Origin of the sequence: Collinsella aerofaciens, assembly GCF_039758965.1 — a bacterium.
Lineage (GTDB): Bacteria > Actinomycetota > Coriobacteriia > Coriobacteriales > Coriobacteriaceae > Collinsella > Collinsella aerofaciens_BR.
Map to the genome: position 1 here is coordinate 1 of NZ_JBDMSL010000019.1, position 56614 is coordinate 56614.

Sequence of the window (56614 nt, forward strand, 5' to 3'; positions counted from 1 at the left end):
GACGGGAAACGAAAAAGCCCGGTTTAAAACCGGGCTCGAACAAACACGCCTATTGACAATGGCTTTCTCATATTAAAGAAGAGGGGTCGACGCCGTTAAGGCATTGACCCCTTGAACTAAGTAACGGCGCTGCCCAGCTATCACCCTTGGGCTGCCGTCGACTTTATTCTACCCACGGTTGCCAGGTTTAACAAATGAATTTTCAGTAATGGAGCCTCGGAGCCCGCTCGCTCAACCACCTGGCCATCGGATTAGCCGGATTCTGGGACACGCCTTCCGTCCCAGGCCTCTACCGGAAAATGCGTCCCACCCTGAGGCTCGATTCCGGGACACGGTTTCCGCTTGAAGCCCCGATGGGAAAGCGTGTCCCGTTCCGAGAGCTCATTCCGGGATGCAGTTTCCGCTAGAGATGCCATCGGGATAGCGTATCCCGTTTTGGAGCCGAATTCCGGGTCGTAGTTTCCGCCTGAGGGCCGATCCGGAAACGGCATCCCATTCTGAAGCCGAAATCTGGAACGCACTTTCCGCCAAAGGTCGCAAAAGGAAAGCACATCCCATTCCCGGCATCAAATCAGGACGCGCTTCATTATCCCCGCCCTCACATCTCGGCAAACGAGATCAGCTTGACGTCTCCCCTACTCTCCGCGGCATCCCGACATCCCTGCGTAAAGCCGCTTTTTGAGAAAAGTGCATAGCTTTTTCGTTGCCGTCTAAAGAGCTCGCTTCGGTGCACGAGCTTTTGCAGCACGTCTTCGCCCGCCGGTTCATTGCGCCATTTGCACTCCGCAAACAGCGCAGCGCCCTCGCCATCGTCAACAATCAAGTCGATTTCTTCCTGCGTATGCGTGCGATTGTCCGTCCCCCACCAGCGCCCGACGCTCGCCGGAACCACATCGAGCTGGCCCGCGCGCGCGAGTTCGTACACGTATTGTCTGCATATAAGCTCAAAGACCGTACCCATGTAATCCGATACGTGCGGCTCAATGCGCTTATACGCCATCTCGGCCATATCGTTTTGAATCAGCCCGATGTTCTGCGGAACAAACTTGTACCAGAACCTAAACATCTGGTCGCTCAGCAGATACACGGCTCGCTTATTGCTCGTCTCGTTTAGGGGCAGCTCGCGCTCGACAATCCCAAGCGACGCCAGCTTATCCACATAGCTCTTTACGTTGCTCGCAGGGATTCCCGTAGAGCTCGCAATCTCCGAGATCTTCGAGCGCCCCTGAGCAATTGCTTGCACGATCGCATCATATTGCTCGGGATTGCGGCACTCTTGCATTAGCAGGTTACTCGGCTCCTCAAAGAGATAGCCCGTAGAAGTAAGAAAAAGACGTTTGATGTTGTCCTTGAGCGATGCGGCAGGATCGACTCTCTCGATATATGCAGGAATGCCGCCCGTCATACCATAGCAAACTGCAGCGTCTTCGCGACTCATGCTCTGCCACAGGCCGAGGGTCGTCGTAAAATCGAGCGGCATGATCTTAAACTGGGCCGTACGCCTACCGTATAGTGGGCTCTCGTAGCCCAACACCTGTTCCTCCATAAACGAAAGAGACGAGCCGCATAGAATCAGCATGAGCCTAGTCTCTTTGTACAAGTGATCAATCTTGTCTTGCAGCAACGAACTGATCTCGGGATTCGATTGGGCGAGATAGGGATACTCGTCAATCACGACAATCAAACGTTCCGTGCGAGCCATGGTGGCCAATGCATCGAACGCCTCGTCAAAACTACGAAACGACACGCCTGCAGCACCAACCGAACCCGCAAGTATCGCCTGGCTAAAGCCGTGCAGGTTTGCCTCTGCATTGGTACGACGAGCTTGAAAGTAAATAGCCTTCTTGTCTTGGATGAATTCTGTGATAAGACGCGTTTTGCCCACACGACGACGGCCGTAAATCACAGGCATCTCAAAGGAGCCCGTGCCATACAGTCGATTGAGCTCGGACATTTCCACTGTTCTTCCGATAAACATAGGGCCATCCTTCCTTTACGTTATAGCTAGCTATATTATACCTTCCTATAATATAGCTAGCTATAACGTAATTCGACAAGCGGCGCACGCAAAAGGGGCGGTACACCACCGCACGTGGACCGTTCCGGAAAATGTATCCCGTTCTGGAGCCAAAAACTGGGCCGTAGTTTCCGCCAAGCATTCCATCCGGAAAGCGTGTCCCGTTCTGAGCCTGAATTCTGGGATGCACTTTCCGCTGAAGCTTCTACCGGAAAATGCATCCCATTCCGAGCGCTCATTCCGGGTCACGGTTTCCTCAGGTACAAGACGACGATCCTCCGCCCTTATCACATGCCTTCAAATATGCGATCCAGAAACACAAAACAGCAGATAGAATGCTCTTTTTCAAAAAGTACACGTCCCGAAACTTACCAAGACTTCATATCCAGCTACCGTTCACGGTCGCCGATTACCGCCCACCGATTCAAACAAGAAATATGTCGCCAAAAGCAGGTCATCTACCTGCATGGTTAGATTTTGGTCAGCTTTTGGTCAGCTGAGCGGCAAGTTCCAGTTGATACGTTTTTGCTACCCAAAAGGAGGCGGTAGCTCATGACCCATTGCAATGACCAACTCATCGACCAGCTGTTGAACCAAGCCGAACAAGAGGGGCGCTGTCTGATTCCCCCGAGCGCGGCGATCCGAAAAGCGCTCCTTCGGCGCACCGGCGGCACGGTTGTCTCGCCCATGCCGGGGTTGTTTGCGCGAAAAACGCGCTGGGATGAACTCAACCGAGCGCAACGCCATTGCGAGACTATCCGCGCCCTTGCGATCATCCATCCCGATTGGACGTTCTGCTCGTTTTCGGCAGCTTGCCTGCTGGGGCTCGAGGTCTCGTGGCGACACCTGAACGTCGTGCATGTTTGCAGCTCGATAAAGCCGTCGGCTCGTCCGGGCGCACATATTCAGCGACACCAGATTGAGCCGGCCGGAGCAATACGCAGAGCCGGCATATCGGTAACGCCGCCCATCCAAACGGCCACAGATTGCCTGCTGCAAACTGGTTTTGCCGACGGCATGCCCATTGCCGATTCGGCGATCTCAAAGCTCGGCCTTACGCGAGAGCAGTTGATGGAGGCCGTCGAGCAACGAGCGACCGCCCGCAATGGTCGCGCGATTCGCACCGCCCTCACCACGCTTCGATATGCCGACGCCCGCGCCGAGAGCGGCGGGGAATCGGTCGCCCGAGCCGTCATGATCGAGACGGGCTTTGCGCCCGACTGGCTTCAATACGAGCTGACGGACCCCTTCGATTCGGCCAAGCCCATACGAACGGACTTTGCCTGGGAGCGCCAGGCGCGGGAACTCACGCTGGGCGAGCTCGACGGACTCATCAAATATACCGACCAGACCATGCTGGCCGGACGCACCACCGCCGAGGCGCTCGTTGCCGAACGACAGCGCGAGGCGCACCTATCGCTCTACGGTCACCCTCTGCTGCGCTTTACTATGAACGAGGTCCGCTCGGCAGGAATGCTCGCCAAAAAGCTGCAGACGGCAGGCATCCGACAGACCGCTCTACCGACATGGCTCAACGAGGTGGACCTGTAGGAGCTGCTAGGCCAAGCATCGCCGAATCGCATTCCCCCTATCTGGGCCGCGTTTTCCCAACGGCCACGCCAACGGAAAGCGCGTCCCAGCCTGGACGCTCAAAACGGGATGCACTTTCCGGATGGCGGGCCAGCGGAAAGCGTGTCCCGGAATGAATGCTCAAACTGGGATGCACTTTCCAAACGACCGGCTAGCGGAAAGCGCATCCCATTCCGGGCGCGCATTCTGGGACACAGCTTCCGCTTGAGGCCTCCGCCGGAAAGCGCGTCCCGTTCTGAGGCCTGATTCCGGGATGCAATTTCCGCTTGAGAGCTGTTCCGGAAAACGAATCCCATTCTGAGCGTCGAATCCGAGATGCAATTTCCGGTTGAGGGCTGTTCCGGAAAGCGCGTCCCATTCCGAGGCCTGATTCCGGGACACAGTTTCCGCTCCAAACAAAAGGCCCCGGCTCGCGATGGAGCCGGGGGCCAAAGGCGCAGCGTATGTAGTTGATGTTGAGCGCGAACGGCCCGTCAACAATGGCCGTCCACGCTCTACCCTACCCGCGGCGACGGGCGCGGCTGTAGGGCGTATCCACCATGGGCAGATCCGGACGCAGCTTGCCGTCGAATGCGCGATAGGCGTTCTGTACGGCGGGCGCCGTGGGGATTGTTGCGATCTCGCCGATGCCCTTGCCGCCGTATGCCACGGGCAGCAGCTCGTCCTTCTCCACGTAGATGGCGTGGATATCCGGAATCTCGGGCGCACGGAACAACCCGAGCGTACCGTACCTTGCCTGGGGTACGCAGTCCTTGAGCGGCCAGTCCTCGGTAAGCGCATAGCCCATACCCATGAGCACGCCACCTTCGATCTGACCTTGGATGGAGATGGGGTTGGCCACCTTGCCGGAATCGTGCGCGGCATAAACCTCGCTCACGCGACCGTCATCATCCAAAATGACCACATGTGTGGCAAAGCCGTAGCAGATGTGGCTCTTGGGATTGGGAACATCCGCACCCAGCTTGTCGGTCGGCTCCAGGTACACGTAGCCAAACTCGCATCCCTCGAGCGCCTTGATGGCGGCCGCGGGATCCTGAGGATGCATACCCTGGCCGGCGACGAGCTCCTGTGTGCGCAGCTGATAGGCGCGACCGTCGTCGTACTCGATCTTGACGCCGTCGCCATGCGCATTCACGGGAGCGGCGGGCGCAGACTTGCCGGCCTCGATGTCAAGCATGGCATCGCGCAGCAGGAAGGCGGCACCGCGCACGGCCTCGCCGGTCACGACCGTCTGACGCGAGCCAGACGTGGTGCCGGAGTCGGGAGCGTTCTCGGTGGAGCACTCGCCGTTGGCGATGCAGCGAAGCGGCAGGCCGCATGCCTCGGCAACGTCCTGCAAAAAGACGGTGTTGCAGCCCTGGCCGATGTCGGACGTGGCGGCATAGACCACGGCCACGCCGTCCTCGATGCGAATCTTGCAGCGGCCGGCATCGGGCAGGCCAACGCCCACGCCGGCGTTCTTCATGGCGCAGGCGATACCGGCGTGTCCGGGATGCGCATAGTAGGCATCCTTGACCTCGAGCAGTGTCTCCTTCAGCGCCGTGGAGCAGTCGGCAATCTGACCGTTGGGCAAAACCTCGCCCGGCTCGATGGCGTTGCGGTAGCGAATCTCCCACGGATCCAGGCCGACCTTCTCTGCCAGCAGGTCGATCAGGCTCTCGAGCGCAAACTCGGACTGGCAAACGCCAAAGCCGCGGTACGCACCGGCGGGCGGGTTGTTGGTGTAGTAGCCAAAGCCGCGGATGTCGGTGTTCTGGTACTTGTAGGGGCCGACGGCATGCGTACAGGCGCGCTCGAGCACCGGGCCGCACAGCGACGCGTAGGCGCCGGTGTCAAAGTTGATCTCGCAGTCTAGGCCGGTAAAGTTGCCCTCGGCGTCGCAGCCCAGCGTAAAGGTGCCGTCCATGGCATGGCGCTTGGGATGGAAAGCGAGCGACTCGGCACGCGTGAGCTTACACTTCACAGGACGTTGGAACTTATAGGCGGCGAGCGCGGCCAGGTGCTGGATGGACACGTCCTCCTTGCCGCCAAAGCCGCCACCCACGAGCATGGTCTCTACAACCACGCGCTCGGGCTCGCTATCCCAGCCAAACATGTGAGCGCACTCTTTGCGCGTATCGTAGGCACCCTGGTCGGTCGACTGCACCTTGACGCCGTTCTTGTACGGGAAGGCAACGGCACACTCGGGCTCCAAGAAGGCATGCTCGGTAAAGGGCGTGGTAAAGCGCTGCGTCACGGTGAACGCGCTTTCGGCCAGTGCCTTGGCGGCGTCGCCGCGCGTCACATGACGGCTCTGGCACACGTTGTCCTTGAGCTCCACTGTGTTGCCAAAGGCAAAGAAGCTGTCATGCAGGCGCGGGGCGTCGGCGGCCCTGGCCTCCACAATGTTGCGCACGGGCTCCAACGGCTCGTAGTCAATCTTTACGAGCTTCTTGGCCTTCTCGAGCGTCGCCTCGTCCTCGGCGACCACCAGCACGATGGCATCGCCCACGCAGCGGGTGATATCGCCCTGAGCGATCATGACGTCCCAGTCCTGGATAAGGTGGCCGACCTGGTTGACCGGCACGTCCTCGGCGCGCAGGATGCCCACCACACCGGGCAGGGCCTCGGCCTTGGAGGTGTCGATGGAGAGCACGCGGGCGCGCGGATACTTGGAGCGCACGGCGCTGGCATAGGTCAGGCCCGGCTGATCGAGCTCGTCGATGTCGTCGGGATACTTGCCCTCGCCGAGCACCTTCTTGCGCACGTCAATACGGAAGGCGCGCTTGCCCACGCCGTAGTCATCGCCGCGCTCCAGGTCCTCGTCGATCTGCTTTTCGCCGCGGAGCACCGCAGCGGCCAGCGAGATGCCCTCGATAATCTTTTTGTAGCCGGTGCAGCGACAGACGTTACCGCGAATGGCGTACTTGATCTGCTCCTCGGTGGGCTCGGGGTCCTCGGCGATGAGCGCCGCACCCGCCATGACCATACCGGGGATGCAAAAACCGCACTGCACGGCGCCCACGGCACCAAAGGCGTACACAAAGGCCTCGCGCACGTCCTCGGGCAGGCCCTCGACGGTTACGATGTTGCGACCGGCAGCAAGAGCAGTGGTCAGCACGCACGCCTTGACGGCCGCACCGTCCACATGGATGGTGCAGGTACCGCAAGCACCTTCGGAGCAGCCGTCCTTGGCGGAATGGATATGCAGGTCGTCGCGCAGGTAGCGCAGCAGCGGTTTATTCTCCGTCGTCGTGCGCTCGACGCCGTTAACGGTAAAAGTGAATTCCTGTGCCATGGTGATTCCCTTCTACACGCCGGCGGCGATGCCGGTGCGGTCGTGGATGGCGCCATGCGGGCAGACGACGGCGCACATGCCGCACGACAGGCAGTCCACGCCGTCGATATGGGCGCAGTTGTCCTCGATGCGGATAGCGCCAGCAGGGCACTTTTTAGCGCACATGCCGCAACCGATGCAGCTCGTGTCGCAGATCTTGCGAGCGATGGCGCCCTTATCTGTGTTGTTGCAGCGCACCAGAATGTTCTGGTAGCCGGGAACGAAGGCAATCACGCGCTGCGGGCACGCCATACCGCACAGGCCACAGCCCGTGCACTTGGAGCGATCCACGCGGGCGATGCCATCGACCAGCGCAATGGCGCCGTGGGGGCAGGCCGTGACGCAGGCGCCACAGCCAATGCAGCCTTCGCTGCAGCGGGCGTCGCCGCCTGCGGAAGCGCAACCACTTCCGCAGGCAACGTAGGCCACGTTATGTTGAATGGATTTGGCCATAAGAGACTCGCCTATTTCTTAAGAAGGTACGAATAGTTGTCGCGCACGGCCCTGATGGTCAGGCGGACGGCCTCGGGAAGACCGGTGTTGACGGCATCGACCGAGACGGTGCGGACCGTGCCGGCGACGCGGACCTTAAAGTGGTCCTCGTCCACGGCCAGGAAGCCCTCGTTCTCGGAGTTCTCCATGTCCTGCTCGCTCCAGAACAGGGTGAGCTTGTCCTTGTAGGGACGACCCTCCTGGTAGGGGCAGAACACGGCGCAGTTACCGCACTCGTTGCACATGCCGTCGACATGGACGACCTGATGCTTGGCCAGGCCCGGCACCTTAATTGCCACGTTGGCGCGGTTGGGGCACACGTCGCAGCAGACCTCGCACACCGAGCCGCAGCCCAGGCAGCGGGTCTTGGTGCAGTTGCGCTTGTCGCGGCACAGCGACCCCTTGCGCTCGTAGCAGGTGTCCTCGCGGCCGGCCTGCTCGTTGCAGTCGGCGTACTTGTTAAAGTCCACGCCGGCGATGGCACGGGCGACCTCCGCGGCGTCGGCGATAGCCTCGACCACGGTGGCAGGACCGCGACGGCAGTCGCCCGCAGCCCAGACGCCCTCAACGCCGGTGGAGGTGGCGGCAAGACGGCCGCGACGGTCGTGCTCGACGCCCGCGGCATCGTAAAGGCTGGCATCGATGCCCTCGCCCACGGCGCAGATCACCGTGGTGGCGGAAAGCTCGACGGTCTCGCCCGTGGCGACGGGACTGCGACGGCCGCTTGCATCCGGCTCGCCGAGCTCCATAACGTCGCAGGTCAGCACGGAGCCGTTGAGCGCCTTGGGCGCCAGCAGCTCGCAGAACTCAACGCCGTCGGCAAGAGCAAGATCGAGCTCTTCCTCGTCGGCGGGCATCTGCTTCTTGGTGCGGCGATACACCAGGCGCACGTTCTTCACGCCGGCCAGGCGCTTGGCCACGCGGGCCGCGTCCATGGCGGTGTTGCCGGCGCCAATGACCACGACGTCCTCGCCCAGTTCGAGTTTCTCGCCCTTCTTGGCGGCCTCGAGGAACTCCAGCACATCGAGCTCGGCACCCTCGCCCAAGCCCGCAGAGCCGGGCATCCAGGCACCGGTGGCCACGACCACGTCAGTAAAGCCTTGAGCCTTGAGTTCGTCGATGGAATCAACGCGAGCGTTGAGCTGCACCTTGGCGCCAAAGGCCAGGCAGAGCTCGGCATCGTGGGAGATATCGTCGCTGGCGATACGGAACTCGGGGATCACGTGACGGACCACGCCGCCGAGAGAGTCGCGGGCCTCGAAGATGGTGACGGGCACGCCGGCACGCGTCAGGAAGAACGCCGTCGCCAGGCCGGCCGGGCCGCCGCCGATAACGGCAACGTTGCGCTCGCCGTCGTTTGCGATGGCCTGGGCGCGCAGCTTGGGCAGCACGGCGGTCATGGCCTCGCGGGCGGCCTTGAGCTTGCTGGCGCGAATCTGGGCGCCCTCGGGCTCGTAGAACGCACGCTCGCAGGCACGGCCGCAGGGATGCGGACAGATGGTGCCGGTAATGAACGGCAGGGCGTTGCGCTCGATGATAATGTTGAGCGCGTCCTCGTAGCGACCCTCGTCAACAGCCGCCAGGTAGGCGGGAATATCCTGCTGGATGGGGCAGCTCGTGCGGCACGGCGTGGTAAAGCAGTCGGAAAGCGGGCTCTTACCGGCGACCTTGCGATCGGGCAGCGGGCGCAGCGGCTTCTTATAGAGCGGGTTGGTAAGCGAATCGACCTGGATCGCGGTCACGGCGTCGAGAGAGACACCCTCAAACGGCTTGCCGTCCAGATCGGTAAACTCGCCGGCCATCTGGCTAAAGCGCTCGTAGCCACCAGGCTTGAGCACGTCGGTCGCCAGGGTGACGGGCCAAATGCCGGCATCGTACAGGGCGCGGATGTTGTAGACCGTAGCACCGCCGGAGTAGCTGATGCGCAGCTTGCCATCGAACTGCTCGGTAATGCGGCGGGCGGCCTCGATGGTCAGCGAGAACAGCGAACGGCCCGACATGTACATCTCGGTGGAGGGCAGCTCGTTCCTCGTCACATCGACGGGGAAGGTGTTGGTGAGCTTGACGCCAAACTCCAAACCGCGCTCGGCGCACAGGGCAATCAGGCGCTCGAACATGGGCACGGCATCGGCCCACTGCAGGTCCTCGCGGAAGTGCGTGTCATCGAAGACGATGTAGTCAAAGCCCAGCTCGTTGAGGCGCTGGCGGGCAAACTCATAGCCCAGCAGCGTGGGGTTGCACTTGATGTAGGTGTTGAGGCCCTTCTCGGTGATGAGGTAGGTCGCGATGCGCTCGATCTCGGCGGGCGGGCAGCCGTGCAGCGTGGACTCGGTAATGGAGTTGGAGACGCGCGCCGGGATGGACTCGACAAACGCAGCATCGACATGCTCAAACTTGTCCAGGTTAGCGAGCGCCCACGTGCGGCACTCGTTCCAAACCTCGGAGCCGCTGGCGTCCTTCATGCCCTCAATGTACGCATCGACCTTGGGGCTCTTAATGCCCTCCAGGTCATAGCCCACCGACATGTTAAAGACAAAGCCGTCCGGGCTGCCCAGGCCGTACTCGCGAGCGATCAGGTGGCAGGCGAACCATGCCTTCACGTACTCGGCAAAGGCCTGCGGAACCTCGAGCTCGGTCGACCACTCGCAGTTGTAGCACTCGTCCTGCGCCACAATGCAGGGCTTGTTAACGCACTTGGAGAGCTCCTCGCCGTCCATAACCTGAACGGTCTTAAGCTCAAAGAAGCGGGAACCAGCCACATAAGAGGCCACGATGTTCTGGGCCAGCTGCGTGTTGGGGCCGGCGGCCGGGCCAAACGGAGTCTCGATGCGCTCGTCAAAAATGGGAAGCGCACCCTCCTGGTTGGCCGTGACCATCTTGCGCACGCCAAAGACGGCGCCCTGAGTCTTGTGCTCCTCGATGATCCAGTTCATCAGCTGCGAAAACGGGATCGGCCTCATGATGTCGCTCATAGTGAGCTCCTCTCTGTAACGCCCGGCGAGACCGCGCGGCGGGCGCAAATACGGTGTAGCGCTAGCACAGCGCCGGCGACCCCGCGGAGGTCGCCTATACGCGCGTCGGATGCGGCGAAACATCCGACGCGCGTGAATCTACTTGTAATTAGTAGGCGCGATCGTTGAGCGTGCTCCAGAGCTTCTTGGACTCGGCCATGGTCCACGCGTTGATCTTGTCCTCATCAATGCCAACAAACTCGCGATCCTTGTACAGGACGCGGCCGTTGATGATGGTGGTGCGGCAGTTTTTGCCCATCATGCCAAAGAGCATGTGGCCGTCGATGTTCTCCTCGCTCAGCGGCGTAAAGGGCTTATAGTCCATGACGATGACGTCGGCGGCAGCGCCGGGCTCAAGCACACCGAGCTTGCGATCGAAGTACTTGCTGGCCATCTTGGCGTTATTCTCAAACAGCATGGTCATGGCCTCGCACCAGCCCACGTTGGGCATAGCGGCGTTGTGGCGCTGAATAATCAGGAAGACCTTGAGGCTCTCGAGCATATCGTGGGTGTAGGCGTCGGTGCCCATGCACACGGGGATGCCGCGACGGAAGAACTCGAGCACGGGGGCGCAGCCCACGGCATTGCCCATATTGGATTCGGGGTTGTTAACCAGCCAGGTGCCGGACTCCTTGACGATATCCATCTCGGCGGGCGTCACATGGATGCAGTGGCCGAGCATGGTGTCGGGACCGAGCAGGTTGTGCTGCAGCAGGCGCTCGACGGGGCTGATGCCGCCGCGGTTGAGGCGGGAATCCCACACGTCGTTCATGCCCTCGCACACGTGGATGTGGAAGCCGGTCAGGCCGTTGTTGGCCTCGGCCATCTTATCCATGGTCTCGTCCGACAGCGTAAAGGTGGCATGACCGCCAAACATTGCGGCGATCATGTGGTTGTCGTTATCGCGACGCTCCTTGGCGGCCCACTGGGCAAACTCGGCGTTCTCGGCAATGGCCTGGTCGCACTTTTCCTGGCCACGGCGGTCGGAAACCTCGTAGCACAGGCACGAACGCATGCCCAGCTCCTGAGCGGCGTCCTTAATGGTAAAGAGGCTGCCCGGAATCTCGCAGAAGCTCGCATGGTGATCGAAGATCGTGGTGACGCCGTCGCGGATAGAATCCAGGATTGTGGCATAGGCACTGGCCTTGGTGCCGTCGAGCGTCAGGTTGTCGTCAATCTTCCACCACTGCTGCTCAAGATTTTCCAGGAAGTTGGTGGGGTTGCAGCCCTTAATGGCAAGGCCGCGGGCCAGACCCGAGTAGATGTGGGTATGGCAGTTGATGAGTCCGGGCATGATGAGGTTGCCCTGGGCGTCGACGTACTCGGCATCCGGGTACTTGGCCTTGAGCTCGCGCTCGGGGCCCACTTCGACGATCGTATCTCCGTCAATAGCGACTGCACCGTTGGGAATGAACGGAGTCTGAGCGTTGCGGGTAAAGACGGAACCGTTAGCGACCAGAAGCATAAATGCTCCCTTCAACATCAGAGGCGGGGTTTGACACCTCTGACATGGCGGAAGTGCGAAGCGCCGGCCTACACCGGAAACGGGCCCTCTCCCGTCAACGCTTCACCAAAGGGACAAGCCCTTTGAAGTGCGGCTTGGCGCCGCATGGCGCCGGCGGACGAGGCGATGCGTCCGCCGGCGAATAGCACCGAATTGGTTACTTCTTGCTCTCGGGCAAAACCAGATCCACGGCAGCGTCCTTGGCAGCATCGATGTGCTGAGCCACGACCGGCGTCTGCGGAAGAATCAGGTTGAGCACGATGGCCATGATGGCAGTGGGGGTCACGGCATTGGAGCCGATGACGGTGGACACCCAGGTGGGCATACCCTCGCCGGCAAGGCAACCGCTGGCCATCCAGATACCCAGGCCAAAGACGACGGAGGTACCGACGATGGTGGTAGTACGCTGCGTGAGGCCCTCGCGGGTGAACATGCGCACGCCGTTCATGGTGATGGTGCCAAAGACGCCGACGGTCGCGCCGCCGATGACGGGCTGCGGGATGGCGGAGAGCACGGCAGAGAGCTGCGGGAACAGACCGGCGATGGCAAAGACGGCCGCGATGATCACAAAGACCCACTTGTTGACGACCTTGTTGGAGCAGATGATGCCCACGTTCTGGCCAAGGGCGCTGGTGGGAAGACCGCCCAGCAGGCCGCCGACCATAGAGGTGAGGCCCTGAGACACGATAGCGCCGGAGAGCTCGCGCTCGGTGGGCATACGGTCGATGGAACCAAGGCAGGCAGCGGAGACGTCGCCGATAACCTGGATGGCAACCATGGGGAACACGACGGCGAGGGTAATGCAGACCTCGGGATCAAACTCGAGCGCGTAGGGCATAAGCTTGGGAAGGGCGAAGACCTGAGCGGTGGCGACGCTGGAGAAGTCGATCATGCCAAAGGGGATGGAGACGATCATGCCAACGATCATGCCAAAGAACACGGATCCCAGCTTGAGCGTGCCCTTGCCAAAGTTGGCGAGCGCAAAGACCACGGCGAAGGTGATAAGAGCGACGCACCAGGCCTGCGGGGTGCCCCACAGCGGCGTACCCATACCGCCGGCCATGTACTTGACGGCCGTGGGATAGAGAGAGACGCCAATGGAGAAGATGACCGTACCGGTCACGACGGGCGGGAACAGCCACTTGATCTTGCTGTAGGCCAGACCAAAGAGAACCGCAACGGCACCGCCGACGATCTCGCCGCCCAGCAGCGCGCCAAAGCTAAAGCCCGAGGCGCCCATGGCCTGAAGGGCCGGCAGGAACGCGAACGAAACGCCCATGACGATGGGCAGGCCGCCGCCGATACGACGGAAGGGAGCGAAGGCCTGAAGGGCCGTGTCGATTGCCGAAAGAATGAGTGCAACCTGGATGATGTCGGTGCTCTGCTGGCTATTAAAGCCGTAGACACCGGCCATGATGACCGCCGGTGTAATGATGCCGGCAAACGATGCCAGTACATGCTGAAGGGCACACGGGATCATTTCCTTAACGGGCGGCATGCCTTCGCGAGTGAACAGGGCTTCAGTGCCGTTCGTAACCGTCTCCTGGGTCATTTGACCACCAATCCTCGAAATAGTTGTTTTCGCATCTAACGCTCTATTGTGACGCAGTGCGGGGTTGAGGTTGTGCCTTCGTTGCATATCGTATTAAAGATGATTCTCATTCTCAATAATAATTTTTTGTTATCAGACTATTCTTCAGCTGAGATAACGCATTTCCGCAGGTCAGGAAAGTGTCTGCTCAAAATAACATCTAACTTTTCTTTTGGTCAACCGTTTACCGCCAAATTCCTACCGTTCGTCTGTATTACGCAATGTACCTGCTGATATACGAGATGAGGAATGGCGTGTTACCATGAGAAAAAATTGTTATGAACATTTCCGATTTCACCCCAAGGAGTTGCCCGTGAACGAGACCGTACGTCGCTTTTTGCCGATGGTCGATTTCCTGGAGCAGATACTCGGCAAAAACAGCGAAATCGTGCTGCATGATTTCTCGGATCCCGACCACGCCATCGTCGATATTCGCAACGGCATCGTGAGCGGTCGCAAGGTCGGCGGTCCCGCCACCGACCTGGCGCTCAAGATCATGCACGACGCCAAGTATCGCGACCTGCCGTTTATTACGGGCTACGAGGGCCGCGGTGCCGGTGGCAAGACATTGGAGTCAGCGACGTACTTTATCCGCGAGAATGACGAGATCGTCGGCATGCTCTGCGTCAACACCGACCTCTCGACCGTGCGCTCCATCAACGCCATGGCACAGCAGCTCATGGCGTGCTTCGACGCGGCGCCGACGCGCACGGAGCCCGCCTCTATCGAGGTCGAAAGCCTTTCGGAGTCCACACAGGAGCTCATCGACCGCAGCATTGCCGAGCTGCTGAGCGCTCGCGGGCTGGATGTGGCGTCGCTTGGTCAAAGCGACCGCGTGGACGTCATTCGCCACCTCAACGGCAACGGAGTGTTCATGCTCAAGGGCGCCGTAGCCTGCGCCGCCACCGCGCTGGGCATCTCGGAGCCCAGCGTCTACCGCTACCTGCAAAAAGTCCGCAAGGAAGGCTAACCCGCTGACTCCTTGGGGACGGAGGAAAACGGATCATTTTTGTCGCATCGCTTGACAAAAGACCCTGCAGTTCACACGCGCTGCAGGGTCTTTTTGCATGTCATGTTTAGTTGTTGCCAACGCCTTAGAGAGCGGCGACGACCTCGATCTCGACCAGACCGCCGGCCGGAAGGGCGGCAACCTGGAAAGCGCTGCGCGCGGGGAACGGAGCCTCGAACTTGGAAGCGTAGATCTCGTTCACGGCAGCGAAGTCGGCGATGTCGGCCAGGTAGACCGTGGTCTTGACGACATCGGCAAAGGTGGCGCCGGCAGCGGTCAGCAGCGCCTCGACGTTAGCAAGGGACTGCTTAGCCTGAGCCTCGACGCCCTCGGGCATCTTGCCGGTTGCGGGGTCGATGCCCAGCTGGCCGGACAGGAACACCATGTTGCCGGTCTGGATGCCGGGGGAATACGGGCCGATGGCTGCGGGTGCGTTATCGGAAGACACGACGGTCTTGCTCATGTTTTTCTCCTTACGATCAGATAGAGAGCGTGAGCGCGGCGTTCGCACCGGGAGGCACAATTCGGTCTGAACACCGCGCTTGATTTGGGATAGTACTCAAGGTTTCCGCGCGATGCAAGATTATTATCACGTTGCGAGAATAATTTATCGCCCAACGGCGCCTGTCGGCCGCTGAACGGCACGACCGGACGGTGAAGCTCAAAATGATCCGTTTCCCTCCGTCCCCCATGGATCACCTGATCCGCTGGGGACGGAGGGAAACGGATCATTTTTGCTGCAAGGGCTGCTGAAGACTTTGTCCTGCTTGGGCTGCGGTCATCGTCCGCCGCAACAGCACCACTATACTTTTGAATATCTGAGCATTTTGAAAGGCAGGATATGACCGCAACCGCCAGTCGAACCACCAACCGCAGACCCGAGCTTTTGGCGCCCGCCGGAGGGCCCGAGCCCTTTGCCGCCGCACTCGCCGCGGGGGCAGACGCCATCTATTGCGGCATGGGCAGCTTCAACGCCCGCCGCAAGGCCACCAACTTTACCGACGAGGCCTTTGAGCAGGCCTGCCGCGCCGCGCATCTAGCCGGGTCGCGCGTCTACGTCACGGTCAACATCGTCATCAAGCAGTCCGAGATGGGCGATGCGCTGCAACTCATTCATCGCTGCTCCACGCTGGGCGCCGATGCCTTCATTATCCAGGACTGGGGTCTGTTCTTTGAGGTCAAGCGCACCATGCCCGGCATCGAGACACATATCTCGACCCAGGCGAACATCCACGACGACCGCGGAACCCTTTGGTGCCGCGAGCAGGGCGCCGACCGCGTGACTCTCTCGCGCGAGCTCTCCATCGACGAGATCGCCGCCATTCATAATGCCGCGCCCGATGTGGACCTTGAGGTCTTTAGCCATGGCGCCATCTGCTTTTGCTACTCGGGTCTGTGCCTGCTTTCGAGCTTTGCCATGGCGGGACGATCGGCCAACCGTGGCATGTGCGCCCAGCCCTGCCGCCTGCCCTACGAACTGATCGACGAAAACGGTCGCGCGCTCTCCCCCGCCGGCCGCGAGCGTGCGCTATGCCCGCGTGACACCAACACCTCGCAGCTTGTTCGCCGCCTGTATGACGCCGGCGCCGCGTCGCTCAAGCTCGAGGGCCGCATGAAGGCGCCCGATTACGTGTACTCCATCGTCGATGTGTATCGTCACGAAATTGACGACATGCTATCCGGAGCCACCGTTGCCAAGGACGAGGAAGCCGCCCGCCAGCGCCAGCTCAAGCGCTGCTTCAACCGCGACTTTACGCATGCCTATCAGGACGGCGCCTCGGGCGACGAGATGATGAGCTACGAGCGTTCCAACAACCGCGGCCAGATCGTGGGCACGGTGCTGGGCAGCCGTCTGGCCAACCACGACGTGCGCGGGCTCAAACCCGACGACCGTCGTCGTCGCGCCGCCATCGCCCGCATTGAGTTGTTTGAGCCCGTGGGCAAGGGCGACCTGCTGGAGCTTCGCCACGATAACGAGTTTGACCAGTTCCTGACCACCATTGCCGCCGATGATGCCGCCGCGGGCGACATCATCGAATGTCGCGTGCCCCGCAGCATGCCCGAGGGCTGCCGCGTCCGCGTGATTCGCAGTCAGCGTGCCATCGACGCCGCCGGCGCCGCGCTCAAGCGCGATGTGCTGCGCCGCCGAGCTGTTGATGTGTCCGTCGTGGCGCGCCTGGGCGAGCCGTTTACTGTCACACTCACCTGCTGCGACGACCCCGCGCTCACCGCCACCGCCACGGGCTTCACTGTCGAGGCCGCCAAGACCCGCGCCGTCGAGGCGGCAGACCTGGTTGAGCATGTGGGCCGCATGGGTTCCTCGCCTTTTGAGGCTGCGAGCTTTGATGTGGCGCTCGATGAGGGCTGCGGCATGGGCTTCTCCGCTGTGCACAAGGTGCGCGCCGCCGCTTGTAAAGCATTGGAGGAGGCCATTCTGGCACCGTATGATGAGCGCGCGAAAACGCTCGAGTTGCCGGCGATTGTAACCAGTGATTCCCGCCCCGCGCCCGAGCATTACCGCGATGAGCCGCAGATCTGCGCCGCCGTCACCACGCTCGAAGCCGCCGAGGCAGCGCGCGTGGAGGGTGCAACGCGCATCTACATGACCACCGACGCGCTCGATGCGGCCAGGCTCTCCCCCGCCGATGCATTTGAGCAGGGTATCGTGCCCGTACTCGACGAGGTCTGCCGCGCCGTCGACCACGAGCGCGTCGATCCCTGGATCAATGCTGGAGCCACCGTCGCCGTCGGCAATATCTCCGAGCTTGCCCTGGCCGCGCAGGCTGGCGCCACGGTCGAGATTCGCTCTTGCCTGCCGGTGCACAACACGCCCTGCATGGAGGCGCTTGCCGAGCGCGGCGCCGGTGCGTTTTGGCTCTCGCCCGAGATCACGCTCGACGAGATTGTCTCGCTCGGCGCCGCCGCGCCCGCTGCTCTGGGCATCACCGTCTTTGGCCGCCCGCGCGTCATGACAAGCGAGCATTGCATTCTGCAGGTTGCCAATGGCTGCATCCACGATTGTGCCAACTGCCGCCTGCGTGCCCGCAAGCTCTCGCTCAAGAATATCGACGGAAAGGTCATGCCCGTCCGCACCGACATCCACGGCCGCTCTCGCCTGTACGATGCCTACCCCATCGACCTCACGCCGCAGGTTCCTCAGCTGCTCGACGCCGGCGTGCGTCGCCTCATGGTGGACGGAACGCTGCTCGAGACGGATGAGGTGGGCCGTGCCGTCGCCCGCGTCCGTCGTGCCGTCGAAGCAGCGCAGACCGGCCGCAAGCCCGCCGCCCGCCTACGCGGGGCGACCTCGGGCTGCATGTTTGTGGGAATCAGCTAACCGAAAGGCTTACACGTGAACGAAGAACCTCAAGTCCTCTACTGCGACGCCTGGCTCATGGCCATCGACAAGCCCGCCGGCATGATCGTCCACGGCGACGGCACCGGCGAGCGCACGCTCACCGACTACGCCAGCGACCTGCTGCTGGCGATGGGCGACGGCTTTGCCGCGACCGACATGCAGCCGCTCAACCGCCTGGACCGCGACACCACCGGCGTGGTGCTGTTCTCGCTCGACAAGCAGACGCAGCCCGCCTTTGACCAGATGGTGATCGACCACGCTTTCGAGAAGCACTACCTGGCGCTCGCCGAGGGCAAGATCGACTGGAACGAAAAGCTCATCGACAAGCCCATCGCCCGCGACCGTCACGACAGCCGAAAGATGCGCGTCGGCGCCAGCGGCAAGCCGTCTCAAACGCGCGTGAAGGTGCTCAAGCGCCTTAAGAGCCGCCGAGGCCTGCCCACGCGTTCGTATATCGATGTCGAGCTGCTCACCGGCCGCAAACACCAGATCCGCGTGCACCTGGCGAGCGAGCGTCATCCCCTGGTGGGCGACGAGCTCTACGGCACGCCGCGTCCCTGCGGCCTGATGCTCCATGCCCACAGCGTGTCCTTTACGCATCCCGTAACCGGCGAGCCCATCCACATCGAAGCCCCCTGCCCCTGGGAGCCCTAAACCACCACAATGGGGACAGGCACCTTTGTGGTGGTTTTGCCGCAATGGCTCAGCCGCGGTCCCAAAACGTCTCGATCCGTAACAGTTAGAACCCTTTTTCCGGTCTATCTGTTACAGATCGAGACATTCGAATCCCCCTTAAGGGAAAATCTCAATCTGTAACAATAACTCGGCAAAATCGGTCCCAGATGTTACAGATCGAGACAAAGGGACGGCGCGGTTCGGAAGTATCTCAATCTGTAACATCTAACCCACTTTTGACAGTCCAGTTGTTACAGACTTAGACAAACCGGCAGACAACGAAAGCGGCAACGCCCGTGATGGACGTTGCCGCTTTTCTATTGAGAAAACTAATCGGTTTTCGTTACTAACCACCACAATGGGGACAGGCACCTTTGTGGTGGTTTTGGCCTTAGCCTGCCCCTGCTTGCTAGACCGTGATGACGTTATCCATCGACTGGTACTTGGCGGGCACCTCGCCCGCGGTGATGATCGTTGCGTCGCGGAAGTCCGCGAACTTGACGGGCGCCACCATGCCAAATTTGCTGGCGTCCGAGATTACGAAGCGTTTGGCGGTATGGCGCATCGAGACACGCTTGACCTGCGCTTCCTCAATATCCGGTGTGGTGAGACCTTGCTCGGCGGCGATGCCATTGGAACCCCAAAAGCCGCAGTTGAAGTTATAGCGGTCCAGGGTTGCCAAGGCGTCGGGACCGACGAGCGCCTCGGTCTCGGGCTTGAGCTCGCCGCCCAGCACCACGGTGCGCATGCCGCGCAGAGCGAGATGCTGAGCATGGAGCACGGAGTCGGTCACATAGGTGACGCCCTCAAGGCGCGGAAGATGCTCGATGAGCCTAAGCGTCGTCGAACCTGAATCGATGTACACAAAGCTCTCGGGCTCCACAAGCGCCGCCGCACGGGCGCAGATGCGCTCCTTGTCATCGTTATGGAGATCACTGCGCTCGTTGATCGTCAGGTCGCGCGTCACGTGCGCACGCTCCAGACTCGTCGCGCCTCCGTGCACCTTGGCGATACGGTGTGCACGGTCGAGCGCCTGCAGGTCGCGCCGAATGGTAGACGCCGTCACGCCCAGGGCTTCAGCAAGCTCCGGCACGGTAACCGAGCCAGCCTGCTGCACCATCGTCACGATCGCATTGAGCCTATCTTCCGCTAGCATCGTTTACTCCTCCTCGGGGTACACGACTCCCCAGTCGGCGCGAAGCTTGGTCATAAGCTCCATAACATCAGAAGCATAATCCAGCAGCTCGCGCTTGGAGTCATCGTCGGGAACGGCCTTCTCAAGATCGGCCATCTCATAGCAAAGGGCGTAAGCCTCGGTGCCGGCGTGGACCTCCTCGCGGTGGCCGTCCGCAGTCCACACGATGGTCGCGTGATCGGCACGCGGATACTCATTGACCTCGATATAGCACTTATCGAAGCTGATGACCGAGCGCTTGGGCTGCTTGGAGTGGAGCGTAAGGCTCACAACGCCCAGCTGCTGCTCAGCATTACGGCAGACAATGCCACCCGCGACGTCAACGCCAGTCTCGCAGGTATTGCCCAGAGACACGACCTCGGCTGGCTGGCTGGCCATAAACAGGCGCATGACGGACAGGGCGTACACGCCAATGTCGAGCATGGCGCCGCCGGCGAGGTTGCGATTGTAGAAACGGTTGGTCAGGTCGCCGTACTCCTTGTAGCTACCAAAGTTGAGCTGAGCGAGGTTCATGCGGCCAAACTCGCCGGCATCCATGCGGCGGCGCAGCTCTTGATACAAGGGCATGTGGAGCACCGTGGTAGCGTCCATAAGGACCACGTTGTGTTCGGCGGCAATGGCGCGGGCCTCATCGAGCTCGGCGGAGTTGAGCGTGATGGCCTTCTCGCAGAGAACGTGCTTGCCGGCCGCCAGGGCGGCACGCAGATAGGTGATATGGGTGTTGTGCGGCGTGGTGATATAGACGGCATCGATGTCTGGATCGGCGTAGAGGTCCTCAACCGTCTCGTACACCTTCTCGACACCATACTGCTCGGCAAAAGCCTGGGCCTTGGACAGCGTACGGTTGGCGACACCCGCGAGCTTGCGGCCGGCCAGAGCGAGGGACTGGGCCATTTGGTTGGCGATAACACCGCAACCGATCACGGCCCAGCGGAGCTCGGGGGCCGTAAAGATATCATCGGGGAACGGCTGATCCTGGACCGAGGCAAACGCCGCCTTTGCGGCTGCCTCGGCGTCGAGCGGAGCCTGTTTGGAATCTGCCATGAATACCTCCTGCGTCGTGAAAAGTCTTTCAATTCTGACAGCTATATATTCGCACAAATACGCGTGTATGTGCGTACTTCTGCGTATATAACCGCCAAACGGTCAAAATACAACCGCAGACGGCGCATATACACGCATGGTCACGCAATCCTGCGCACGCAAATACGCACAAATGCGCACTAATCATTGCTCAGAGACGGGGAATTCTACTTAGAACTTCAAAGACAGGATGATCCGCTTCACCACGTCACTCATGGCGCGCTGCAGCTCTAAGGACCGTCCCAAACTGCCGACAGAAAAGGAACGTCCCCAGGCGCCGGCATTTCAAGAGCACTCATTTAAGTCTGTCCCCAATGAGTGCAATCACTCATGTAAGCCTGTCCCCAATGAGTGGGAGTAATCAGAGACCCTTTGCGAGGGAGGTCGGACGTGGCCTTCCTCGTTTTTATTCATGGACTTTAGTCCGTGCCGCACGGCACGCGCGGCATAGAAAGCCACCCGCTCAGCGGGTGGAGGCCAATTTCCGCTACGCGACAAAAACCTTCCCCCTAGCATGAGGATTGTTCAGGTCATCATGCTAGGGGGAATGTGATTGCTGTGGCCCAGAAAGCCGACAGCCTCGCGCACACGAAATGGCTATGCAAGTACCGCATCGCACCGAGGTCAAGCTCGTCGCCGCCATCGCCGAGAAGCACCCCAAGGTGCGCTTTGCCGTGAGCTACACCTCGGCCTACGCCGACCTTTACGACCGCATGGAGCAGGCCCTGCGCGAGCGCGTGGCCAACGCAGTGGAGGTCGTCCGCTCCGACATCAGCCCCGCGCTTCTTGTCCACACCGGTCCAAACCTCGTGGGTGTAGCGGTCCAGGGACTCTAGCGGAGGCGGGGCGTTCTGCCCAAAAACAAATGCAAAAGACGAGCGCTTCTTGCCGCCCAATTGGCAAGAAGCGCTCGTCTTTTCTTAACGCGTTGTATGGCGGAGAGAGCGCAAGTTACGCGAGCGCCCTTCTTGCCAGCTCGGCCGCGCCGAGGATTCCTTGGTCGCCGCCGTAGCCCGGGGCGCAGATGTAGCTCTCCATGTCCTTAAGCTCGGCGGTCTGGATGTAGCCACCCAGATATTCGAGGGTCTTCTTGCGGACGATGCCGTAGAGCTGCTCCTGGTGCATCACGCCGCCGCCGAGGACGATGCGGTGAGGCGAGTACATGAGCACGAGGTTCGCACACATCTGCCCCAGATAATCCCCCTCGAGCATCCACACCTCATCGTTGTCCGCGAGCTCGGCCGCGGGCTTTCCCCAGCGCGCGGCGATGGCGGGGCCGGAGGCGAGGCCCTCGAGGCAGCTCGCGTGGCTCGGGCAGACGCAGCGTCCTTCCTCGGTGGGACGGGTCCTTACCAGCATGTGGCCGGCCTCGGGGTGCAGCATGCCGTGAAGGAGCCTGCCCGCGCACATGACGCCCGCGCCCACGCCGGTGCCGATGGTCACGTAGACGGCGTCCTTGAGCCCCTTGCAGCAGCCGAAGACCGCTTCGCCGAGGCAGGCAACGTTCACGTCCGTATCGTAGGCCACCGGAATCCCGAGGGCGTCGGCAAACGCGGCGCGAAGACCATAGCCTCGCCACGCGAGCTTGGGCGTTTGGAGGATGGAGCCGTAGCGCTCGTCGGCGGGGTCGACGCAGGTCGGGCCGAAGGCGCCGATGCCCAACGCGTCCACATCGCGGGCGGCGAACCACTCGATCATCTGCGGGACGGTCTCGGCGGGCGCAAGCGTCGGGGTCTCCATACGGTCGAGGACCTCGCCGTCGCCGGACACCACGGCACAGACCATCTTGGTCCCGCCGGCCTCGAGGGCGCCGAGCCTCATTTGCTTTTCGCTCATGTGATCCTCCTTACAAAGGGACGCCCGCAGTCATGGTCAACCGCGGACGCCCATAACGTTGGCTTGTTTCGAGGCGACCCTACCTGGGCACGCGGTCCTGCCTTGCGGCAAACGGGGCGAGCACGGCGTGCGGCTCGCTTTGGTACCAGTAGGCGACGGTGGAGATGTCGTCCTCGCGCTCGTAGAGCTTGATGTCGTCGTTGCCGAGGTCCTGGAACGTCACGCGCAGGTCCTCCTTGAACGAGATCGGGTCGGGAAGGTGCCACCTGTAGAGGCCGTGCCTGGGCAGCGCGTCGTCGTTGGTCGCGAGCATCGGGTTCGGGTTCGGCTTGCCCGCGCTGAAGCGGTCGCGCGTGGCGTCGCGCGTCGAGCGGTACGGGTAGCCGGCGAACAGCGTGTTGAAGCACTGCGCCTCGGGCAGCGCGTGGGGCGGCCTGTCGAGGAAGGCCCAGGCGCCGCCAAAGTAGTCCTCGGCTCCCGTCGAGGTGACCGTGGGGAACTCCTCGTCGCCGTCGAGGAAGAACTTCATCTCGCCCTCGCCCCACCAATAGCGCTCCAGGGCGCACAGGGCCATGTAGGTGCCGACGTAGTAGCCCTTACCGCGCACGCCGTCGAGCACGGTGTAGTCGACGCCCCTGCGGGTGCTGCGCTCGCGGTTAAAACGGGCGTGGAAGTACATGGCGTCGTCCGGCACGTCGGTGAGCGCGTAGTTGAACGTGTAGAAGATGTACTTAATGAACCCGGGGTGCTCGCTCGTAAGCGTGACTTTGGCGTGCTTCCTGAAAGGCATCTCGAAGTAGCAGTTCATGCCGCCCGTCGGGTTCACGCAGATGGGCATCGAGTTGACGATGGCGCGCTCACCGAAGCCGTTGCAGAAGAAGTCGCCGACAGGGCACTCGACCGAGGGGGTCTCCTCGTCGTCCCAGTAGAAGCGCAGCACGAGGTCGCGCATGACGAAGCTGCCGGCGGCGGTCTTGTCGGGGACGGTCATCCAGATGTGGCGGATGATGCCGGGGCCCTCGATGTCCGCGAGCGTGATGGTCTCGCCGGACTCAAGGGGCACGCAGCACGAGCCTTTGCGGCCGACGCCGAGGTGGCTGGCCGACATGGCGGCGTGGCCCTTCTCGCCCGTGATGTTCTCGGGGGTGATGGCGCGGCTTTCCTCACCGCCGTGCATCCACACGTCTTTAAGGAACTCTCTCATCGTCGACCTCCTCTATTCGTCGTCTTCGCACTCGGCGGAACTGGCACCGTTCACGTAGACGATCTGCTGGCGCGCCTCGTCGACGAGGGCGTCGAAGTCGAGTTTCTCGTCGGGGCGCGCGAGCGCGACCGTCATGGCGAGCGGGAGGTTGACACCCGCGATCACGTGGATCCGGTCGGAGGCGAAGCGGGAGAAGCGCTGGTTCACGCTGCCGCCGAGCGCGTCGGTAAGGACGACGACCTCGTCAGTGCCCGAAAGCGCCGCCTCGACCGCCGCGTCGAGCCCCTCGCCGTTGTCGTTCACGTAGGCGCAAACGGCGGTGACGGCGTCGCTCTTACCCGTAAGGAACTCGAGGGTGTCCTTGAAGCCCTGGGCGAGAAGGGAATGGCTCGCCACAACTATCTTTCTCATTGATTCACCAATCTCTTGGGTCGAAGCTAGGCGAGGATGCCGGCGGCGGAGGCGACCATCGCGAGGACGATCACCACGAGGATGAGGGCCGTCATGCTCGCGTTCTTCTTGGTAAGAAGGTAATACGCGCTTCCCGTGATGGCGGCGGGGATCATGGCAGGCAGGATCTTGTCGAGCAGCGGCTGAATCTCCATCGAGACGTCGCCGAAGCTGAAGCTAATCGGGCAGGTGACGCCGATGACCGAGGCGATGAGGCAGCCGACCACGGTGAGGCCGAGCACGGAGGCGGCGGCAGTGAGGTTGGGAAGCTTCTCGCTGAAGTCGGTGACGAGCTTCACACCCTGCTTGTAACCGAACTCGAGGGCGTGCATGCGGACCCAGAAGATGGCCAGGATGAGCGCGAACCAGATGCCGGCTCCCACGGGGTTGCCCTCGATGGCCATGTAGGCGGCGATGGAGCCCATGATGGTCGGGATCATGGTCATGAGCAGGGAGTCGCCGACGCCGGCGAGCGGTCCCATGGTGCCGATCTTCAGGTCTTGGACGGCGTCCGCCGCCGCGAGGCCGTCACGCTCCTCCATGGCCACGCAGGCGCCGAGGATGATGGCGGCGAGCCAAGGCTGGGTGTTGTAGTAGCGGAAGTGGTTGTTGAGCGCTTGCTTATAGTCCTCGTCGTTCGTGTAGATCTTCCTCAGGATCGGCGAGAGGGCGTAGGCGACCGAGGCGCCCTGCTGGGTCTGGTAGTTGAAGGTGCACACGCTCATGAGCCAGCGCCAGTTCGCGTTGCGCAGGTCCTTCTTGGTGACCTTATAGCCGGAGGGCTTGCCCTCGGCGGCGGTGATGTTCTCGTTTTCCATGGTTACTCATCCTCTCCGATGAAGGCGTCTGCGGAAGCGTGGGCGGTGAGCTCGGCGTCCTTCTCGGCACGCTGATAGAACGCGATCGCGAGGGCAACGCCGACGATGGCGGCACCGATGATGGGCACGTTCAGGAAGGCCGAGAGGAAGAAACCGGCGAGAAGGTACTGGAAGTACTTGGCGGTTGGCATGTAGCGGAGCAGCATGGCGATACCGATGGCCGGGAGCATCTTGCCGGCGAGGGTGAGGCCGGAGAGGAACCACTGGGGCATGACCTCGAGGAGCCAGTTGACGGCGGGCTGGCCGAGCGTCACGGAGACAAAGACGGGCAGGGCGGCGCACAGGCCGAAGAGCGCGGGGCAGACCCACAGGATGGCGTTCATCTGATTGAACTTACCCTCGTTGCAGAACTTCTGGGACTTCTCGACGACAAAGCCGTTGAGGATCTTGACGACGACGTCGAGCTGGATGCCGAGCATGCCGACCGGCAGGCCGATGGCGAGGCCCGTGTCGGAGCCCAGGGTCACGCCGTAGGCGGTGGCGATGATGGCCATCGTGCCGTAATCGGGAATCGACGAGCCGCCGAAGCCCGCGACGCCGAGCTGCATGAGCTGGATGGTGCCGCCGATGACGAGGCCGGTCTGCCAGTCGCCCATGACCACGCCGGTGATAAGGCCCCAGAAGACGGCATAGTTGACGAAGATCATCGGGATGCCGTAGTAGTCCACGTGCTTGATGAAGGCAAGCAGGGTCAAAAGGACGACCTGCAGGATAGTGAAGTTGACCATGATCCCTCCTTAGATGAGGTCGGCGACGGAGACGGGCTTGTCGGCGGGCACGAACTGTGCCGTCACCTTGACGCCGTGGGCGATGAGCGCCTTGTAGCTTTGGACGTTCTCGGCGGAGGCATAGGCGCGCTGGGTGAGCTGGACGCCGCCCTCCTTGACAAGAGAGCCGCCGACGATCAGCGACGGGAGCTCGATGCCCGACTCGACCAGGTGAAGCATCGTCTCGGGTTCCTTGGCGATGACAAAGACCTTCTCGCGGTCGTACTTGCCCGCCGCGAAGTTCTTGAGCGCGGTCTCCTCGGAGATGATCGAGACGGCCATGCCCGCGGGGCGCGCCATCCTCATGGTGGACTTCAGGACCTCGTCGCCGGCGACCTTGTCGTCGATGACCATGACTCGGGTTGCGCCCGACACCGGGGCCCACTGCGTCACGATGATGCCGTGAAGCAGGCGATTGTCGATTCGTGCCATAACAACACTCATGTTTGCTCCTATCAAATCAAGTTTTTCATTCAGCACTGCCTTGGCGCTATCCGGATTCGCGCCGGGCGAGGGATTATCGGATTATTGAAGACGCGCGGTCAGCTCGTGACGGCGCGGGGGGTCACTCGTCGAACAGGAGGCTTGAGGAGCCGAGACGCTCCTCTCGCGCCGGGGCGGCGCTCACGCTGATGTAGTCGAAGACGTAGGCGATCTCGCTTACAGGAACCTCCACGCGATAGCGCGTCGAGATGCTCGAGAAGCTCTGCCTGAAGGACTCGATGAAATCGGCACGCTCCTCCTCGAAGCGGTCCTGGCCAACGTAGGTCTCAATGGGGTTTCTGGTAACAAGGCGCTCGACGAGACAGCAGAGGTGGACGTAGAGCCCAATGATGGCGTTGCTGCCGATCTTCTCGCCTGTCCTGCGCTGAAGCTCGTGCACGGCGCTCTCGATCTCGTGGAATAGCCGCTCCGGGTCGAGGATGGTGATGGAGCGGATGACGTTCTGCAGCGTCATGTTCGAGAGCAGCTTCTCGTGGAAAGAAGAGAGCTCGGAAGCGTCAAGCCACCTGCCGAACACGGCATCAACCTTAGAGGCGGACGCCGTCGACATGATGTCCTCGAGGGCGACGAAGGGGACGGAGGCGACCCCGGGGTCTCCCGTGCCGATGACGGCGCAGACGCGGTGCTCGGAGAAAACGGCGTCATTCGACCCGTTCGCGACGAGCTGCTTGAAGGGCCTCGTGAGCAGGCGCGCGCCTATGGTGCGCGGGAGGCTCTGCGAGACGAGCTGGCGTATCCTCTCCGCGGCGTCGACCCCGGACTCGGAGCAGAAGACGATGGCGTCCTCACGGTTGACGCGCTCGATCACCTTGCAGTGCGTCACGCACGCGGCGGTCGCATCGCCAAGAACCTCGGCGATGGACTTGCCGCCGAGCAGCCCGACCCCGATCTCGAGCGCAAGACCGGTAGAGACGTTGTTCACCACGCCGATAGTGGAGTCGGTAACGTTCTCGAGGGCCTTATAGGCCTCCTCCAAGGAGCCCATGTCGACGAGGAACACGACCCCGGTGCAGTAGGAATGGCGGTCGACGAGGCGCTGGAGCGGACCGACGATGTCCTTCAGCTGCTGGTCGTAGGGCATGTCGACAGCCTCGTACACATGCATGCCGAGCATACGGTTCGCCGCGTCGGCGATGCTCGTCGCCGTTGAGTAGCCGTGGGACAAGATGACGCAGAGCGTCCGAAGGGCCTTCGCATCGCGAGACTCCGATGCGACGCACAGCGTCAGAAGCGTCTTCGTGAAGTGATCGAGCGAGATTCCCAGCGCCCCTTCCACGTCTGCGGCGACCTGATCGGAGACGCTCGAGGCAAACGGTAATTCGGAGGTCACGGCACCGAGGAGATGGGAGATTTGCTCCGCACAGGCAGACTTTCGCTTAGCCAGGCCGATGCCCGGCCACAACTGCAGGCAAATCTCCTGGGCCAGCAGAAAAGCGACCTTCCTCGAAAGCTCGATGCCATAAGAAGAGCCTGCGTCGGCAAGGACCGCGCCCACGATGCGTTCGAAGGCGCGCGACCTCGAGGAGGTAACGCCGCGGCCGAAGATCAAGTGATCCTCAACGCCGCGCACAGCGGAGACAGCTTGCGAGACGAGCTCGGAGACAGAGAGCTCCCCGGCGCAGAATCGCTCATCGAGAGAGCACAGGGCATCGAGCGCCTGCTCGACCGGCCCTGTGCTCTCGGCGGCATCCAGGGACGCGTCGATCAGAACGCCATCGTCGGGCTGTTGATCGATCTGCGCGGAGGAGAGGAGCCCGCTGGGAAGAAGATACGGGCGAACGACGACGTAGTCGCCCTCGCGATTGAGGAACGCTTTGGCGCAGCAGTTCGTCACGCAGGCGCGCAAGCCGGCGATGTTATCGGAAAAGTCCGCGTTCACGAGGCAACGGTATGCGCCGCGGCTGATCTTCACATCAGAACCGATTCGGCACCCCTCGCTGCGCAGGAAGCTCAAGATGAGATCCTCGCGCTCCTCGGGGGTCCGCTCCTTGAGTGAGGGGACGCGGGCACAGATGGGCATTTTGCTGTAGGCCGAGGAAACCTTCAGGTCATCGGCGGAAAGCGTCGTCGAAAGAACGAGGCGAGCGCGCGGCGCATCCTGGGAGGCATCGAGCCCGAGGGCCGTCGCAAGGCAGTGCTCCATCGCAGAGGGAGAGAGTGCCTCGATGCCGTTGACAAAAACCACACCCCCGCGCGATTTCGCGATCGACTCGTCAAGAAGCCCGTTGAACGAGGCGGCGTCCGGGACCCCGGCGCAGTCGATGCGCACATAGGAGGAGTCGCGGGACAGCAAGCCCTGGTTCTTGCCGTACTCGTACACAAGACGAGAAAGGAAAGACTTGCCGACACCCACGCCGCCGCTCAAGAGGATGGGTAGGCCAAACGGAGGGTACTGAACCGCAGCCTTGCACTGCTCGACAACGGAGCTGAGGCTCAGGTCAAAGCCCACGGCACGCGCGAAGTCACGGTGATCGGCGATTCCCGTCGCCTGGATGAGGTCGGCGAGCGAGGCGTACTCGCTTGCAGAGAGCTTTACCTGAAAACGCTTCTGGAACGCGCGGCGATGAAAATAACGGACAGGCCTGCCCGCCACCTTAACCACAAGGCCGGCGCGAACAAGGTCGTTGAGGTACTGGCTCGCCAGACTCCTGGAGATGATGAGCGTCTCGGCGATGTCGGAGGTGGACAGACGGGCAAGGTCGTCGAGCGAGACGGCAGAGGTGAGGGCCTCGAGATGCTCGAGAATCCTGTCCCTCATGTCGACGGGCTTCTTTGCCAAGCTGTCCTGTGCGGTCTTGTCCATGACTTCTTACCTCCTTGTACAAGGAGTATAAGGGGAACACAGAGAGCGGAAGGGGGCGCGTGGAGGAATCAACAGCCCCGAGGAGAAGTTCACCACTTGAGGGGCAGAAAACAACGGCCATTGAACATTCAGGGCCGACGCTCAACACTTCGGCTCGACACTTCGCTTTGGAAAGGGCCCTGCGCGCCGGGGTCCCAACATAAAGAAGGGCCCCGGCGCGCAGGGCCTAAAGCTTAACCATGCGCGCGGCGATGCGGGCGCAGTCGCAGGCGGCCTTCTTCTCGAAGGTGTTGTAGTCGACGACCTGGCCCTCGGCGCAGGGCTTGTCGCTGATGGCGCGCACGACGACGAGGGGCACGCCGTTGAGATAGGCGGCCTGCGCGATGGTGCAGCCCTCCATCTCGCAGCACAGGTCGCCGAAGGTCGCGAGGATGCGCTCCTTCTGTTCCGCGGGCGAGACGAACTGGTCGCCGGAGACGACGCGGCCCTCGAGGACCTTAATGTCGGGGGCGACGGCGGCCGCGGCGGCGCATGCCGCCAGCAAGGGCCGGAACGGATCGCGCAAGATCAAGGCGTCGCCCAGGAGGTCGGGCGTTACCGTCAGCCGGCGCCGCGTCTGCCGCATCATGAGGGAGAACGGCCTGGCCGGCACATACGGCAGGAAGAGGTTCAAGGTGCACCCCGGGGCGGTCAACGAGGCCGACGTGCCGAACGTCGTCGCGCGCGGCTTCGGCGGCAGGGCGCCGCGCACCCAAATATGCAGCGACATGGCCTGCGTGCGCGTCGGGGCGTCGTGGAACTACGTCTGCCTGCTCGTCGACCTCTGCAACGGGGAGATCGTCGGCCACTCCGCAGGACCGAGGAGGGGCGCGCGAGCTCCGAGCCAAGCTCTCGGATTACGTGCACTGGTACAACAACTTCAGGATCCACTCGACACTGGGCTACATGTCGCCGGTCGAGTTCAGGGAGGCGGGACCGTCCCTCCCGGAATCGTCCAAATTGGTGTTGCCAATCCATAGCCAATCCAGCCATCATCTCCGCGAAGGCGGACGTCAGGAAAAGCTCGGCTTGAGCTCGGTCGGACGCGGTCTGTGGGGCATCATTCAGGCTCAGGGGGTCTCCTTGTCTTCTTCGGTCGCAACCTGAATGATAGGAACGGCCCCTTCTCTCTTTCCCTTTCGTTTTCGACGCGTCACTCTCTCGGCGGGCTTAAGGCCCGCGCTCGCGGGTGCAGGGGCTGCGCCCAAACCCCAAAAACTTAACGCCGTGCTCGAAACGTTTCCGGACGTCAGCGTAATCTCAAATCCCGTTAGTCAGCTCATGAGCAAGCCACCTGAGACCACTCATTTCTCCTACTGGCAATGAAGACCTGCGACCTGAAGTTTTGCAAACTGTTTGAAAGCCACCTGCGTTGATTCACTTCCTATTGCAGCTGGCGTCTTGCACGCGAAAAGGCATTTGAGTTTCAAAACGGGCATTTCGGCGCTATCGAGCCTTCAAAGGCATCCCGCCGCGCCCTTTGGGACTAAAACAAAAACTCAAAGCCCTGAGTTCGTAAATAGTTTTTGGAGTTGTCCCGACTTTTGTCACCGAAGCCGACGAAACGCGACAGGGTGTCACCTGGCGGCACTCGATTCGAGACGGCACCGAAAACTGGATGCAACCGGAATGACGGGGCGGCAGAACCGAAGCCATCGAGTAGCGATAGAAAAAGGCCCGGATGCCGTGGGGCATCCGGGCCTTTGCTAGCAACTTGATGTTGCGGGCAGCTTAGAACTTGTGGCCGCACTTCTTGCAGACGCGCAGCTTGTTCTTGCCGTCCTTCTCGTGACCGACGCGGGTAACCTTACCGCACTCGGGGCAAACGAGATTGACGTTGGAGGCGTCGATGGGAGCCTCCTGCGAAACGATGCCGCCCTGCTGGTTGGCAGCGTTGGGCTTGACGGCCTTCTTGACGACCGAAACGCCCTCGACAACGACCTTGTTCTCGGCGGGGAGAGCACGCAGGATAACGCCCTGCTTGCCGCGATCCTTACCAGAGAGAACCTGGACCTTATCGCCCTTCTTGATATACATATATCTCCCCTAACTACAGGGTCTCGGGAGCGAGCGAGACGATCTTCATGTACTTCTTGTCACGAAGCTCGCGAGCGACGGGCCCGAAGATACGGGTGCCGACGGGCGAACCATCGTTGTTGATGACAACGCAGGCGTTCTCATCAAAGCGAATGTAGGAGCCATCCTTGCGGCGGATCTCCTTAACGGTGCGAACGACGACGCAACGGACAACGTCCTTCTTCTTGACGTTGGCACCAGGGGTAGCCTCCTGGACAGCACCGATGAACACATCGCCGATGCCTGCATAACGACGCTTGGAACCGCCAAGCACCTTGATGCAGCGAATCTTGCGAGCGCCGGAGTTGTCGGCGACGTTCAGCATGGTTTGCATCTGAATCATGGTAGATGTTCCTCCGAACTAAGAACCGAAGAGAGGTGCGCAGCCTTTATACGGCCCGTGGTATGCAAGCCAGGCATACGCACATCTTCGGAAACGTACAAGTCGTAAGAGCGACTGCTTATTTAGCGCGCTCGACGACCTCGATGAGGCGCCAACGCTTCATCTTGGACATAGGACGGGTCTCCATAACGCGGACGGTATCGCCCACGCCGGCCGTGCACTCCTCGTCGTGAGCGTGCAGCTTCTTGGAGCTGGTCATCATCTTGCCGTACTTGGGGTGACGCTTGCGCTCGGTGATGGTGACAACAATGGTCTTGGCACCGGAGACGGAGGTAACGACACCCGTACGGACCTTACGCGAGTTACGCGAATCAGTCATGTTCTCTCCTTAGGTCCTACTCGGCGACAGCGGACTTCTCCGCTGCGATCTCGCGGGCGCGCTGCTCCGTGAGGACGCGAGCGATGTCCTTCTTCACGGTGTTGACGCGAGCGGTGTTGTCCAGCTGGCTGGTGGCCATCTGGAAACGAAGGTTAAAGAGCTCGGCGCGCATTTCCTTCAGCTTCTCAACGAGCTGAGCGTCCGAGAGCTCACGAATCTCTGCGGGCTTCATTAGTTCTCCTCCTTGGCGGCGGCGGCGTCCTCAGCAGCCCACTTGGCCTCGAGAGCGGCCTCCTCAGCCATCTCCTTCTCGATGCGCTGCTCAGCGTTCTTGGCAGCAACAATCTTGGTCTTGATGGGAAGCTTGTGCTGTGCAAGACGCAGAGCCTCGCGAGCGACCTCCTCGGGCACGCCCTTGACCTCGAACATGATGCGGCCGGGCTTGACGACGGCCACCCACTCCTCGGGGTTACCCTTACCAGAACCCATGCGAGTCTCAGCAGGCTTCTTGGTGATGGGCTTATCAGGGAAGATCGTGATGTAGACACGACCGCCACGCTTCATGTAGCGGGTCATGGCAATACGAGCGGCCTCGATCTGACGGTTGGTGATCCAATGGGCCTCGAGAGCCTGGATACCAAACTCGCCGAAATGCAGCTCGGTATTACCCTTGGCCTGGCCCTTCATGGAGCCACGCTGCACCTTGCGGTGAAGAATACGCTTAGGGGCAAGCACTACTGACCCCTCCTCTCGGAGTTACGACGACGAGGACGGGAAGAGCCCTCGAGTGCAGGGTTGGGAACAGGCTGGCCCGGGAGCTTCTCGCCCAGGTAAATCCAGACCTTCACGCCGCAAGCGCCCATGGTGGTGCTGGCGACAGCCGTGCCGTAGTCGATCTTGGCACGGAGGGTGTGCAGAGGCACGCGACCCTCGCGGTACCACTCACGACGGCCCATCTCGGCGCCGCCGAGACGACCGGAGCACTGGATACGGATGCCCTTAGCGCCGGCCTTGCGGGCGGACTGGACAGCCTTGCGCATAGCGCGACGGAAGGCAACGCGGCCCTCGAGCTGCTCGGCGATAGACTGAGCAACGAGGTTGGCGTCGAGCTCGGGGCGCTTGATCTCGACAACGTCGACGGAGAGCTGGCCCTTGGAGACGCCAGCGACCTTCTCGAGCTCGGTGCGGAGGGTATCGATCTCGGCACCCTTCTTACCGATGACAACGCCGGGGCGAGCGGTGAGGATGATGACCTTCACCTTGTCGCCAGCGCGCTCGATCTCGACGCGGGAGACAGCTGCGCGGGAAAGACGCTTCTCGAGGTACTTGCGGATCTCGAGATCGTTACCGAGGGTCTTAGCGTAATCCTTCTCTGCGAACCAGCGGGAGCGCCAGTTCTCGGTGATGCCAAGACGGAAGCCGGTGGGGTAGACTTTCTGACCCATACAGCTTTACGCCTCCTTTCGAGGAGCAACGACGACGGTGATGTGGGAAGTACGCTTCAGAATGCGAGAAGCGGAACCCTTGGCGCGGGGACGGATGCGCTTAAGCGTCGGACCCTCGTCAACATAGGCAGCGGCGACAACCAGGTTGTCGGCACGCAGACCGTTGTTGTTCTCGGCGTTCGCAACGGCGGAACGGAGAACCTTCTCGACATCCACGGCGACGGCGCGGTCGCAGAAGTGGAGGATGTCGAAGGCCTGAGCGACAGGCTTGCGGCGGATCAGATCGACCACCAGGCGGGCCTTGCTGGGGGAAACACGCACGTACTTAGCGACGGCGCGAACCTCGGTGGCCTCAGTTTCAATAGACTTAGTTGCCATTTACGGTTAACCCCCTATTTGGCCTTGTGGCCACGGAACGTACGAGTCGGCGCGAACTCGCCGAGCTTGTGACCAACCATGGACTCGGTAACATACACGGGCACATGCTTGCGGCCGTCGTGGACGGCGATGGTGTGACCAACCATCTCGGGGAAGATGGTGGACGCGCGGGACCAGGTCTTCACGACGTCCTTCTTGCCAGCCTCGTTCATCGCGGTGATACGCGAGAGAAGGCGAGTCTCCACGAACGGGCCCTTTTTGAGACTTCTGCTCATAAGTGCTTTCTCCTAAAACTCGGTATCCGAAATTACTTCTTACGGCGACGAATGATGTGCTGGTTCGAGACCTTCTTCTTCTTGCGCGTACGAAGGCCCTTCGTCGGCTTACCCCAGGGGGTAACGGAGGGACGACCAGAGGTGTGGTTCTTGCCCTCGCCACCGCCGTGCGGGTGGTCGACAGGGTTCATGACGGTACCGCGGACGGTCGGGCGCACGTTCATGTGACGCTTACGGCCGGCCTTGCCGATGACGATGTTGGAGTGATCGGCGTTGCCGACCTCACCGACGGTGGCGCGGCAGGTAACGAGGATGCGGCGCATCTCGGAGGAAGGCATACGGACGATAGCGTACTTGCCCTCCTTACCCATCAGCTGGCAGGAGTTACCGGCGGAACGGGCGATAGCAGCGCCCTTGCCCGGCTGGAACTCGACGGCGTGGATGAGCGTACCGACGGGGATGTCGGCGAGGGGCAGAGCGTTGCCCGGCTTGATGTCGGCGTCAGAACCGGACATGATGGTCTGACCGACCTCGAGGCCCTTGGGGGCCAGGATGTAGCGCTTCTCACCGTCAGCGTAGTGCAGCAGAGCGATGCGAGCGGAACGGTTCGGATCGTACTCGATCGTGGCAACCTTGGCGGGCACGCCATCCTTGTTGCGCTTGAAGTCGATCACGCGGTAACGACGCTTCACGCCGCCGCCCTGGTGGCGGGTGGTGATGCGGCCGTTGTTGTTACGACCGGCCTTCTTGGGCAGGGGCTCGAGAAGAGACTTCTCGGGCTTGGTGCAGGTGATCTCGGAGAAGTCGGAGATCGTCTGCCAACGCCTACCAGCGGAGGTCGGCTTAAGGTGCTTTACAGCCATTACAATCCCTTTCAATAGGAATCCGTTAGCCATCGCAGACAGGGATTCGAGGTTCTGCCTCGGGTGCGATGACACCGGACGTATACACGGTTCCGGGCGTGTCCATTTTATACGCCCAAAACCTTGAGCTCTCGCCTCCCCTTTTTGGGAGGCATGAGCTCACTCAACAGCAGCGAGTCTTAGGCCTGGTTGCCAAAGACCTCGATGGTGTCGCCCTCGGCCAGCGTGACGATGGCCTTCTTCCAAGAACGGGTCTTGCCGGCGACATAGCGCACGCGCTTGGTCTTGGGCTTGACCGTCAGGGTGTTCACGCGAACGACCTTGACGCCGAAGATCTCCTCGACAGCGTCCTTGATCTGATACTTGTTAGCATCCTTGGCGACCTCGAACGTGTACTTGTTCAGCTCCATGCCGGAGAAGGAACGCTCGGACACGATCGGACGGATGATGATCTCGTGGGCGGTCATTTATGCAAGCACCTCCCCGAAGTGAGCGGCGATGTCGGCGGGCATCAGCACGGCGTTGTTGTTGACGAGATCGTAGGTGTTGGCCTCGTCAGCGGTGATGATGAACGTCTTGGGAATGTTGCGGAACGACAGGTAGGCGTTGACGTCCTCATCGCGAACGATGATGGTCAGACGCTTGCCCTCAAGGCCGAGAGCCTTGAGCATGGCGACGGCAGCCTTGGTGGAAGGCTTCTCGAAGCCGTAGTCGTCGACGAGCACGAGCTCGCCATCGGCCAGCTTGGCGGACAGCGCGGAGCGCATAGCCAGCTTGACCTCCTTGTTGTTCATACGCTTAGCGTAGGAACGGGGCTTGGGGGCGAAGACAACGCCACCGTGACGCCACTGGGCGGCACGGATGGAACCCTGGCGGGCACGGCCGGTGCCCTTCTGACGCCAAGGCTTCTTGCCGCCACCGGAAACCTCAGAGCGGCCCTTAGCGGACTGGGTGCCCTGACGCCAAGAGGCCATCTGGCACTTGACGATGTGGTGCATAACGTGGATGTTCGGCTCGATGCCGTACACCTCAGCGGCGAGCTCGGCCTCGGCGACCTTCTTGCCCTCGCTGTTCTTTACTTCAAACTTTGCCATTTAAGTGTTCTCCTTGGTATGACGCTGGGCTAAATGGGCTGGGCCCTTAGGCCATACGGATGGCGACGAGACCATTCTTGGCACCCGGGACAGCGCCCTTGACCAAGATGAGGTTCTGCTCGGCATCGATGCGGACAACGGAAAGGTTCTTGACGGTAACGCGCTCGTTACCCATGTGACCGGCCATCTTGACGCCCTTGAGGACGCGCGCAGGATAGGCGCACTGACCGATAGAACCGGGGTGACGCTGGAAGTGAGAACCATGCGTCATAGGACCGCGGCGCTGACCCCAGCGCTTGATGCGACCCTGGAAGCCCTTACCCTTGGAGGTACCGATGACGTCGACCTTCTCGACATCAGCGAAATCAGCGACGGTGACGACCTCGCCGACCTTGTGCTCCTCGCCGTTCTCGACGCGGACCTCACGAAGGAAGCGAACAGGCTCGACGCCAGCCTTGGCGAAGTGACCAGCCATGGGCTTGTTCACGTTCTTGGCCTTGATGTCGCCGAAACCGATCTGGACGGCGTCATAGCCGTCGGTTGCCTGAGTTTTAACCTGCGAGACAGCGCAGGGGCCAGCCTGGATGACCGTGACGGGAACGACGTTGTCGTCCTCGTCCCAAACCTGGGTCATGCCAATCTTGCGGCCGAGAATCATGCTGATCAAGATATGATCCCAACTCTCGCGTGGTCTTGGGACAATGCGTACACCACCGAGCGTACGCCCCTAGAGGACCACTACTTACATGACGTGCTCCCCAGCCTTGTATTTCGCCCGGACTACCTGACAACCCTACTAAGCAGGCATTTTGTCCAGCCAGAATACTCCCCTGGTTTCACACAGCTGTTTAGTATACACGGCTGCGGGCGTATCCATCGAGATTCATATTTCACTCACATTGTTTACGCAGGTAAAGTGCGTGGAGTCGCCTGGGCTTGGCAGAGGGGCGGCGAAATATATTAAGTTTGCTGCTCTACAGTCCTGCGCAAGACGGAAAGCACATTAAGTGCTTTCCTTTGCGTGCGGAACTCGCGACAAACTTAATATATTTCGCCGCCCCTCTGCCAAGCTCGGGAGACGACACGTTGATGTCTGCTTAACTCTGCTCGCTCAGCTAATTACTTTGTTGGGGGTCCACTATTTGCTGGAGGGTGAACTTGCATTGCATTGGCTCGCCCTCTGCTTGTAGCTTTGCCTCATCGAAATCGAAGATCATGATGGCGCAGTTGGGGAGTTTTCTTGGGAGCTCAAAGTCCTCTGGGGCTGCAGCCTTGATAAATTGGCGGCTGGCGCTGCCGTGGCTTACTGCTAGGAGGGTTTCGATGCCCTCGGAGCCCATGAGATTGGTGAGGGCGCCTACCATGCGTTCTTGCAGTGCGCGGCTTCCTTCTCCTCCGAAGGGGACCAGGTCCTCGCCCGGATCCCAAACGTCGGTGGGCAGCGCGTCGTGCGGGCCCTCTTCGAAGGTGCCGTAGCAGCGCTCGATGATGCCTTCGCAGGGATCGACTGCTGCGTCCGGGCCAAGGAGCTCGCTTGCGACGAGACTTGCCGTGTCCATGGCTCGGCCCAAAGGGGAGGAGACCACCTTGTCGGGAACGACGTTGTGGGCTTTGAGCCATGCGGCTGCCACCCGTGCCTGCTGACGGCCCAGGTCGGTCAGCGGCGAATCGCAGCGGCCCTGGACCAGCTTTTTGACGTTGAACTCCGTCTGACCGTGGCGGAGTAGATACAGCTTCTTCATGCTCTCCCCTTCTGCATAACCTGCTTTGCCGGCACAGCCTTACTCGTGGGTATGTCCTACGTAGTCTTCGTCGATCGTAATCTTGGCAATCGACCTGGGGTATTCCGATTCGACCCGTTGTGCCAGCGCGTGCTTTAAGTCTTCGGCACTCATCTGCAGATCCGAGGGACGCACGCAGTCGAAGATCACGTTGGTGTGCGTAGGACCCGGCACACAGCGCAGGTCATGAATCGAGAGGCGGCTATCGATCTGTTGGGCCATGGCGTTAATGCGTAAACGCATGCTCGCCACCTTGGGATCGTCGGTCACGATGGGGTCGTAATGGAGCGTGACGATCATGCCGTCTTCGTTCCTAAACGCCTGCTCAATATTGTCGAGCGTGTCATGACTTTCCAGCGGGCTGGCCTCGGCTGCCATCTCGGCGTGAGCGCTTGCGAACTTCCTGCCCGGGCCGTAGTCGTGAACCATCAAATCGTGAACGCCTAAAACGCCGGGATAGCTCATGATCTTGTCTCGAATGTGCTTGACCAGCTTAGGATCGGGCGACTGACCCAAAAGCGGGCTCACCGTATCTTGAATAAGTTCAAAGCCGCTCCAGCCAATATAGGCGCCAACGGCAAGGCCGACCCATGCGTCAAGATTGATGTGCGTCACCTGCGAAACAATTGCGCACGCCAACACGGCGCCCGTGGCAAGAACATCGTTCTTAGAATCCTGCGCGGTCGCATGCAGCGTCTCGGACTCAATGCGATCGCCGAGCTTTTGGTTGAGGGCCGCCATCCACAGCTTAACAACCATCGAAAGCACTAGAACTGCCACCAGGGCAAGCGAGAACTCGACGGGTTCGGGGTGGATGACGCGCTCAACCGAGGACTTCACCAGCTCAACGCCAATCAGCAGCACGAGTGCCGCCACGACCAATCCCGAGAGATACTCGTAGCGACCGTGGCCGTAAGGATGCTCGGGGTCGGCCGGTTTGCTCGCCAGCTTAAAGCCCAGCACGCTCACGATATTCGAACTGGCATCGGACAGGTTGTTCATGGCATCCGCCACGATCGAAACCGATCCCGACAGCACACCAATTGCGCCCTTCGCAGCACAAAGCGCCACATTGGCGACAATACACACCATGCCCGCTAACGTGCCCACACGCGCACGATCGCCCTGCGCGCGCTTAACTATCCACTCGACCATCTGCATCCGCCCCCACGGTACTACCTATATATCTATTGCTCAAACGGATTGTAGTGTAGCCACTTTGTCTCCCAGATACAAAGAGGCCGCGGCCCGCACGGGCCACGGCCTTGGAGCATGACAAAAGAATCGTCCTTGTGTCGCACAGGTTTATGCGCTTACTTCAGCAGCGCTCGCCACTGTTTCGGGCGAATCGGCTCCATCCCCCGCCGCCTGCCCCTTCGCCGGCACCACACCAAAGCAGTAGCTCAGCGCCGCAGACGCCGCAAATGCCGTGCCGCCGGCAGCACAGCACCACAGCAGGTTCGAAATGCCGCCCGTGGCAAAGCCAATGACCATGAGGACATTCGTCATGCCGATGGTATAGGCCGTAACGTGGCCCACGGCCGCAACAAGGCCTCCGACGGCGCCGCCAATAGCCATGCACGTCAGGCACCTGCCATATTTAAAGCCGCAGCCGTACAGCGCCGGCTCGCTTACGCCGCCAAGAACACCCGAGATCGAGTAGCCCAGCATGAGCGCCTTCTCGTCCTTATCCGCAACGCGAAGCGACGCGCCAAAGGGCATGCCCCAAACGGCAAACGTTGCCATCGTCGCGGCGATCAGGATGCAAGAATCCGTTCCTACACTCATAAACTGTGCATAGGCGAGCGATAGGACAACGTTACTGACACCCGCGATCTTAAGGAACTCCCAGCCCGCGGCAAGCCCCATGAGCGTGAGCAGCGACACGATGCCACCGGAATTGCCAAGCATAAACATAAGCTGCCCCAACAGCATGCCCAGATAGCTGCCCGCCGGCGCCGTAATACACAGCGAAACCGGAACCATGACAAGCATGGTTGCAAACGGAACGAACGAAAACGCCACGGCCTTCGGGATAACGCGCCGAAAGAAACACTCCACTCGCCATAGCACGGGCACCGAGATGAGAACCGGAATAACAGTCGTCGTGTAATCGTTGACCGGCGCGGGAAGCAAACCATACACGGAAGCCATCGATGCCCCCGTCGTCGATGCGGCATCGACGAGCTTAAGCAGATCGGGCGCAATCAATACGCCGCCCAGCATCATGCCCAGCTGCTCCGAGCAACCGAGCTGGCGGGCGGCCGCCCAACCAAGATAAATGGGCAAAAAGTAGTAGCCGGCGTTATAGAGCCAACTGTAGAACAGGCGATAGATTTCGGAATCGGCAGACCACAGGCCCAGCATGCCCTCGCCCATAATGACGGCGACGGTGCGGAACAACGCCGCGCAGACAATAAACGGCAGCGCACACATCATGCTTTTAGACAGATAGTCCACCACGGCCATGGCGTTTGATGAGACCGTCGTTGTAAACGAGGTGTTAGAAACTTGTGGCATGGAACGCCTTTCCCAATGTGACATGCGGGCTGTCCCTTTATCACATCGTGCGGTACTGACCGATTGCGCGGTACTTTTCGTAGCGGAGGTTTGTGAGGGTCGCGTCGTCGAGCCGCCCAAGCGTATCGAAGGCATCAAATGCCGAGGACATGACGGCACCGGCGATCTCCTCATGCGACAGGCCCTTATCGTCAACAATGCCGTCGATGATGCCGAGCGCCAGCAGATCGGGGGCCGTGAGCTTAAGCGCCTCGGCGGCCTCATCCGCACGCTCGGTATCCTTCCACAGGATCGACGCACAGGCCTCGGGGCTCACGACTGAATAGGCCGAGCTCGAGAGCATCAGGATGCGGTCGGCCACGGACAGCGCCAGCGCGCCACCAGAGCCGCCCTCGCCTGTCACCACCGAGACAATCGGTGTCTTAAGGCCGCTCATCTCCATGAGATTCTGAGCAATCGCCTCGCCCTGGCCGCGCTCCTCGGCACCGATGCCGCAAAACGCGCCCGAAGTATCGACCAGGCACAGAACCGGTCGACCAAACTTTTCGGCCTGGCGCATAAGGCGACGCGCTTTGCGGTAGCCCTCGGGATGTGCCATGCCAAAGTTGCGACGCATGCGCTCTTTGGTCGTGGTGCCGCGCTCGATGGCGATGACCGTTACGGGGCGCCCGTCTTTCCAGCCAATGCCAGCCACCACAGCGGCGTCGTCGCCAAAGTAGCGGTCGCCGTGCAGCTCCACAAATCCATCCAGGCCCAGCGAGATCATCTCGCCTGCCGTGGCGCGATCTGCCGAGCGGGTCTGCTTGACAATCTCGAGCGCGGTTTTTGGTGCGGCCGAGCGCTTGAACAAATGTCCCAGCTTTTTGCCGCGGCGGCCCGTATGCACAATCTCGTGCGGTGCCCCCAGGCCGGGCGCGTGCCCTTCGTGCAGCGCCAGCAGCTCGCCTACCGTGAGCGCAACCTCGCCACGCGGTACAACGGCATCGCAAAAGCCGTGCTCCAGCAAAAACTCGGAGCGCTGGAATCCCTTGGGCAGGCGCTTGTGCATGTTCTGCTCGATCACGCGCGGGCCGGCAAATGCCGTCAGGGCATCGGGCTCGGCCAGGATAATATCGCCCTCCATGGCAAAGCTCGCGGTTACGCCTCCGGTCGTGGGGTCAGTGAGCACCGTGATATACAGGCCGCCCGCCTCGCTATGGCGCCTAACCGCCGCAGAGATTTTGGCCATCTGCATGAGCGAGGTCACGCCCTCCTGCATGCGGGCGCCACCCGATACGGTAAAGCCAACGACCGGCAGTCCCAGCTCGGTCGCACGCTCAAATGTGCGGCAGATCTTCTCGCCCACCACGGAACCCATCGAGCCCATCATAAAGTTGGCGTCCATAAAGAAGAGCGCCGTATCGCAACCGCAGATTTTGCCCTTGCCGCACACAACGGCATCGCGCTCGCCCGAACGTTCGCTCACGCTCTTGAGCTTGTCGGCATAGCCGGGAAACGAAAGGAAGTCCTCCGGCGCCAGACTGGCATCCCATTCCTCAAACGTGCCCTCGTCAATCGTCATGCGCATGCGGTCGCGCCCGCTCACGCGAAAGTGTTTGCCGCAACGAGGGCAGACCTCGAGGTTGTCGTGCAGGCGCGCCTCATCGATCACACGGCGGCACTCCGGGCACTTGATAAACACGTGGCGCGCGGGAAACTCGGCGCACGACTCGGTCATCGGTCCCTCGAGGACGTTGACCGTCTTCGCTTTTCTATTCATCAGCATAGAGATGCCCCATCAGATCGGTGTGATACATGCCCGACAAGAACTCGTCGTTTGCCAGCACGTCGAGCTGAAGCTCGCTGTTTTCGCTCACGCCCTCAATCACGAGCTCGCCCAGGGCCGAGCGCATCTTGCGAATGGCGCCGTCACGCGTGGGCGCACACACGATGAGCTTGCCGAGCATGGAGTCGTAGTACGGCGGAACTTTCGCACCGGCAAACATGGCGGAATCCCAGCGCACGCGCGGACCACCCGGCACACGCAACGCGGTGACCGTTCCGCATGACGGCAGAAAGTCCGGCGTTTCGGCATTGATGCGGCACTCCATGGCGTGGTTGCGGACCGGCATGTCCTCCTGCTCAAAGGGCAGAGGCTGGCCGGCTGCCACGCGCAGCTGCCACTTGACCAAGTCGGTATCGGTCACAAACTCCGTAACCGGATGTTCCACCTGCAAGCGCGTGTTCATTTCCATAAAGTAGAAATTACCGTCGTCCGAATACAGGAACTCGATGGTACCGGCTCCTTCGTAGCCGACGGCACGAGCCAGGTCACGCGCTGCCTTGTGCATGCGAGCACGAATGTCGTCGTGTCCGTCGAGGCACGGCGCGGGGCTCTCCTCGATTAGCTTTTGGTTGCGCCGCTGCACCGAGCACTCGCGCTCGCCGAGCGAAAACACATGGCCCTGCTTATCGGCCATAATCTGTACCTCAACGTGATGCGCCGGCGCGACGAACTTCTCCATGTAGCACTCGCCGTCGCCAAAAACGGCCTCGCCCTCGGCGCGTGCTTCAATAAAGGCCTTTGCCGCATCTTCCGCGCGCTCGACCTTACGAATACCGCGACCGCCGCCGCCCGCACGCGCCTTAATAAGCACGGGGCAGCCAATGCGCTCAGCCTCGGCCGTTGCCTCCTCGGGACTTTTGAGCAAATCGCAGCCCGGCACGATGGGCACGCCCGCCGCGGCAGCCGTTCGACGTGCGGCGTCCTTGTCGCCCATGCTGTCGATCACCTTGGCCGAAGGACCAACAAACGCCAGGCCATACTTGTCGCAGTCGCGCACGAAGCTCGCCTTCTCGGAGAAAAAGCCATAGCCGGGATGAATTGCCTTAGCTCCCGACTTTACGGCACAGGTGAGCACAGCATCGTCGTTGAGGTAGCTCTCGGCAAGACGCGGACCGCCGATGCAATACGCCTCGTCGGCAAGCTGCACGTGCAGCGCGTCCGCATCGGCCGTGGAATAAACGGCGACGGTCTTGATGCCCATATCGCGGCACGCGCGGATAACACGGACCGCGACTTCGCCGCGGTTGGCGATGAGCACTTTGTCGAACATGAAGCCTTCCTTAACTTTCGTGCATGAGTGCAAAAGACATATCGGCGCGGCAGCAAACCTCACCGTTGACGCTCGCAGTACCCGTCGCAAAGCGGAACGGCCCGCGCGCACGCGTGATGGTGCACACCAGATCAACCGTGTCGCCCGGGCGCACCGGACGCTTAAAGCGCACCTTGTCCAGACTCGTGTAGAACGGCGTCGCGCCGCGCGCTTCCTCATCGCCCATCAGCAGCACGCAACAGTTTTGGGCGAGCATCTCGCACTGAATCACGCCGGGGACCACCGGGTTTCCCGGAAAATGCCCCTGCAAAAAGTACTCGTCGCCCGTAATCGTGATCTTGCCGTGGGCCTCGTCGCCCACCAGCTCGGCCTCGTCGAGCAAAAGCATCGGTTCGCGATGCGGCAACAGTTCCTTAAGCTCTTCTTTGTTCATGGATATCACCTATCCGATCCTCATGAGGCAGCTGCCAAACTCCACGAGGTCGCCGTCGGCCACGCAGATCTCGAGCACCTCGCCGTCTGCCTCTGCCGTTACCTCGTTGAGAACCTTCATGGCCTCGATGATGCAGAGCGTCTCGCCGGCCTTGACCTTAGAGCCCACGTGCACAAACGGCTCGTCGCCCGGCGCCGGGGCAGCATAGAAAACGCCGACCATGGGAGCGGTCACCTCGGTGCCCTTGGGCTCCGGTGCGGCGGCAGGTGTCTGCGCGGCGGGCTCCGGTGCGGCAGGCGCGACTGTGGGAGCTGCAACTGGAGCGGCCATAGCGCTCGGCATGGGCATGGGCACGGCAACCGGCTGTGCGGCGCTCGCGCGCTCGAGTTCGACCGCGGTGCCATCGGGCTCCTCAACGCGTACGCGCGTGAGGCCGCGGTCCTCCATAACATCGGCTATCTCGGCAAGTCTTTTGGAATCCATGCTCTAGCTCCTCGTATATCTACGCAGCGCGATGGCGGCGTTGTGTCCGCCAAAGCCCAGGTTGGTCGAAAGCGCCCAGGTAAGGTCAGCGCGAACCGCGCGATTGGGCGTGTAGTCAAGATCGCAGGCGGGATCGGGCGTGTGGTAGTTAATGGTCGGCGGCACCACGCCCTGCTCGAGCGCCATGGCGCAGGCCATGACCTCGATGGCGCCCGTGGCACCGATCATGTGGCCGGTCATCGACTTAGTCGACGAGACGTGCGCGGCGCGCGCCGCGTCCTCGCCGAGCGCACGCTTAATGCCCGCCGTCTCGGACGAATCGTTGAGCTTGGTCGATGTGCCGTGGGCATTGATGTAGAGGCCCTCGGAAGGCCTGACGTCGCCCTCGGTCACCGCCAGCGATATCGCGCGGGCAATGCCGGCAGCCTCGGGATCAGGGCTCGTGATGTGATAGGCATCATCGGTGTTGCCGTAGCCCACGACCTCGGCATAAATGTGCGCACCGCGCGCCTGCGCATGTTCCATGCTCTCGAGCACGAGCACGCAGGCGCCCTCGCCCATCACAAAGCCATCGCGGTCTGCATCGAACGGGCGGCAAGCCGTCGCGGGATCAGGGTTGGTGGTCAATGCGCGGCAGGACGTAAAGCCCGCAACGGCATCGGGGATAATTGCGGCCTCGGCGCCGCCCGCGAGGATCGCGTCGGCATAGCCGTGCTTTATGGCGCGGAACGCCTCGCCCACCGCATGGGCCGAGGTTGCGCACGCGGTCACCACGGGCAGGGTCGGGCCCTTTGCCTTGTGGCGGATTGCGATATTGCCCGATGCCATGTTGGGGATCATCATCGCGATCATATAGGGCGATGCGCGGCGGGGCCCACGTTCGGCAATCGTATGGACGTTGTCGACGAGCGTCGTCATGCCGCCCACGCCCGAGCCCACGTAGACGCCCAGGCGCTCGCGATCGATGGCGCCTTCGACATCAAAGCCCGCATCGTGCATGGCTTCGTCCGAAGCCGCCATCGCAAACTGAACGCAGGGGTCGAGATGCTTGGCGTCACGCTTGCCAAAGTACTCGTTGCCGTCAAAGCCCTTGACCTCGGCTGCCACCTTGACGGCAAACGCATCGGTATCGAAGTGCGTGATCGGGCCGATGCCGCACGTGCCAGCACACATTGCCGCCCAGGTGGCAAGCGCGGTGTTGCCGAGCGGCGACACGGCACCGATACCGGTGATTGCAACTCTCTGTTCCATCATGGTCTCCTCATCCAAGCCGTTCTTCGGCCCTGGTTTCTACATCGCCATTCCGCCGTCGACGCGCACGACCTCACCCGTAATGTAGGCAGCCGCATCACTCGCCAGAAAGCGCACTACGCCGGCCACCTCCTCGGGGCGCGCCATACGCTTAAGGGGAATCTGCTCCTCGGTTACCGTACGCACCTTCTCCGAGAGCTTTGCCGTCATATCCGTCTCGACAAACCCGGGGGCAACCGCGTTCACTCGTACGCCGCGGGGCGCAAGCTCGCGCGCCACCGCCTTGGTCAGGCCGATCACGCCCGCCTTGGAGGCAGCGTAGTTGGCTTGCCCGGCATTGCCCATCAGGCCCACGACCGAGCTCATGTTGACGACGCAGCCGCCGCGCTGGCGCATAAAGGTCTTGGTGAGCGCGCGCGTCGTGTTAAACGTTCCTTTAAGATTGACATCGAGCACGCGATCGAAGGCGTCATCGCCCATGCGCATGAGCAGGCCATCGCGGGTGATGCCAGCGTTGTTGACGAGCGCCCAAATGGAGCCAAAGTCGTTGAGGACCGCTTCCACGCACGCGTTGACGGCAGCGGGGTCGGCCACGTCGCATTGATATGAGCGCGCCGTGGCGCCAGCCGCCTCGCAGGCGTCGCACGTCTCGCGCGCCGCATCGACGCTGCCGGCATAGACGACGGCGATATCGTAGCCATCCTCCGCCAGACCGATAGCGCAGGCGCGGCCGATACCCCGCGAGCCGCCCGTGACCAGTGCCACGCGACGTGAGTCGTTGCGCTCGAGCGCGCCATTGTTCAAGTTGCCCATGTCATTCCTTTCGGGTTACAGCCCTGTGGACTATGCGAGCTCGTCGGCAATAGCTGCGACCTGCTCGGCCGTCTCGCACGAATACACACGAACGTCGCTCAGCGTACGCTTGACCAGGCCGGACAGCGTTTTGCCGGGGCCGACCTCAATAAATGTGTCGATGCCTTGATCCTGCAGAGCATGCAGCGTATCGACCCAGCGTACGGCATGGCTCACCTGATTGGCCAAGACATCCGATGCTGCTCGCGGGTCCGCCGGATAGGGCGCCGCCGTCATGTTTGCCATGACCGGAATCAGCAGCGGAGACGGCGCGTGGCCGGCTTGGATATACGTCGCCAGTCCCTCAGTCGCCTCGGCCATATAGGGGCTATGGAATGCACCCGACACCGCGACCTTCATGGCCCGGCCGCCAGCCTCTTTTACTAGGACGTCGAGCTCCTGCAGCGCCTCGGGCGCTCCGGCAACAACCGTCTGCTGCGGACTGTTGTAGTTGACCGGCCAGCAATCCTCGCCGGCCTGTTTTGCCAAGCCCTCGACTTGCGCCGCATCGAGCTTGATGACGGCGCGCATGCCGCCCGGATGGCGCTCGGCAGCCGCGGCCATCAGCGCCGCGCGCTCGCACACGAGCTCAAAGCCCGCTCGCGTATCGAACGCCCCCGCAAAGGTGAGCGCGGCGACCTCGCCTAGCGAGAATCCCGCACAGGCGGCAGGTACCACGCCGCGCTCACGCAGGGCGGCAGCCGCTGCTAGGTCGTGAACGAACACGCACGGCTGCGTGTTCTCGGTCTGCGAGAGCTCCTCCTTGGAGGCACTCCGGCATTGCTCGCTGGTCCCCGGGCGCACCTTGTCGGCAATGGCGAACACCTCGGCGGCCGCCGGCGATATCTCGATCAGATCGACGCCCATCGCGGGGTGTTGGGCACCCTGGCCGGCAAACAGAAACGCTACGCTACCCATGCGCACGCACCCTTCAGGACGCGCTCGGCGCCATCGACCAGATCGTCAACGATTTCACGTGCGCTCTGGCGCTCGCTAACCATGCCGGCAATCTGTCCACACAAAAACGAACCCTCTTCGTAATTACCGTCCTTGGCGGCCTTGCGAAGGGCGCCCGTGCCCATGGCCCCGAGCTCCTCGACGCTTGCGCCCGCCGCCTCGCTCTTAGCGTAGGCGTTGGTAAAGGGGCTCTTGAGGGCACGCACCGGGTGTCCCGTCGAGCGGCCGGTCGCACGCGTCGAGGTGTCGTTGGCCTTCAGGACCATCTCCTTGTACTGCTCCGATACGGTGCACTCGTCTGCGATCAGAAAGCGCGTACCCACCTGCACGCCGGCGGCGCCCAGCATAAAGGCGGCCGCCATGCCGCGGCCGTCGGCAATACCGCCGGCAGCCACGACGGGAATGTCGACCGCATCGACGACCTGCGGCACCAGTGCCATCGTCGAGGTCTCGCCAATATGGCCGCCCGATTCGGTGCCCTCGGCAACAACCGCCGTGGCCCCACGACGCGCCACGAGGCGCGCCAGCGCCACCGAGGCAACGACCGGGATGACCTTGATGCCCGCCTCGTTCCACGCCTTCATGTACTTGGTGGGATTGCCGGCACCCGTCACGACGACCGGTACTCGCTCGTCAATCACAACCTGGGCGACCTCGTCGGCGAACGGGCTCATGAGCATGACGTTGACGCCAAAGGGCTTATCCGTCTTGGCGCGCAGCTCATGAATCTGGTCGCGAAGCCAGTTGGCGTCGGCGTTCATGGCCGCGATGATGCCTAAGCCACCCGCCTCGGACACTGCGGACGCCAGCGAGGCATCGGCAATCCAGGCCATACCGCCCTGGAACACGGGCTTTTCGATGCCGAGCAGATCGCAGAGAGGAGTCTTGAGCATCTCTACTTCTCCAATGCCGCCTCGACCGTATCGGCGAACTCGCCGACCGTCTTGGGGTTCTCCTCGGTATCGAGCTGGATGCCAAACTCGTCCTCGACGGCAACGAGGATCTCGACGGTGCCCAGGCTGTCGAGACCAATCTCCTCGAGCGTGGACTCGGGCTTCATCTCGACATCGTCAAGACCGGCGGTCTCGCGGATAACGTCGCAAACGCGCTCGAAGGTCTTCTGATCTGCCATGGTAGTTCTCCTTTGTTTGTGCCCTAGGGGCGTTTTTATTTCCTATGTGCGACTACTTCCAACGAAGCAGATAGCCACCTATATCCAGACCGGCGCCAAATCCAACCAAGGCGATGGTGTCGCCTGTGTGAAGTGCACCGGCGTTTGCCAGCCGGTCGAGGGCAAGCGGAATGCATGCGCTCGAAATGTTGCCGGTCTCGCGCAACGTGCGAACCACGCGCTCGTCCGGCACGCCCAGGCGCTTGACCGCCTGGCTCAGGATTCGTTCGTTAGCCTGATGGAATACAAAATGATCGATGTCTTCGACCAAAATGCCCGCATCGATCGCAAGCTTATGGACCGTGTCGCAGATGGCGTTGACGCCGAACTTGAACACGCGGCGGCCATTCATGGACAGCACACTCGCGCTATCTGCGGAGGCCTTAAACGGCGAGGTACCGACCAGACCGGGAACGCGCAACGTCTCGACGTCGGGCGCCGTCGAAAGCTCGACGGCAAGGGGGTTGTCTCCCCCAGCTTCAATCACTGCGGCGCCTGCCCCATCGCCAAAAAGCACGCAGGTGGCACGGTCGGTCCAGTCGAGCGCGCGCGTCATCTGCTCGGCAGCAACAACAAGCACGCGCTCGGCACGGCTGCGGGCGATATAGCCCTCGGCGACATCGAGCGCAAATACGAAGCCGGCACAAGCCGCCGAGACATCGAAGGCAGGGCACGTCGCGCCAAGTCGCTCAGCAACGGCACACGCCTCGGCGGGAACAAGGTGGTCACCCGTCGTCGTCGAGCAGACGATCAGATCCAGCTGGCTCGCGTCGATTCCGGACACCTGGAGTGCCCGCTCGCTCGCCGCCACGGCAAGGTCGTCAAGTGACTCGGTGGTGCAGACGTGGCGGCTCTTGATACCTGTGCGAGTAAAAATCCACTCATCCGAGGTATCGAGGAACTCAGACAGCTCGTCATTGGAAACGCTGCGCTCAGGAAGCGCCGAGCCTGTTCCAAGAATCGTGAAACCCATCACTAACCTCCTTTGAGTTGTTGACGTGTTTACATCGACCAAGAGAGGATAGCGCATTTTAGTCGTTGTTGACGTGTTAACATTAAATTGTCCAAATGCGACAAAGGCTTCACATTGTGTCTATCTCTCGACACCATTACGCGATTGCCTTATTAACTTAGGAGGTAGCAACCGTTATGGATGCCAAATTAACGATAGTCGACGTAACCGGATCGACCAACGATGACCTGCTCGAAGCAGGAAAACAGGGAGCGCCGCACGGCACAGGACTTGCCGCCCGGGCTCAGACAGCAGGACGCGGTCGGCGCGGCCACAAATGGGATTCAACCGCTGGTAACTTGTTGCTCTCGATTGTCCTACGTCCACGTGTTGATCCCGCCAAGTACTCTGGTCTTGCCGCCGTCAGCGGCCTAGCGGTGCTCGAGGCACTCGAGGCGCAAGGTCTTGCTAACGAGATCGGCCTCAAATGGCCCAACGACCTCGTCGCGCGAGGGCGCAAACTCGGCGGCATTCTGGTCGAAGCCGCACGCGATAACGAAGGCAAACCTTTCGCCGTCTGTGGCATTGGCGTCAATGTGAACTATGTGCCTTCGGAGGTTCCCGATGGCGGCCTGGCGGCAATCGGTCTCTCGGATCTCAACGAGAACGTTCCCGCCGTCGATGTGCTACTCAAACAGGTCTATCACGCAGTCGTAAACGCTGTGGACGCGTGGGCAGATCTGCTCGACGCCATGAAAGAAAACACTGGACCGCTCGCGCCCGTCCACGGCGAATATGTCACTCACCTCAATTGGATCGGAGAGCACGTTATCGCCCGTTCCCCTGCCGGTGACGAGCTGGCACGCGGCATCTTTAAAACCGTCGATGCCTTTGGTCGCGCATGTATCGAAACGGAAGGCGGCTTGCGATCCTTCCATTTTGAGGAGGCATCGCTGCGTCCCTTGAGCGAATAGGGCGCTGCAGCCACCTACTCGGCAGCAATGCCCGGCAGTCCAAACCATTATTCAAAACAAAAGAGCCCCGCTACCAACATGGCAGCGGGGCTCTGTAAGCTATGAGCGATATCGCTTAGAGCTTGATGTCGATGTCGACGCCAGCGGGGAGGTCGAGACGCATGAGCGAATCAACGGTGCCCGAGGTGGGGTCGAGGATGTCGATGAGGCGCTTGTGGGTGCGCATCTCGAACTGCTCACGGGAGTCCTTGTTCACGTGCGGCGAGCGGATAACCGTGTACAGGTTGCGCTCGGTGGGCAGGGGGACAGGACCGGAAACGCGAGCGCCGGTCTTCTGAGCGGTCTCGACGATGAGCTTCGCGGACTGATCGACGACCTCGTGATCATAGCCCTTGAGGCGAATGCGGATCTTCTGGGTAGCCAACTTAAACCTCCAAAGAGTGCGAGAGATGTTCTCGCGGATTACGTAACAGGGAGCTCGAACTTAGGCGTTCTTGCTCATGACCTCGTCCACGATGGACTTGGGCGCGGGCTCATAAGAGTCGAACTGCATCGTGTAGGATGCACGGCCCTGGGTCTGGGAGCGAAGGTCGGTAGCGTAACCGAACATCTCGCCCAGCGGCACCTTGGCACGGATGAGCTTGCTGTTCTTGCGATCTTCCATGCCCTCGATCTTGCCGCGGCGACCGGAGAGGTTGCCCATAACGTCGCCCATGTACTGCTCGGGGGTCTCGACCTCGACAGCCATGATCGGCTCGAGCAGCTGCGGGTCGGACTTCTTGAGAGCGTCCTTGATAGCCATGGAACCGGCGATCTTGAAGGCGGCCTCGGAGGAGTCGACCTCGTGGTAAGAACCGTCGAACAGGGTGACCTTAACGTCGAGGACCGGGAAGCCGGCGATAACACCGGTGTTCAGGGCCTCCTGGATGCCCTTGTCGATGGACGGGATGTACTCCTTGGGCACGACGCCGCCGACGATAGCGTTGACGAACTCGTAACCGAAGCCCTCCTCCATCTTCTCGAGCTTGATGACGGCGTGGCCATACTGACCGCGACCACCGGACTGACGGACGAACTTGCCCTCAGCCTTCTCGACGTCGTGTCCAGCGGTCTCACGGTAGGCAACCTGGGGCTTACCAACGTTAGCGTCAACCTTGAACTCGCGGAGCAGACGGTCGACGATGATCTCGAGGTGCAGCTCGCCCATGCCGGCGATGATGGTCTGGCCGGTCTCGTGGTTGGTGGACACCTGGAAGGTCGGGTCCTCCTCGGCAAGCTTGGTCAGAGCCAGGGACATCTTGTCCTGCTCGGCCTTGGTCTTGGGCTCGATGGCAACGTCGATAACGGGCTTAGCGAACTCGATCTTCTCGAGGACGATCTCCTTGCCCTCTTCGCACAGGGTGTCACCGGTGGTGGAGTTCTTGAAGCCGACGCAAGCGACGATGTCGCCGGCGGCAGCGTCGTCACGGTCGATACGCTCGGCGGCGTTCATCTCGAGGATGCGGCCGAGGCGCTCGCGCTGACCGTTGGAAGCGTTGATCACGTAGGAGCCAGACTCGGCGCGACCGGAGTAAACGCGGACATAGGTGAGCTTACCGACGAACGGGTCAGTCATGATCTTGAAGACCAGGCCGGAGAAGGGCTCGTCGAAGGAAGGATGGCGCTCGATCTCCTCGCCGGTGTCCGGATCGGTACCGGTGACGGCCTCAACGTCGAGCGGGCTAGGCAGGTAGTCGACGACAGCGTCGAGCAGCTCCTGGACGCCCTTGTTCTTGTAGGCGGAGCCCACGAAGACGAGGTTGAGCTCGTTGGCCAGAACGCCCTTGCGCAGAGCAGCCTTGAGCTCCTCGACGGTGAAGTCCTCCTCCATGAGGATCTTCTCCATGAGCTCGTCGTCAAAGCTGGCAGCAGCGTCGAGGAGCTCCTCGCGCTTGGTGGCAGCGATGTCGGCGAACTCAGCCGGGATCTCGTCCATCGGCTCGGGGTAGGTCATGCCCTTGTCGTCGGCCTTGAAGTCCCAAGCAGTCATAGTGACTAGGTCGATGACGCCCCAGAAGTTGTCCTCGGCGCCCATCGGGACCTGAGCGGCCACGGCGTTGGCATCGAGACGATCCTTCATGGTCTCGATAGCGTTGAAGAAGTCAGCGCCCACGCGGTCATACTTGTTGATGAAGGCGATGCGGGGGACGTTGAAGGTAGAAGCCTGACGCCAAACGGTCTCAGACTGGGGCTGAACGCCGGCAACGGCGTCGAAGACGGCGACAGCGCCATCGAGGACGCGCAGGCAGCGCTCGACCTCGGCGGTGAAGTCAACGTGGCCCGGGGTGTCGATGATCTGGATGCGGTAGTCGGTACCGTCCTTCTTCCAGAAGCACGTAGTAGCAGCGGAGGTAATGGTTACGCCGCGCTCCTGCTCCTGAACCATCCAGTCCATGGTGGCAGCGCCCTCATGGACCTCACCGATCTTGTGGGTCTTACCGGTGTAGTAAAGAATACGCTCGGTCGTGGTGGTCTTACCGGCATCGATGTGGGCCATGATGCCGATGTTACGGGTATCGGAAAGCTTGTACTTAGGCTTAGCCATGTTAGTTCCTTACCTTAACTTACCAACGATAGTGAGAGAACGCGCGGTTGGCCTCAGCCATCTTGAAGACGTCCTCACGCTTCTTGACGGAAGCGCCCAGGCCGTTGGAAGCGTCGAGGATCTCGTTGGCGAGACGCTCGGCCATGGTCTTCTCCTTGCGAGCGCGGGAGAAGTTGACGATCCAGCGGATACCCAGAGCGGTGGAACGACGGGAGTTGACCTCCATCGGGACCTGATAGGTAGCGCCACCGACACGCTTGGGCTTAACCTCGAGCGTGGGCTTGACGTTGTCCATAGCCTTCTTGAAGGTAGCGAGAGCGTCGCCACCCTCGGACTTCTCGGCAACGATCTCGAAAGCGGTGTAAACGATGCGCTCAGCGGTGGCCTTCTTACCGTCAAGAAGGACCTTGTTGATGAGCTGAGTCACCAGGCGGTTGTTGTAAACGGCGTCAGGCTGAACCTCACGACGATTAGCTGCTGCACGACGCGGCATGTGAAATCTCCTTAAGTGTCTACCGTGCGGCGCTTAGGCGGCACACGGCGAAAGTATCAAAACGTTATCTGGCTTATTTGGCCTTGGGGCGCTTAGCACCGTACTTGGAACGGGCCTGCATACGGTTCTGGACCGGAGCAGCGTCGTAGGCGCCACGGATGACGTGATAACGGACACCAGGGAGGTCACGGACACGACCGCCGCGGACGAGCACGATGGAGTGCTCCTGCAGGTTGTGGCCCTCACCCGGGATGTAAGCAGTAACTTCGATGCCGTTGACAAGGCGAACACGGGCAACCTTACGAAGAGCCGAGTTCGGCTTCTTGGGGCTCGTGGTGAAGACGCGGGTGCACACGCCGCGCTTCTGGGAGTTGTGCTGCAGAGCAGCGTTCTTGGACTTCTTGGGCACGGAACGACGGCCCTGGCGAACCAGCTGGTTAATAGTAGGCAAAGCGTACTCCTTCTCGAATGATTCCAGCTTTCTGTAAAGTGCAACGGCTTGAATCGAGGGGTCAGCATCCCCCTACGAAACACGCAGTTTGATAGGATACGTGGCGTTAGCTGTGCCGTCAACAGACCACGCCGCCGGGCGTATCCCAAAATGAGCACATTTCCGCAAAGCCTACACAAAAGTGTAATCCCCTTCTGCGCGCGTGGGCGGATTCCCGGCCCGGGCGGCCCAGGTTTTAAGTTTGCTGCTCTACAGTCCTGCGCAAGACGGAAAGCACATTAAGTGCTTTCCTTTGCGTGCGGAACTCGCGACAAACTTAAAACCTGGGCCGCCCGGGCCGGGAATCCGCCGTGCTCGATGGGGCAACGCTACCTGCCAAATAGGGACAGGTTTATTTTGGTCGGTTTTATCTGGGGAAACGTCGCGCTCCGGCGGTGATCTGCTTTCGTCTGTCACATGGAAATCGGCGGCGTTTTCGGAAGTATGCGGCAAATTTTGGACTTGCTGAGCGCGCAGGGGTTTTGCGATAACAAATCAGCAGGTAGAGCGCTTGAGCATATGCGGTGTGGTCGGCCCATCAAGATTTTGCCGCATACTTCCGAAATTCAGACGAATATCGCTCGCTTTAACCGCCCATTTACCGCAAAAGAGGCCGCTTTCCCTAGTAGGAAGCGGCCTCAGACCTTACGAATAGACGATGGTAAAGGGTACTTCTGTTTCGGTCTCTCCTGTTGATGTGTACCTCGTGCCCTCAAGGGTTACCGAGACCACTTGATCGACATTGATCAGTTTTGTCGGCACCGAGATGTTCTCTCCGCTATTGCGCGTCAGCGAGACATAGAAATTGTACGCGCCCGCAGCATCATCTTCGATAATCTGCTCCAATCCATCCTTGTAGGTAACGGTCAACTTTTTCGTGACTGCGTCAATGCCCAAATCATCGATGTGTGTCTGGATAGAAAACGGGCTAATCTCAAGAGGCGAGTCATCGGAGCGGAGTTCCTTTTTATCGACGTACGCTCCAACGCTAAACTCGGGCGTCGATGCCTCGAACGGCTTCGCGTCCTCGCCTTCGCCCTCAGTCCAGCAGATATTCCAGGTAACCGCATGTTGCAAATCTCGCTCGCGATCCCACGAGGCAAAGTACATCGTGCCATTAATGACCGTGTCGCTTGATGTGTCCTTATCAATTGTGCAGCGTGTGTCAGCCCATTCCTCGCCGAAGTTCATGCTGGGCGTGCCGATGCCTTGTTCTTCTTCACCATAGAGAACAAGTTCGCCTGTCTCTGCTGCCGGCTTGTAGTAGTTAACGCCATTTGGATTGGACAACGTAAACGTCACGGCACCGCAACCGTTTTTATCGATAGCCATATCATGAATGTCGAGTGTATAGCCGTTGCCCTCGACGGACAGATTGACCTTCTGTACTGAACCCTCCAAGCTTTGGGGCGCGATACCATCACCAAACTCTCTGGTGTAGGTATATTTAGTCCCCGACGAGCCACCTTGAGTCCAGGTAATGGACTCTCCGTTGCCATGGTTTCCCCAGGCAGAGGCAAAATAACTGGAATTGACGACGGCGTAGGCGACCCCTCCGGTCGCCAGCACTCCGGCAAGGCATCCGATCACGGCAACATACAGAGGCTTCGCGTGACCCTTTCGGCGAAGCGGCTCACCAGCAGCGGCATAAAGAACACGGTCAGCAAGATCGCTATCGGCTTGGACGGACTCGAAGGCCTGCTTGATTTGGTTGGATTTCACGGTCGCCCTCCTCTAGGATGAACTTGAGTTTCGATCTGCCGCGAGCTAAACGCGTTCGAACGGTCGCGGCTGGTACGTGCAGCAACTCGGCAATCTCTGAAGTCGAGAAGCCCAGATAGTAATAGAGCACGATGGGGATACGGAATCGTTCCGGAAGCCGCATGACATCTGACAGGACGGCCTTGGTCTCATCCTGCGCTGTCGAAAGCGACTCGGCCAGGTTCTCAATATCCTCCACACGCCTCCATGGCTTTCGAAAGAGCGATTTGCATTCATTGATCGTGACCCGGATAAGCCATCGACGAAGATGTTCCCAACTTTCAAAGTTTCCATCGCTTTTAAGCAACTTAAGAAAGACGTCTTGAGCAACATCGTCGGCGTCGGCGCGATCACGCAGGTACGTCAACGCGATTCGAAACACGACATCCCGGTGATCTTCAACCGCCTGTCTAAATGCTTGTTCTTCCATAATCACCTCCCGGTGACGTTAATAATTCTTGGTGAGGCCCTCACCTTAGATACGCTCTTGTCGGGCGAAATGTTTCAAATTCAAGCAGGAAAAACCTACCAAAATAAACCTGTCCCTTTTTGGCAGGTTCTCTTCAATCAGAACCACCCTTAAAAAGGGTGGTTTGCTCTTAGGGTATAACCCACGGGCCCCGGGCTCGCGTCTAAAGGCGC

General features: G+C 61.1%; 55 protein-coding genes and 1 pseudogene. 8 read left to right on the forward strand and 48 right to left on the reverse strand.

Features of this window, described 5'->3' with window-relative positions; genetic code table 11:
• Window positions 1-598: 598 nt before the first annotated feature.
• Window positions 599-1978 (reverse strand): ATP-binding protein, encoded by a 1380-nt coding sequence (locus ABHU32_RS07165; protein WP_346979508.1) that lies wholly within the window; start codon window positions 1976-1978, stop codon window positions 599-601.
• A 591-nt stretch (window positions 1979-2569) separates the two neighbouring features.
• Between ABHU32_RS07165 and ABHU32_RS07170 the strand changes: the two genes are divergently transcribed.
• The gene (locus tag ABHU32_RS07170) at window positions 2570-3568 is read left to right on the forward strand and encodes a hypothetical protein (protein WP_346979509.1); all 999 of its coding nucleotides are present in this window, start codon (window positions 2570-2572) and stop codon (window positions 3566-3568) included.
• A gap of 538 nt (window positions 3569-4106) precedes the next feature.
• Here ABHU32_RS07170 and xdh read toward each other — a convergent pair.
• The 5 genes from xdh to ABHU32_RS07195 all read right to left on the reverse strand — a co-directional run bounded on the left by xdh (window position 4107) and on the right by ABHU32_RS07195 (window position 13482).
• Window positions 4107-6884 (reverse strand): selenium-dependent xanthine dehydrogenase, encoded by a 2778-nt coding sequence (gene xdh / locus ABHU32_RS07175; protein WP_346979510.1) that lies wholly within the window; start codon window positions 6882-6884, stop codon window positions 4107-4109.
• A 12-nt stretch (window positions 6885-6896) separates the two neighbouring features.
• On the reverse strand, window positions 6897-7376 hold the full coding sequence (locus ABHU32_RS07180) for a 4Fe-4S binding protein (protein ID WP_006235055.1): 480 nt from the start codon (window positions 7374-7376) through the stop codon (window positions 6897-6899).
• An 11-nt stretch (window positions 7377-7387) separates the two neighbouring features.
• Entirely contained in the window at window positions 7388-10387 is a 3000-nt protein-coding gene (ygfK, locus tag ABHU32_RS07185) for a putative selenate reductase subunit YgfK (protein WP_346979511.1), read from the reverse strand.
• Between the two features lie 148 nt (window positions 10388-10535).
• The gene (ssnA, locus tag ABHU32_RS07190; RefSeq protein WP_346979512.1) at window positions 10536-11891 is read right to left on the reverse strand and encodes a putative aminohydrolase SsnA; all 1356 of its coding nucleotides are present in this window, start codon (window positions 11889-11891) and stop codon (window positions 10536-10538) included.
• 196 nt (window positions 11892-12087) lie between these two features.
• Window positions 12088-13482, reverse strand: coding sequence for a uracil-xanthine permease family protein (locus ABHU32_RS07195; protein ID WP_035137475.1), 1395 nt, complete (start codon window positions 13480-13482; stop codon window positions 12088-12090).
• A gap of 352 nt (window positions 13483-13834) precedes the next feature.
• Here ABHU32_RS07195 and ABHU32_RS07200 point away from each other — a divergent pair, with 352 nt between their 5' ends.
• Window positions 13835-14491 carry a helix-turn-helix transcriptional regulator gene (locus ABHU32_RS07200; protein WP_271758618.1) on the forward strand — a complete coding sequence of 219 codons (657 nt, stop codon included), beginning with the start codon at window positions 13835-13837 and terminating at the stop codon, window positions 14489-14491.
• A 124-nt stretch (window positions 14492-14615) separates the two neighbouring features.
• Here the strand turns inward: ABHU32_RS07200 and ABHU32_RS07205 are convergent, their stop codons facing one another.
• Window positions 14616-14993: a RidA family protein gene (locus ABHU32_RS07205; RefSeq protein ID WP_035137477.1), complete on the reverse strand. Its 378-nt coding sequence runs from the start codon at window positions 14991-14993 to the stop codon at window positions 14616-14618.
• Window positions 14994-15371: 378 nt separating this feature from the next.
• On the opposite strand from ABHU32_RS07205, the gene ABHU32_RS07210 reads away from it, so the two are divergent.
• Together ABHU32_RS07210 and ABHU32_RS07215 are read left to right on the forward strand one after the other, a co-directional pair.
• Entirely contained in the window at window positions 15372-17867 is a 2496-nt protein-coding gene (locus ABHU32_RS07210) for a U32 family peptidase (RefSeq protein WP_346979513.1), read from the forward strand.
• A 15-nt stretch (window positions 17868-17882) separates the two neighbouring features.
• Window positions 17883-18542: an RluA family pseudouridine synthase gene (locus ABHU32_RS07215; RefSeq protein ID WP_346979514.1), complete on the forward strand. Its 660-nt coding sequence runs from the start codon at window positions 17883-17885 to the stop codon at window positions 18540-18542.
• A gap of 430 nt (window positions 18543-18972) precedes the next feature.
• Here the strand turns inward: ABHU32_RS07215 and ABHU32_RS07220 are convergent, their stop codons facing one another.
• Together ABHU32_RS07220 and ABHU32_RS07225 are read right to left on the reverse strand one after the other, a co-directional pair.
• The gene (locus ABHU32_RS07220) at window positions 18973-19719 is read right to left on the reverse strand and encodes a DeoR/GlpR family DNA-binding transcription regulator (protein WP_346979515.1); all 747 of its coding nucleotides are present in this window, start codon (window positions 19717-19719) and stop codon (window positions 18973-18975) included.
• Window positions 19720-19722: 3 nt separating this feature from the next.
• Complete coding sequence (locus tag ABHU32_RS07225; protein WP_346979516.1) at window positions 19723-20802, reverse strand: Gfo/Idh/MocA family protein; 1080 nt, start codon at window positions 20800-20802, stop codon at window positions 19723-19725.
• A 638-nt stretch (window positions 20803-21440) separates the two neighbouring features.
• On the opposite strand from ABHU32_RS07225, the gene ABHU32_RS07230 reads away from it, so the two are divergent.
• Window positions 21441-21677, forward strand: coding sequence for a DegV family protein (locus tag ABHU32_RS07230; protein WP_346979517.1), 237 nt, complete (start codon window positions 21441-21443; stop codon window positions 21675-21677).
• A gap of 115 nt (window positions 21678-21792) precedes the next feature.
• On the opposite strand, the gene ABHU32_RS07235 is transcribed toward ABHU32_RS07230, so the two are convergent.
• The 8 genes from ABHU32_RS07235 to ABHU32_RS07270 all read right to left on the reverse strand — a co-directional run bounded on the left by ABHU32_RS07235 (window position 21793) and on the right by ABHU32_RS07270 (window position 29854).
• Window positions 21793-22677: an ROK family protein gene (locus ABHU32_RS07235; RefSeq protein WP_346979518.1), complete on the reverse strand. Its 885-nt coding sequence runs from the start codon at window positions 22675-22677 to the stop codon at window positions 21793-21795.
• A 79-nt stretch (window positions 22678-22756) separates the two neighbouring features.
• Window positions 22757-23881 (reverse strand): glycoside hydrolase family 172 protein, encoded by a 1125-nt coding sequence (locus ABHU32_RS07240; RefSeq protein WP_260698761.1) that lies wholly within the window; start codon window positions 23879-23881, stop codon window positions 22757-22759.
• Window positions 23882-23893: 12 nt separating this feature from the next.
• Window positions 23894-24292, reverse strand: coding sequence for a PTS sugar transporter subunit IIA (locus ABHU32_RS07245; RefSeq protein WP_152067443.1), 399 nt, complete (start codon window positions 24290-24292; stop codon window positions 23894-23896).
• A gap of 26 nt (window positions 24293-24318) precedes the next feature.
• Window positions 24319-25149 (reverse strand): PTS system mannose/fructose/sorbose family transporter subunit IID, encoded by an 831-nt coding sequence (locus tag ABHU32_RS07250; RefSeq protein WP_260698762.1) that lies wholly within the window; start codon window positions 25147-25149, stop codon window positions 24319-24321.
• 2 nt (window positions 25150-25151) lie between these two features.
• Window positions 25152-25937, reverse strand: coding sequence for a PTS mannose/fructose/sorbose/N-acetylgalactosamine transporter subunit IIC (locus ABHU32_RS07255; RefSeq protein ID WP_152067441.1), 786 nt, complete (start codon window positions 25935-25937; stop codon window positions 25152-25154).
• A gap of 9 nt (window positions 25938-25946) precedes the next feature.
• The gene (locus tag ABHU32_RS07260; protein WP_152067440.1) at window positions 25947-26420 is read right to left on the reverse strand and encodes a PTS sugar transporter subunit IIB; all 474 of its coding nucleotides are present in this window, start codon (window positions 26418-26420) and stop codon (window positions 25947-25949) included.
• 121 nt (window positions 26421-26541) lie between these two features.
• On the reverse strand, window positions 26542-29283 hold the full coding sequence (locus ABHU32_RS07265; protein ID WP_346979519.1) for a PRD domain-containing protein: 2742 nt from the start codon (window positions 29281-29283) through the stop codon (window positions 26542-26544).
• 226 nt (window positions 29284-29509) lie between these two features.
• Window positions 29510-29854 (reverse strand): 5'-methylthioadenosine/S-adenosylhomocysteine nucleosidase, encoded by a 345-nt coding sequence (locus ABHU32_RS07270; RefSeq protein WP_226812404.1) that lies wholly within the window; start codon window positions 29852-29854, stop codon window positions 29510-29512.
• Between ABHU32_RS07270 and ABHU32_RS07275 the strand changes: the two genes are divergently transcribed.
• Window positions 29784-30302 (forward strand): IS3 family transposase, encoded by a 519-nt coding sequence (locus ABHU32_RS07275; protein ID WP_346979520.1) that lies wholly within the window; start codon window positions 29784-29786, stop codon window positions 30300-30302. The two genes, ABHU32_RS07270 and ABHU32_RS07275, sit on opposite strands and share 71 nt — an antisense overlap.
• A complete protein-coding gene (locus ABHU32_RS07280; RefSeq protein WP_226812402.1) occupies window positions 30184-30429 on the forward strand; it encodes an IS3 family transposase in 246 nt (81 codons plus the stop codon). The genes ABHU32_RS07275 and ABHU32_RS07280 overlap by 119 nt, the downstream gene beginning before the upstream one ends.
• A gap of 624 nt (window positions 30430-31053) precedes the next feature.
• Here the strand turns inward: ABHU32_RS07280 and rplX are convergent.
• The 25 genes and pseudogenes from rplX to ABHU32_RS07405 all read right to left on the reverse strand — a co-directional run bounded on the left by rplX (window position 31054) and on the right by ABHU32_RS07405 (window position 49691).
• On the reverse strand, window positions 31054-31359 hold the full coding sequence (gene rplX / locus ABHU32_RS07285; protein ID WP_099432059.1) for a 50S ribosomal protein L24: 306 nt from the start codon (window positions 31357-31359) through the stop codon (window positions 31054-31056).
• 13 nt (window positions 31360-31372) lie between these two features.
• On the reverse strand, window positions 31373-31741 hold the full coding sequence (rplN, locus tag ABHU32_RS07290; protein WP_006235041.1) for a 50S ribosomal protein L14: 369 nt from the start codon (window positions 31739-31741) through the stop codon (window positions 31373-31375).
• A gap of 118 nt (window positions 31742-31859) precedes the next feature.
• Entirely contained in the window at window positions 31860-32120 is a 261-nt protein-coding gene (gene rpsQ, locus ABHU32_RS07295; protein ID WP_006235040.1) for a 30S ribosomal protein S17, read from the reverse strand.
• A gap of 16 nt (window positions 32121-32136) precedes the next feature.
• Window positions 32137-32352 carry a 50S ribosomal protein L29 gene (gene rpmC, locus ABHU32_RS07300; protein WP_006235039.1) on the reverse strand — a complete coding sequence of 72 codons (216 nt, stop codon included), beginning with the start codon at window positions 32350-32352 and terminating at the stop codon, window positions 32137-32139.
• Window positions 32353-32438: 86 nt separating this feature from the next.
• Window positions 32439-32855, reverse strand: a pseudogene (gene rplP, locus ABHU32_RS07305) (50S ribosomal protein L16); the annotation flags it as partial.
• Window positions 32855-33565: a 30S ribosomal protein S3 gene (rpsC, locus tag ABHU32_RS07310; protein WP_006235037.1), complete on the reverse strand. Its 711-nt coding sequence runs from the start codon at window positions 33563-33565 to the stop codon at window positions 32855-32857. The pseudogene rplP and the gene rpsC, both read right to left, overlap by 1 nt.
• A gap of 6 nt (window positions 33566-33571) precedes the next feature.
• Window positions 33572-33943 carry a 50S ribosomal protein L22 gene (rplV, locus tag ABHU32_RS07315; protein WP_006235036.1) on the reverse strand — a complete coding sequence of 124 codons (372 nt, stop codon included), beginning with the start codon at window positions 33941-33943 and terminating at the stop codon, window positions 33572-33574.
• A gap of 14 nt (window positions 33944-33957) precedes the next feature.
• Window positions 33958-34218 (reverse strand): 30S ribosomal protein S19, encoded by a 261-nt coding sequence (gene rpsS, locus ABHU32_RS07320; RefSeq protein ID WP_006235035.1) that lies wholly within the window; start codon window positions 34216-34218, stop codon window positions 33958-33960.
• Window positions 34219-34250: 32 nt separating this feature from the next.
• Complete coding sequence (rplB, locus tag ABHU32_RS07325) at window positions 34251-35081, reverse strand: 50S ribosomal protein L2 (protein WP_022094198.1); 831 nt, start codon at window positions 35079-35081, stop codon at window positions 34251-34253.
• Window positions 35082-35260: 179 nt separating this feature from the next.
• The gene (gene rplW, locus ABHU32_RS07330; RefSeq protein WP_022094197.1) at window positions 35261-35548 is read right to left on the reverse strand and encodes a 50S ribosomal protein L23; all 288 of its coding nucleotides are present in this window, start codon (window positions 35546-35548) and stop codon (window positions 35261-35263) included.
• Window positions 35549-36175 (reverse strand): 50S ribosomal protein L4, encoded by a 627-nt coding sequence (gene rplD / locus ABHU32_RS07335; protein WP_006235032.1) that lies wholly within the window; start codon window positions 36173-36175, stop codon window positions 35549-35551. It lies immediately after the preceding gene.
• 46 nt (window positions 36176-36221) lie between these two features.
• On the reverse strand, window positions 36222-36842 hold the full coding sequence (rplC, locus tag ABHU32_RS07340) for a 50S ribosomal protein L3 (protein ID WP_035137484.1): 621 nt from the start codon (window positions 36840-36842) through the stop codon (window positions 36222-36224).
• 448 nt (window positions 36843-37290) lie between these two features.
• A complete protein-coding gene (locus ABHU32_RS07345) occupies window positions 37291-37917 on the reverse strand; it encodes a histidine phosphatase family protein (protein ID WP_346979521.1) in 627 nt (208 codons plus the stop codon).
• 39 nt (window positions 37918-37956) lie between these two features.
• Window positions 37957-39111 carry a cation diffusion facilitator family transporter gene (locus tag ABHU32_RS07350; RefSeq protein ID WP_346979522.1) on the reverse strand — a complete coding sequence of 385 codons (1155 nt, stop codon included), beginning with the start codon at window positions 39109-39111 and terminating at the stop codon, window positions 37957-37959.
• 150 nt (window positions 39112-39261) lie between these two features.
• Window positions 39262-40476: a PTS sugar transporter subunit IIC gene (locus tag ABHU32_RS07355; RefSeq protein WP_346979523.1), complete on the reverse strand. Its 1215-nt coding sequence runs from the start codon at window positions 40474-40476 to the stop codon at window positions 39262-39264.
• A gap of 40 nt (window positions 40477-40516) precedes the next feature.
• On the reverse strand, window positions 40517-42241 hold the full coding sequence (gene accD / locus ABHU32_RS07360) for an acetyl-CoA carboxylase, carboxyltransferase subunit beta (protein WP_346979524.1): 1725 nt from the start codon (window positions 42239-42241) through the stop codon (window positions 40517-40519).
• Window positions 42228-43571: an acetyl-CoA carboxylase biotin carboxylase subunit gene (locus tag ABHU32_RS07365; protein ID WP_271761067.1), complete on the reverse strand. Its 1344-nt coding sequence runs from the start codon at window positions 43569-43571 to the stop codon at window positions 42228-42230. Before ABHU32_RS07365 ends, accD begins: the two co-directional genes overlap by 14 nt.
• A 10-nt stretch (window positions 43572-43581) precedes the next feature.
• Window positions 43582-44004: a 3-hydroxyacyl-ACP dehydratase FabZ gene (gene fabZ, locus ABHU32_RS07370; protein ID WP_117563763.1), complete on the reverse strand. Its 423-nt coding sequence runs from the start codon at window positions 44002-44004 to the stop codon at window positions 43582-43584.
• Between the two features lie 9 nt (window positions 44005-44013).
• Entirely contained in the window at window positions 44014-44487 is a 474-nt protein-coding gene (gene accB / locus ABHU32_RS07375) for an acetyl-CoA carboxylase biotin carboxyl carrier protein (protein WP_022094191.1), read from the reverse strand.
• A 3-nt stretch (window positions 44488-44490) separates the two neighbouring features.
• Window positions 44491-45741, reverse strand: a complete 1251-nt coding sequence (fabF, locus tag ABHU32_RS07380) for a beta-ketoacyl-ACP synthase II (RefSeq protein ID WP_346979525.1) — start codon at window positions 45739-45741, stop codon at window positions 44491-44493.
• A gap of 36 nt (window positions 45742-45777) precedes the next feature.
• Entirely contained in the window at window positions 45778-46551 is a 774-nt protein-coding gene (gene fabG / locus ABHU32_RS07385; RefSeq protein WP_138374774.1) for a 3-oxoacyl-[acyl-carrier-protein] reductase, read from the reverse strand.
• A gap of 30 nt (window positions 46552-46581) precedes the next feature.
• A complete protein-coding gene (locus ABHU32_RS07390) occupies window positions 46582-47508 on the reverse strand; it encodes an ACP S-malonyltransferase (RefSeq protein WP_346979526.1) in 927 nt (308 codons plus the stop codon).
• Window positions 47496-48440, reverse strand: a complete 945-nt coding sequence (fabK, locus tag ABHU32_RS07395; RefSeq protein ID WP_346979527.1) for an enoyl-[acyl-carrier-protein] reductase FabK — start codon at window positions 48438-48440, stop codon at window positions 47496-47498. The genes ABHU32_RS07390 and fabK overlap by 13 nt, the downstream gene beginning before the upstream one ends.
• Window positions 48441-48442: 2 nt before the next feature.
• Window positions 48443-48679, reverse strand: coding sequence for an acyl carrier protein (locus ABHU32_RS07400; protein WP_006235019.1), 237 nt, complete (start codon window positions 48677-48679; stop codon window positions 48443-48445).
• A gap of 52 nt (window positions 48680-48731) precedes the next feature.
• Entirely contained in the window at window positions 48732-49691 is a 960-nt protein-coding gene (locus tag ABHU32_RS07405; protein WP_270225420.1) for a 3-oxoacyl-ACP synthase III family protein, read from the reverse strand.
• Between the two features lie 176 nt (window positions 49692-49867).
• On the opposite strand from ABHU32_RS07405, the gene ABHU32_RS07410 reads away from it, so the two are divergent.
• Complete coding sequence (locus ABHU32_RS07410; RefSeq protein ID WP_346979528.1) at window positions 49868-50644, forward strand: biotin--[acetyl-CoA-carboxylase] ligase; 777 nt, start codon at window positions 49868-49870, stop codon at window positions 50642-50644.
• Between the two features lie 115 nt (window positions 50645-50759).
• Here the strand turns inward: ABHU32_RS07410 and rpsJ are convergent, their stop codons facing one another.
• From rpsJ to ABHU32_RS07440, 6 genes are all read right to left on the reverse strand, one after another.
• Window positions 50760-51068 carry a 30S ribosomal protein S10 gene (gene rpsJ, locus ABHU32_RS07415; protein ID WP_022094184.1) on the reverse strand — a complete coding sequence of 103 codons (309 nt, stop codon included), beginning with the start codon at window positions 51066-51068 and terminating at the stop codon, window positions 50760-50762.
• 60 nt (window positions 51069-51128) lie between these two features.
• Window positions 51129-53228 carry an elongation factor G gene (gene fusA, locus ABHU32_RS07420; RefSeq protein WP_156600535.1) on the reverse strand — a complete coding sequence of 700 codons (2100 nt, stop codon included), beginning with the start codon at window positions 53226-53228 and terminating at the stop codon, window positions 51129-51131.
• Window positions 53229-53247: 19 nt separating this feature from the next.
• On the reverse strand, window positions 53248-53721 hold the full coding sequence (gene rpsG / locus ABHU32_RS07425; protein ID WP_006235013.1) for a 30S ribosomal protein S7: 474 nt from the start codon (window positions 53719-53721) through the stop codon (window positions 53248-53250).
• A 73-nt stretch (window positions 53722-53794) separates the two neighbouring features.
• Window positions 53795-54172, reverse strand: a complete 378-nt coding sequence (rpsL, locus tag ABHU32_RS07430) for a 30S ribosomal protein S12 (RefSeq protein ID WP_006235012.1) — start codon at window positions 54170-54172, stop codon at window positions 53795-53797.
• 684 nt (window positions 54173-54856) lie between these two features.
• Complete coding sequence (locus tag ABHU32_RS07435) at window positions 54857-55933, reverse strand: DUF4179 domain-containing protein (RefSeq protein WP_346979529.1); 1077 nt, start codon at window positions 55931-55933, stop codon at window positions 54857-54859.
• The gene (locus ABHU32_RS07440) at window positions 55884-56402 is read right to left on the reverse strand and encodes an RNA polymerase sigma factor (RefSeq protein ID WP_346979530.1); all 519 of its coding nucleotides are present in this window, start codon (window positions 56400-56402) and stop codon (window positions 55884-55886) included. The genes ABHU32_RS07435 and ABHU32_RS07440 overlap by 50 nt, the downstream gene beginning before the upstream one ends.
• Window positions 56403-56614 lie beyond the last annotated feature (212 nt).

What these genes read in the sequence shown, in the direction of transcription:
- ABHU32_RS07165 (WP_346979508.1), bottom strand. Translation starts at nt 1,978, where the DNA reads ATGTTTATCGGAAGAACAGTGGAAATGTCCGAGCTCAATCGACTGTAT.
- ABHU32_RS07170 (WP_346979509.1), top strand. Translation starts at nt 2,570, where the DNA reads ATGACCCATTGCAATGACCAACTCATCGACCAGCTGTTGAACCAAGCC.
- xdh (WP_346979510.1), bottom strand. Translation starts at nt 6,884, where the DNA reads ATGGCACAGGAATTCACTTTTACCGTTAACGGCGTCGAGCGCACGACG.
- ABHU32_RS07180 (WP_006235055.1), bottom strand. Translation starts at nt 7,376, where the DNA reads ATGGCCAAATCCATTCAACATAACGTGGCCTACGTTGCCTGCGGAAGT.
- ygfK (WP_346979511.1), bottom strand. Translation starts at nt 10,387, where the DNA reads ATGAGCGACATCATGAGGCCGATCCCGTTTTCGCAGCTGATGAACTGG.
- ssnA (WP_346979512.1), bottom strand. Translation starts at nt 11,891, where the DNA reads ATGCTTCTGGTCGCTAACGGTTCCGTCTTTACCCGCAACGCTCAGACT.
- ABHU32_RS07195 (WP_035137475.1), bottom strand. Translation starts at nt 13,482, where the DNA reads ATGACCCAGGAGACGGTTACGAACGGCACTGAAGCCCTGTTCACTCGC.
- ABHU32_RS07205 (WP_035137477.1), bottom strand. Translation starts at nt 14,993, where the DNA reads ATGAGCAAGACCGTCGTGTCTTCCGATAACGCACCCGCAGCCATCGGC.
- ABHU32_RS07210 (WP_346979513.1), top strand. Translation starts at nt 15,372, where the DNA reads ATGACCGCAACCGCCAGTCGAACCACCAACCGCAGACCCGAGCTTTTG.
- ABHU32_RS07220 (WP_346979515.1), bottom strand. Translation starts at nt 19,719, where the DNA reads ATGCTAGCGGAAGATAGGCTCAATGCGATCGTGACGATGGTGCAGCAG.
- ABHU32_RS07225 (WP_346979516.1), bottom strand. Translation starts at nt 20,802, where the DNA reads ATGGCAGATTCCAAACAGGCTCCGCTCGACGCCGAGGCAGCCGCAAAG.
- ABHU32_RS07230 (WP_346979517.1), top strand. Translation starts at nt 21,441, where the DNA reads ATGCAAGTACCGCATCGCACCGAGGTCAAGCTCGTCGCCGCCATCGCC.
- ABHU32_RS07235 (WP_346979518.1), bottom strand. Translation starts at nt 22,677, where the DNA reads ATGAGCGAAAAGCAAATGAGGCTCGGCGCCCTCGAGGCCGGCGGGACC.
- ABHU32_RS07240 (WP_260698761.1), bottom strand. Translation starts at nt 23,881, where the DNA reads ATGAGAGAGTTCCTTAAAGACGTGTGGATGCACGGCGGTGAGGAAAGC.
- ABHU32_RS07245 (WP_152067443.1), bottom strand. Translation starts at nt 24,292, where the DNA reads ATGAGAAAGATAGTTGTGGCGAGCCATTCCCTTCTCGCCCAGGGCTTC.
- ABHU32_RS07250 (WP_260698762.1), bottom strand. Translation starts at nt 25,149, where the DNA reads ATGGAAAACGAGAACATCACCGCCGCCGAGGGCAAGCCCTCCGGCTAT.
- ABHU32_RS07255 (WP_152067441.1), bottom strand. Translation starts at nt 25,937, where the DNA reads ATGGTCAACTTCACTATCCTGCAGGTCGTCCTTTTGACCCTGCTTGCC.
- ABHU32_RS07260 (WP_152067440.1), bottom strand. Translation starts at nt 26,420, where the DNA reads ATGAGTGTTGTTATGGCACGAATCGACAATCGCCTGCTTCACGGCATC.
- ABHU32_RS07265 (WP_346979519.1), bottom strand. Translation starts at nt 29,283, where the DNA reads ATGGACAAGACCGCACAGGACAGCTTGGCAAAGAAGCCCGTCGACATG.
- ABHU32_RS07275 (WP_346979520.1), top strand. Translation starts at nt 29,784, where the DNA reads ATGTCGGGGGCGACGGCGGCCGCGGCGGCGCATGCCGCCAGCAAGGGC.
- rplX (WP_099432059.1), bottom strand. Translation starts at nt 31,359, where the DNA reads ATGTATATCAAGAAGGGCGATAAGGTCCAGGTTCTCTCTGGTAAGGAT.
- rplN (WP_006235041.1), bottom strand. Translation starts at nt 31,741, where the DNA reads ATGATTCAGATGCAAACCATGCTGAACGTCGCCGACAACTCCGGCGCT.
- rpsQ (WP_006235040.1), bottom strand. Translation starts at nt 32,120, where the DNA reads ATGACTGATTCGCGTAACTCGCGTAAGGTCCGTACGGGTGTCGTTACC.
- rpmC (WP_006235039.1), bottom strand. Translation starts at nt 32,352, where the DNA reads ATGAAGCCCGCAGAGATTCGTGAGCTCTCGGACGCTCAGCTCGTTGAG.
- rpsC (WP_006235037.1), bottom strand. Translation starts at nt 33,565, where the DNA reads ATGGGTCAGAAAGTCTACCCCACCGGCTTCCGTCTTGGCATCACCGAG.
- rplV (WP_006235036.1), bottom strand. Translation starts at nt 33,943, where the DNA reads ATGGCAACTAAGTCTATTGAAACTGAGGCCACCGAGGTTCGCGCCGTC.
- rpsS (WP_006235035.1), bottom strand. Translation starts at nt 34,218, where the DNA reads ATGAGCAGAAGTCTCAAAAAGGGCCCGTTCGTGGAGACTCGCCTTCTC.
- rplB (WP_022094198.1), bottom strand. Translation starts at nt 35,081, where the DNA reads ATGGCTGTAAAGCACCTTAAGCCGACCTCCGCTGGTAGGCGTTGGCAG.
- rplW (WP_022094197.1), bottom strand. Translation starts at nt 35,548, where the DNA reads ATGACCGCCCACGAGATCATCATCCGTCCGATCGTGTCCGAGCGTTCC.
- rplD (WP_006235032.1), bottom strand. Translation starts at nt 36,175, where the DNA reads ATGGCAAAGTTTGAAGTAAAGAACAGCGAGGGCAAGAAGGTCGCCGAG.
- ABHU32_RS07345 (WP_346979521.1), bottom strand. Translation starts at nt 37,917, where the DNA reads ATGAAGAAGCTGTATCTACTCCGCCACGGTCAGACGGAGTTCAACGTC.
- ABHU32_RS07350 (WP_346979522.1), bottom strand. Translation starts at nt 39,111, where the DNA reads ATGGTCGAGTGGATAGTTAAGCGCGCGCAGGGCGATCGTGCGCGTGTG.
- ABHU32_RS07355 (WP_346979523.1), bottom strand. Translation starts at nt 40,476, where the DNA reads ATGCCACAAGTTTCTAACACCTCGTTTACAACGACGGTCTCATCAAAC.
- accD (WP_346979524.1), bottom strand. Translation starts at nt 42,241, where the DNA reads ATGCTGATGAATAGAAAAGCGAAGACGGTCAACGTCCTCGAGGGACCG.
- ABHU32_RS07365 (WP_271761067.1), bottom strand. Translation starts at nt 43,571, where the DNA reads ATGTTCGACAAAGTGCTCATCGCCAACCGCGGCGAAGTCGCGGTCCGT.
- fabZ (WP_117563763.1), bottom strand. Translation starts at nt 44,004, where the DNA reads ATGAACAAAGAAGAGCTTAAGGAACTGTTGCCGCATCGCGAACCGATG.
- accB (WP_022094191.1), bottom strand. Translation starts at nt 44,487, where the DNA reads ATGGATTCCAAAAGACTTGCCGAGATAGCCGATGTTATGGAGGACCGC.
- fabF (WP_346979525.1), bottom strand. Translation starts at nt 45,741, where the DNA reads ATGATGGAACAGAGAGTTGCAATCACCGGTATCGGTGCCGTGTCGCCG.
- fabG (WP_138374774.1), bottom strand. Translation starts at nt 46,551, where the DNA reads ATGGGCAACTTGAACAATGGCGCGCTCGAGCGCAACGACTCACGTCGC.
- ABHU32_RS07390 (WP_346979526.1), bottom strand. Translation starts at nt 47,508, where the DNA reads ATGGGTAGCGTAGCGTTTCTGTTTGCCGGCCAGGGTGCCCAACACCCC.
- fabK (WP_346979527.1), bottom strand. Translation starts at nt 48,440, where the DNA reads ATGCTCAAGACTCCTCTCTGCGATCTGCTCGGCATCGAAAAGCCCGTG.
- ABHU32_RS07400 (WP_006235019.1), bottom strand. Translation starts at nt 48,679, where the DNA reads ATGGCAGATCAGAAGACCTTCGAGCGCGTTTGCGACGTTATCCGCGAG.
- ABHU32_RS07405 (WP_270225420.1), bottom strand. Translation starts at nt 49,691, where the DNA reads ATGGGTTTCACGATTCTTGGAACAGGCTCGGCGCTTCCTGAGCGCAGC.
- ABHU32_RS07410 (WP_346979528.1), top strand. Translation starts at nt 49,868, where the DNA reads ATGGATGCCAAATTAACGATAGTCGACGTAACCGGATCGACCAACGAT.
- fusA (WP_156600535.1), bottom strand. Translation starts at nt 53,228, where the DNA reads ATGGCTAAGCCTAAGTACAAGCTTTCCGATACCCGTAACATCGGCATC.
- rpsG (WP_006235013.1), bottom strand. Translation starts at nt 53,721, where the DNA reads ATGCCGCGTCGTGCAGCAGCTAATCGTCGTGAGGTTCAGCCTGACGCC.
- ABHU32_RS07440 (WP_346979530.1), bottom strand. Translation starts at nt 56,402, where the DNA reads ATGGAAGAACAAGCATTTAGACAGGCGGTTGAAGATCACCGGGATGTC.